Source organism: Paenibacillus sp. An7 (assembly GCF_009870785.1).
GTDB lineage: Bacteria > Bacillota > Bacilli > Paenibacillales > Paenibacillaceae > Paenibacillus.
Genome location: NZ_WTWX01000010.1, coordinates 53,605 through 111,275, shown reverse-complemented (window position 1 = coordinate 111,275; position 57,671 = coordinate 53,605). Strand labels below are relative to the sequence as shown.

The window sequence follows — 57,671 nt, the reverse complement described above, 5'->3', positions numbered from 1 at the left end:
AGCCATTTTTTATCAAAAGAATACTTTTTAAATAAGACCGATCCAAGCGAGCCACATAGGGTCATAACGACTACCAGTACATACGCTAAACTATTTTTTTCCATAAGAAGTCATAGTCACTCCTATACCTATAAAAACAATGCCAAATAGATCTTGAATATTTATACTTTCATTAAAGAGAGTCACTCCATACACTAACGCTAGAATATAACTGATCGACATGAGCGGGGCTGCCACAGACAGTGGGATATACTCCATACCTTTAATCATCAGTACAGCGCCAATCATATAACATAAGAAACCGATAAAAATATAGATGACTTCGGTATGTCCCCATCTCCAAAACAATTGTCCTGTAGCAGACATAAATGAGGAAAGGATCATCAAACTTATTCCTGTGTATTTTGTTTTGTTCATGCTTTAAAATCCTCAATCCGCCTAAGACGTTTATTTATCCATTTTTTATGCTGAACTAGTTGAAACATGGGTTTATCTGTTTTTGAGTCAGAGTAGGCGTAGGATTCCTCAAAATGTATAGAGAGATGGTTCTCGTCTAGATATTGATGAATCCTTCTCACCTTTTCCTCGCCGCTGCAATTCTCCCCCTTCATTGTATTTATGTATTTCCCCTCTGTATCCACATTCAGTTCGGTCGCAATGACCTTGTCGATCTGAGGCATTTTGATTTCAAAATACTTTAGGTATGCATAAGGTGATGCAGACACCAAAAGGATGTGATATCCCTCTTCCTTCTTTTTAATAAGTTCGCTCCGAACATGATCACATATGAATCTACTCAATTTGTTGTCATAAAACTCTTCTAGATCAGCTTCTGTCAGCTTCTTCATGAGGTAGAAATAGTATTTTTTTACCTCACCAACATGAATCAAGCCAAGTTTAAACAATACGGTATTCCATACTACAGGAATGATGTTTAAAACATACTGCGGTTTCTTTTTAAGACTGAACCAAAAAAATAGAAACATCGAGTCTCTTGTAATTAACGTATGATCCACATCGAATATGGCAAAATTCCTCTTCATTATTAAAATCTCCTTGGAAAAAAATAAATCACTATTCAAAAGTTATAAGAATAACGAGAACAACCAAAACATATAAAATCACCGTGTATAATATATGTTTATCTTCTAAGAGAATTCGATCTGGCGATCCTCCCTTTTCTTCTACATGAACGAGATATAAATATCTAAAAACACCATAGATGACGAGTGGAATGGTCCACATTAGGTGAATTGTTCGGCCAGAGCTAAACGTGAACATCGAATAACATATAATCGTTGACGTAGCCACAATAACCATGAGTTGATCGAGCAGCATCATATTGTATTTTGCTAGTACTTTTCGATGTGAGGTGCTTTCGGTGTTCAAAATGAACAGCTCATTTCTTCTTTTTCCGATCGCTAGAAAGAGAGAGAGTAAAAGGGTACAAAGTAGAAACCAAGGAGTGATATTCACATCGATGATGAGTCCGCCTGCTAAAGCTCGTAAAACAAACCCGGCAGCAATAATCATAATGTCAATAATCACAACTTCTTTTAGTTTTAGAGAATAAAGCACATTGATAATGAAATAGACTACAAGAACAATCGTAAATAAATAACTTAAAAAGAGAGACATAATAAGGGAAAACGTTAATAAGGCCACCCCAAATAATAACGTAAACGTAGGGTTAAGTTCGCCAGAAGCCATCGGTCGATTTTTCTTCGTCGGATGTATCTTATCAGCTTCGATATCAACATAATCGTTGAGAATATAGACACTCCCAGAAACAAAGCAAAAAAGGATAAATCCAATGACAGTATTCACCAAGTTCATCACACTAAAATGATCCAATGAGAATAGTAATACTGCAAAAATAAGTAGATTCTTCGTCCACTGTTTGATTCGTAATTGTCTCATTAATAACAAAAATAAATTATTCACCTGAGGTATTGCTTTGTTTTCTTTATGCGTTTCTAGTGACATAACTCCTTTTTCCTCCTAAAATATTCTGCTCCTATAGATAATTCGCGTTTCGCAAGATTTATATATGTAAATTCTACATGAAATTAAATACCTTTACCAAAATTTACAACAGTTACAATCTTAATATACTATTTAGCTAAAATCCACATAATCCCAACATTTATATGAATATGTTTATATCTATAGACTTGGAAAGAGAATAAGAATTATAAATACGACAATTAGCCAGGCAACAATTACGTCGCCTGGCTGTAACTTTTTTTCGGATGCCGCCATGTGCTGTATCCTGACTCCCCTCGCACTTGGCTGTCTAGTTCACTGTGTGTGCTGGTTATTTAAAGCCAGTGACAATCACACGCTTTATTTGCGAACCACTGTGTAGCCTTTATCCTGAAGCAGCTTAATAACGCCGTATTCACCCAGATAGTGTCCTGCGCCAACAACGATGAAATACTCTTCTTTCTTGTTGCTTTTCAGGTAACCGTCGATTTTATCTGCCATTCCAATATTTCGATCAATCAGCATCGCTTTATAAAACTCAGGTTCGACAGCCATGCTGTTGGTGAATTCAAGTAACATTTCATCATTCCCTGATTTCCACATATCGGCCATTTGGTCCACACTATCATCAAGCGTATCAAAATCGTCTAGCGCAGTCTTCAAATTCCGCTCCTGCAACTCCTTGGAGAAATCATCAAACATGCCAAGTTGGGACTCATAGGATTCTAGCTCCAGAACTGGTATTTTGCGCTCCATCGCTTTCTGGATGAAATACAGATCAATACCTGCAGCTGCTTCGTACCCTGCTGTCATTGTTTTCAGTGTACTGATCGTTGTCTCGACTACCCAAGGCTTATATGCATCTAGTGCGTTCTTTTCCATTCCATTTTGCTTTAGAATTTCTTCAAGCTTCGCATAGGTTTCCTTGGACACATGGTCCTTCAGCGTAGTTCCATCCTGGTACATTCCCATATTCGTAATCAATTTTTGCTGTTCTTCATCTACGGCTTTACTAATATCGACCTCTACACCTAGATAATCCGCTTCAGCAAAAGCTTCCTCATACTCTGAACGCAGTGGGTAAAAACTATCATCCGCAATATGCATCGATCCTACGAGATATACGGTATTCCCGTTGTTCTTCACTTCCCACATGAAACCGCGGGCAGCTTCTCCCGTTGTTTTGGAAACCAAAAGCACCATTCGGGACTTCTTATCCCAATGCACTTCGTAACCGGTGGCTTCACCCACGGTACGAATGGGAACATAGGTTACGCCGTTAATCAGCTTTGTTTTACTTTTCAATGTAATCTGCTTACCGTCAACAACTGCTTGAATGGTTCCATTCTGGACATGGGACAGCTTAACATTCATCGCCTCGAATGTTGTTCTCAGCGGTACCATCATTGTGCCCTGGTCAACAATAGGTGTACTTGTTGCATATTTAACTTTCTGATCGTTTATCTTTAGTACCGGTTGCTGTGGTGCAGCCAATGCAGGGGCTGCTGAGGCGAGCATACCCGCTGAAATAATGAGCGATAAGAGCGATTTTTTCCAATGGTTCATGTTAGATTCTCCTTCATTTATGAATAATAGAATGTAATCCAGTAGTACCTTAAATAAAAATCAACTCTTATAAATGGCTAACGAAATAAATAAATGATTTGTATTCTAGTTACATTTTAAAAGCTTTCATCGCTTTACGAAGTTCCGCTACGCTCGGACGTTTCCCGTACATCAGTACGCCCGTACGATAGATCTTCGCTGACAACCATCCAAAACCTAAGATCGCTGCAATCAGAATGATTAAGGATACCCATATCTCCCATACCGCGATCTCTCCCATTCCGACCCGAAGGATCATCACCGTTGGAGCAGTGAACGGCACATAACTTGAGATTTGAACAAGTAAGCTGTTCGGCGTTCCCATACTGAAGATCCCGATGTAGAAAGCAGCTAGAGACAGCATCGTCATTGGCGTAAGCGCCTGACCTAAATCTTCCGTACGACTGACAATGGAACCTATCGCAGCGAACAGAACGGCATACAAGAAATAACCAAATATATAGAATAATAGTCCATAAAAAAGTACATCGAGATTCAGTAAAGTTAAATCAATGTTCATGGAACTGAGCATTTCTTTATTATGAGGCAACATGAGATTTGCGAAGATCGTAAGTCCAAAGATCCCAATCTGTGTCAAACTCAGCAAGAAAATACCGATGATTTTACCGAACATTTGCGTCATTGGAGACACACTCGTGATGAGAATCTCCATAATCCGTGAGCTTTTCTCTGCGGTAATTTCGGAAGCAATCATATTCCCTGTCATCACGGTAGAGAAGAAGAATAGAATCATGAGCACATAGACAAATGCATAGTTTACACCTTGTGAAGCGGCATCCTCTGTATCTGCAGTGCCTGAACTATTTTCTACATTTATTTCCTTCGTAATCAGTGATACCTGTGTGCTAATATCTGCGATCTGCTGTTCCGTAAGGGAGTTCTGTGCGATTACTTTGGTTTTTGCATTTTGAATGGCAAGTTGCAGCCACGTTGCCACTTCGGAAGATACATCCCCACCCGGAGAATAGTAGGTTGCTATAGGTGATACAGATCCTTCCATATTCTCAAGCGTTACATAGCCGTCAATAATTCCATCGTTTACATCCTCGTCTAGCTTCAATTCGTCGGCTGATTCGTAGGATACAAGCTTAAATACAGGGTTAATAAGACCATCTGTATATAGTTTTAGTTCTTCTCCTACTCCCTGTTGTTCAGGATCCGATACCACAAGACCAATAGAGGGAACGTCTGCTCCTTTCGCTCCGCCATTATCTTTTTCTCCACCATTAAAAGAGGAAATAAGATAAGGAAGATTCATACCAATCGTCATCAGAATCACAAGGATGAGGGTCGTCACTTTAAAAGCTTTGGTCTTCGCCTTCTGCTTGTAGGTAAATCCGATAATCGTCCCAAGTTTATTCATTACCTGTTCCTACCTCCTTGATAAAGATTTGATTCAGTGTAGGTTCTTTAATCTCAAAATGCTCCACTGTAGCGGTTTCTAATGCTTTTTGCAGCACAAGCTGGGCCGCCTCCATGGAACGAATCGTGATTAGATAGCCACGCTCCATTCGTTCCACCTTCGTAACACCCGGCAATAGCTCCAGTCCGCTCACCTCTTCTGAAGTGATCAAACGTACCTGTTCACGAGGATATCTAGATTTAATCTCTCTAATGCTTCCTTCCACTACGGAATTACCGCGTTGAAGTATGGTGATATTCTGACACAGCTCTTCAACATGCTCCATACGGTGTGTCGAGAACAAGATGGCTGTTCCTTCATCTCGCATTTCTTTTACTGTTGATTTCAGCAGCTCCACATTCACGGGATCAAGACCACTAAATGCTTCATCTAAAATCAGAATTTGCGGGTGATGAACAACAGCAGCGATAAATCCCATTTTCTGCTGATTTCCCTTAGAAAGTTCTTCAATTCGTTTGTCGTAGTACTCTGGCACCTCAAATTTCTCAAGCCAGTATTTTAAGCTCTCGTCTGCCTCTTTTGCTGACATTCCGCGTAGACGACCTAAGTAATTGATCTGTTCACTTACCTTAACCTTCGGGTACATTCCACGTTCTTCAGGCAAGTAACCCATCAGATGCTGAAGTTCAGGACTGAATGATTTGCCGTTGTAGCTGATCTGACCCCCATCAGGATAAATAAGTCCAAGCACCATACGCATCGTTGTCGTTTTTCCTGCCCCATTGGCACCAAGCAATCCGTAGATTTCTCCTTCTTTCACCGAAAGAGTTACCCCGTTAACTGCAAGTTTGTCTCCATACTGCTTCATTACTTGGTTCAGTTCGAGTCGATTCATTTGATATGCTCCCCCTTTTTCATTTCCCATCCTGCAGGTCCATGCCCCTGAATCCAGTACATTAAAATTTCCTCCAGCTCAAGTACTCTTGCTTTTAGTGGTAGTATCGCCGCTTCATCTAACACTTCAAGTACATCTGCTGCACGCGTTGTTACTATTCTACGAATCCGTTCCGTTTCCTCTGACCATTCCAAAACTCCAGGCAAATGAGCCGGTTTGATCTCTCCTTCGTACCAAATCTCTCGCCAACTATCCAGCAAAAGATCCTTCTCCACCATACCGAGCGTCTGCCCTTTGTGCATCAGCACGATGTAATCTGCCAGCTTTCGGATCTCATCAATGATATGAGTCGCAATAATAATCGTAGTATCCCCTCGCTGCATGTATAGCTGAAGCTCCGCAAGCATCTGTTTCCATGCGAAAGGATCGAGCCCAGAAGATGGTTCATCCAAAATGAGCAGTTTAGGCCGAACCGCAAGCGCGGCGGCTAACTCAAACTTGCGCCGTTCTCCCTTGGACATTTTCTTTAATCTGCTGCCTCGGGGTACATCAAACTTAGTAAGCAATCCCTCGAATAGAGCGGCATCCCAATTCGGATACCAGAAAGCTCGGAATTCGGCTGCTTCCTCCACCGTAAGTCGATCCTCTTCTGGACTTGAATACTCAGCAACTGATCCTATTTTTTCACGTATCTCTGGTGGAAGTTCCTTCTTATCATACTGCTCGCCAAACCATAAAATGTGTCCTGCTTCAGGGAGTACAACTTTCTGAAGCATATTCAGAAGTGTCGTTTTTCCTGAACCATTGGGTCCGACAAGGGCATAAATATATCCTTCATGAAGGTCTAGATGAATGGGACCAATCGCTTTTCCTTTTCTTGATTTATACACTCCATGCATGGAGATTACTGAGTACTCGTTCATTTCTCTGTCTCCTCCTTCTCCGTATAAAACTCATTCATCACTTCAGAAAACCAGTGTTCCAGTTCTTTACGAGTACTGCCAACAGATTTGCCAACCTTCACGGCCTGAGTCAATGCCTCTCTTACTGCCCCCTGTTTATAAACTTCTTTTTTATCTATCCCAACCTGAGCAACAAAGGTTCCTGTACCTTGTTTCGTACGAAGCAAGCCCTCATTCTCCAGATCTTGATATACTCTTCGGACCGTAATGACACTACAGCTAAGATTGCCTGCAAATTCACGAATGGAGGGCAATAATGTACCCTCTTTGACTTGGCCTGTAATAATAAGCGAACGCAATTGATTCTCTATTTGGGAATATAAGGGTTCAGCGCTATTCTCATTGATCTGTATAGGTATGTGCACGCGATGCCTCCCCCTTCTCTATATAAATTGATATTTTCTACGATGCTCACTCCCTGCTTATGAACAAGGTGGAAACAGAGATTAACTTACATCTCGTAGTAATAATTTTTTCTTCGTATGCTTAAAAGTGAGTGTCATGAGGAGGATTCCAGATATGAGCATGATCCACATTCCGGGAGCAAGTAACCCCCACTTCTGACTGTGCTCTATCGAAAACTGAATCAGGTTCCAATCAAGTATAGATATCGTGAGCGCGATAAAAGAAAGTACTATAAAACTAACGATGCCTAACAAAAAACAAAGTTTTCCATTCATTGCGAACTCCGAGTATATATATAAGGTGTTTGCAACAACTCCATACCCGATCCATAGTAGTGAGAAAGCGAGAACTTGATCTAGCCTGAAATTTTCTGCCCGCAGAGTGAGAAAATAGATCGCAGTGAAAAAAATTACACCGTTTATAGCAAAAGTAACCAACATTTGAAATATACGACTCCATAAAATGGTTGATGCAGGAATGGGTAATCTTCGCATATACGATAACATCTGTGAATAAGAGTCATCCTGTAAATACCGGAATGATCTTCTTGAGAGGAAGAAACCTAAACATGGGATCAGCAGAAGGAATATATTATGTACTACTAACGTGTAGTCCTGCATTTTCATTTCTCTTAACCCCGTACCAGTAAGGAAGCTTCCGGAAATTGCCGCAATGTATAGAGTGAATAGAATTGTCCAGATCCAGTTCAGCCGATCGCGCTTAAAATCTGTTTTGGTCAACCACCATGCTTGCTTCCATATTGTCGAATTCATGATTCCATCCCCTCCACTGAAACTAGGTGTGATTACTGTATATATCTTTATACACAGTATACAAACCAAAACTTACCTCCGTCAACCTTTTTCTTCCATAAAGTAAAAAATGATGATAACCACACCTTGATCTCATGACTTTTTTACACAAAAAAAAGGAGACGCTTGTCTCCTTTTCTCATATTTTCTATTACTATTTTGTTTGTTTCAATTTGTTTATTTCACATCATTAATCTTTCATGTCTTATATCTTTAAGCCCCTATAATAACTTCCCAAACAGGCTTCGTATGTCCTCCTGGATAAAGGATATAGAGCAGAGTATACACAAGAACCCCTGTTGTGGCAGTGAAAAACCAGATCATAGAAGTCACTCTGCCGAGCCGCCTGTGTTTCGCATATTTTTCTTTGTAGCCCCATAGGAGGGTTGTAATGCCAAATATAGCTCCCACGGTAGCCATGACAATATGGAAAATAAGAAACACTTGATAGAATAATTTCAAATCATCTGGACCGCCCCAAGCTGTATTCCCTACAATGATTGTCCGCGAACTGTAGATTATGAAGAACAGAATTGCTGCCCAGGCACCGGCAAGCATCATTTTCTTATGTGCTGCTCGTTTCCCTTGGATAATAAGTACCCATCCGATTCCCACTAGTACTGCACTGATTACGATAAAAGCCGTACTGAGTGTAGGCAGCCAAAAATATAAATCCATGTTCTTTCCCCCCGTGTTCTTCATGCTGGTGAATCTTACGCAATCGCCTGTATCTCGTCTACCTGGTTAGGATACGTTTGGTATGATCTCTTCTTCTTCACTCCGCTCTTTCTTGTACCACTGAAAAAAGACATATGCGAGCATAACCCCAAAAATCAATTCTTGGATCATCTTCATGATCACTCCGCCTACCTGCTGATCCTGCTGTGCATTGGGTAACAAATTAAAGTAAGAGGGTCCGCCGACAGATTGCAAAAGGATCTGAGGATCACCCGAGTAACAGTACCCCATCGCAGTCGCCCAAACGTTTGGATCACTATACGTTGCAAACAGCGGTTCTGGAGCAAAGATAATAAGTCCGCAGGCCGGTGTAAGCAGTACCATGTTTAGAAAAATAAACCCGATCTTAGCAAGGCTCGATTCCCTATCCCGCTCAGGAACAGGATGCACTAAGGATCCCCACATCAGAAGTGACGCAATGAATAGAATGATGTAATAAAGTCGATGCACCGTGAAGTTCAGCATAACGTAGTCATGCACGAGCGGTATATGATAAATCGAAAATAGTCCGTTAAATATGAGTGCCGCTACAATAGGTTTTCCTAAGAAAGAAAAGGATTTTATTAATGGATAGTCAAGCACTTTACGCCATACCCAGGATGGAATCCCTCTCATCAGCAGCGGCGGTGCAGCGATATAGGACAGCGCCATACTAATCATATGAAAGGTGAACATGGTATGTCCCAGCAGGCTAATTGGGCCTCCCTGTGCCATATAGAGAATAAACATTCCGCATACGAACATAATCTTCTGTCCTGGGGTCGTCTTTTCCGCTATTCCTGCACTATAAGCAAGCGGGCCAACCATTACAAAATAAAGTGCTGTCAGTATAAGCATCAAAGCCAAAAACAGTGGACTCCAAACGTCCGCGAAACTAAAGTATTCTAGTCCAAGCATAATTCCCCTCCTGCCTTACTTCATGACAGTAAATAAATGGCTTTATGAAAAGAAGAAAAGGCAGCGAAAAAGATTCGCCGCCTTCTACTGTCGTTACCACCATACCCAAAATAAAGCGGTAATAATGGCCGTAAAGGCCACGAAAAATCCGAATGCCATAAAAATGAGTGGAATAAGATGTCCTTTATCCTTCATGTGCATCCAGTAAGCCATTTGGATAATCACTTGCAGAACGGCCATGGTGAGCAAGAGAATAACCGTAAAGGCAGTATTCACTCCGCCTGCAGCCACTGCTCCAAAAGCGATCAAAGTTAAACCTATGGAGAAAATAAAGGCAACCACATGTTTTTCTGGCCCTTCCGGGCGATGACGATGCTTGACACTGTTATTGCCAGCCTGTTCATGACTTGCCATGGATTAAACCACCTTTCCCAGTAGATAAACGACCGTAAAGATGAATACCCATACCACATCGATAAAGTGCCAATAGATTGCAGACACATAGATCTTTGGCGCGGTGACGACCGTCAACCCTTTTTTGTACAGTTGCCCTATTAGTATGCCTATCCAAGCAATACCAAATGCGACGTGAGCACCGTGGAATCCAACAAGCGTATAGAAGGCGGAACTAAAAGCACTTGTTGTCATACCAAAGTTCTTGTGAACAACATATTCATAGAATTCATAGATCTCTAAACTAAGAAAGCCTAGACCAAGGATAACCGTAACGATCAGCCAGAAAATCAGCTTTTTAACATTATGTTTGTGCATGGCTTGAATCGCGAAAACACTCGTTAAACTACTTACTAACAGAATAAAAGTAGCAGCTCCCACAAGGGGCAGATGGAATAGTTCATTTGCTGTAGGACCCTCTACGGTCTGATTACGAAGCGCAAGGAATGTAGCAAACAAAGTACCGAACAGTACCGCCTCTCCTCCAAGGAAGAGCCAGAAACCAAGGACCTTGTTGCGTCCTTCCAGTGTCGCTTTTTCAGGTTCGTGAGGCAGCTGACCATTTACAGCTTCTGTATGTGGCGATGTCATATCTTAGCCCCCTTATCTTCCAGTTCCTCGGGATCAATATGCCATCCATGATCATCGAACAAGGAACGTGCGGCCATAGATCCAAATGTAATGAGAAGACCAATGATAACCACGATATAATTATTGAACAAGAAGTTCATAAATCCGTTGCCAAACTCGTCGTTTGAGAACATGAAACCCAGACCTGCGATGAAAATCCCTACAGACATCAGGAACGGAAGCGGTGTGGCAGAAGGCATATGAATCGGACCAAGCGGCTCTGCAGGTGTCATTTCCGTGTTGCCTGCCATTTTTTCTTTCCACCAAGCATCAAGACCACGCACTAGTGGAATCTGTGTAAAGTTGTGTTCAGGTGGCGGTGATGGAATGGACCATTCCAGTGTACGTCCATCTTCCCAAGGATCGTTCGGTGCATCGGCTGGTTTTCTGAAAGTAATAACCACATTAATTAAGAACAAAATAACGCCGATCGTCATCAAAAATGCTCCGATGGTACTAATATAGTTCAGTTCATCCAAACCTTGATCCGGCGCATAGGTTGCAACCCGGCGCTGCATTCCCAAAAGACCGAGGAAATGCTGAACGAAGAAGGTGAGATGGAATCCAATAATAAAGAACCAGAATGTAATTTTGCCAAGCGTCTCATTAAGAAGACGTCCAAACATTTTTGGCCACCAATACGTGAGTCCTGCAAATATACCCAGTACAAGACCACCCACAATAACATAGTGAAAGTGTGCTACAACGAAGTATGTATCATGGAACTGGAAGTCCGCAGGTGCAGATGCGAGCATAACACCCGTCACTCCGCCCATTACAAAGGTAGGTAAGAAACCGATCGCATACAAGTTCGCTGTTGTAAAGCGAATCTGTCCTCCCCACATCGTAAAGAGCCAGTTGAATATTTTGATCCCGGTTGGTACGGCAATCAGCATGGTAGAAATAGAGAAAAGTGCATTCGCAATCGTACCGAGGCCGGTCGTAAACATGTGATGCGCCCATACCATGAATCCTAAAAATGCAATCAAGATCGTTGCAAAGACCATCGAGCTGTAACCAAACAATCTTTTTCTTGAAAATGTAGGGATAACTTCTGAAATAATACCGAAGGCCGGCAAGATCAAGATATATACTTCGGGATGCCCGAAGATCCAGAAGATATGCTGCCATAATACAGGGTTACCCCCGCCTTCTATACTAAAGAAGTTTGCACCCAGAATCCGGTCAAAAGTTAACAGGACAAGCCCAACCGTAATCGCCGGAAAAGCAAATAGAATCATAGCGGATGTAATAAATGTCGTCCAAGCAAACATCGGCATGCGCATAAAGGACATGCCTGGAGCACGCATCGTAATAATTGTGGCAAGGAAGTTAATCCCCCCAATCAGCGTACCGAGACCCGCAATCTGCAGTCCAATGGTGTAAAAGTCAACCCCATGTGTATCACTGTATGCGGTACTTGCCAGCGGCACATATGAAGTCCATCCCGCATCCGGAGCTCCGCCCATGAGCCAGCTCAGGTTCAGCAGGATTCCTCCGAAGAGAAACGTCCAGAAACCCAGTGCATTAAGGAATGGAAATGCTACGTCCCGGGCTCCGATTTGAAGAGGGAGGATTGCATTCATAAAAGCAAAGATAATCGGCATAACACCTAGGAAGATCATCGTTGTACCATGCATCGTAATCAGTTCATTAAATATCTGTGTACTAACGATTTGATTGTATGGTTCCATCAGCTGGATACGAATCAAGATCGCTTCAATACCGCCGATACCAAAAAACAGAGCTCCTGCCATCAAATAAAGTATTGCGATTTTCTTATGGTCAACCGTCGTAATCCAATCCATCAGTCCGGTATACCGTTTAACCGTATGAGCGTGAGCCAACGTTGTGTACCTCCTTCTCAATCCGCACTGTTCGTTTCGTATTCAAGCTTATAACTCGCCAAGTATTCAGCAATGGCATCAATTTCTTCTGTCGTGAGTCCAAGATCACTAGGATTCGGCATTTTGTTGCCTGGTTTCACTTCTTGCGGATCATGAAGCCACTGTTTCATGTTATCTTCAACAGATGCCCCCGCTTGCCCTTCACGTTCGTTCAGAAGCATGCTAGCTACTGCTTCTCTACTGCCGATTCCTGTGAGATTTGGGCCGACTGGAGTCCCTTGATCTCCCACGGCATGACACGTCAGGCAGGCAGATCTGAATTTCTCTGCAAGCTGCTCATCTTCAGGAAGAACGGCCGGTGCTTTCATAGAAGCAACCCAGTTCTCGAATTCTTCCGGGCTTACTGATTTAACTTTGAACTCCATGAAAGCATGAGATGGTCCGCATAACTCTGCGCACTTACCCCGGTAAACGCCTTCATTCGGTGCGGAAAAATGGAACTTGTTTGTTGTCCCTTTTGTATCGTCATCCCCTGCAAAGTTGGTATCAATCTTACCGGAAAGGGATGGGACCCAGAAGGAATGAATTACGTCTTGACTGTCAAGGACAAAAGAAATCGTCTTGTTCGTTGGAATGATAAGATCTTGTGCGGTCGTCACACCCAAATCAGGATAACTAAATTCCCACCAGTACTGGTGAGCCGTTACTCTAACCTGAAGGGCATTTTTGTCTTTGGTGTAATCTTTACCAAGTGCGGAGAGCTGTCCAACCGTAGGAACAGCGAGTACAATAACAAGAATGAGCGGAATCACAGTCCAGATCACCTCAAGCTTGAAATTGCCTTCCACTTGTTCCGGTACTTCAGTCTGTCCTTTTTTGCGTCTGAACTTGACCAATACGTAAGCTGAGATGGCAAATACCACAAGCAATACGACGACCATGATCGTTATAGCAAGTTTCATCAAATCAAGCTGACCTTGTGCTACAGGACCTTGCGGGTTCATTACAGATAAATCCTCTCGACCACAAGCGGACAACAATAATAAAGAGAATGCTGTCAGTAAAAGGAGGATCCGTTTTCCGTACTGCCACCTTTTCATCACCTATCTACCCCACTTTTCCCGTTTTCGCTGATTACCATCTGGTTCCAGAAAGCGATTATTCTTACTGTTCTAGTACCTTTGTTGTAATCCTGTCAATTAATACAATCACTTATTAAATATAAGTTGATGTCAACTTTTTGTCAATCTTTAGACACATGTTCACAAATTGTTCACTAAGTCGAAAAAAACCGCGCCACTGCCCGACTTGTTAACGATTTCAGTCTAATATAAGCTGGAGTTTGTTTATTGTTTTCTTCCAATATACGGATAAAACGGGAGGATTCGAGTTGTTTTTCCATAGGGCTAATTTATGTATATTAGTGCAAACAATTAGATATGAAACCTAGTAACATTTTATAGAGTCTAATCCCTATTCTATGCTGTGATGCACATTTATCTCAGAGCTTTATTCTATTTTTATCCATCATTTACCACAAAAAAGAAAACCCGCTTTGTGATAGAGCGGGATTCCTAACCACTTCCCTGCAGCTTGATTGTCTAGCTCGTTAGCAGCAACGGACCATCCTTAGTAATCGCTACCGTGTGCTCATACTGAGCACCGATACTTCCATCTGCTGATCGGACCGTCCAGCCATCTTCTTCCCAATAAACAGCGCCTGTTCTTCCCATGGTCAAAACAGGTTCAACTGTAATCACCATACCCTCAACCAGCTTCATTCCAGTTCCCTTTTTTCCATAAGGAAAAACATCAGGCTGCTCATGCATTAATCTGCCAATTCCATGTCCTACGAGCGGTTTAACAATGCCGTAACGCCATAGCTTTACATTTTTTTCAATAGCGTATCCTATGTCCCCTATCGTTTTACCTGGTACGGCTTCTTCGATACCCAGTAACATTGCTTTCTCGGTTCGACGAAGAAAACGCTGGGTTTTTGAATCGATTTTTCCGATCGCATAGGTCCATGCAGAGTCTGCGAGCCATCCATCCTTGTTAACAACCATATCAATGGTGACAACATCACCTGATTTAAGCGGCTTTTTACTCGGGAATCCATGACACACGATATCATTAACTGACGCACAGGTTGCATACGGGTACCCTTTATAGCCTTTTTGCTCGGGAACTGCTCCATTTCGAGCGAGAAAGGTTTCTACAAATTCATCAATCTCTTTGGTTGTCGTATCTGGCGCGAGTTTTCTCTCAATTTCACGATGGCATGCTTTTAAGATTCGTCCGGCCTCACGCATGTAACCGATCTCTTCTTTTGTTTTAAGTTTTACCGACATATGGCCGTCCTCCTCTATAATCATGGAACCTTTACCATATATATGCTGAGGAAGACGCAAAAAAAACCGCCTCTCTGTTTCAATTTCATCAGGGTGGCGGTTCTATAAACAACAAAGCAATATAATCAGCAAATACAACGGGAATGCCTTACAAAAAAACGAATCAGGAGACTGAGGAGTTCAGTCTAGTTAATTCACGCTCAACTACAAGCGTCAGTTCCTCTTCATACCCTCCTGTTATCCGGTATTTTTTCACATACTCCTTCACGAATTTTTTAGGATCCTTCGGCCTGAATATACGAGTCATTTCCCGTAAACTTTCTTTGACCTCATTATGACCTTTTGTTGCCATGATAACTCCCTCCCAAAACGTTGAAAGTGAATGCTCCGTTTAGAGAATGCAAAAAGAAAGATCTAAATTGATACCATGAAGAAGTGTGCGCGGCAATATTCAGCTTTAGGCCGGGACTCCTGAGAAGACAGGTACCTGACACTATGATTACCCGATATGATTCTTATTGAATCACACTCCCATTGTATCATATTCAAAGCAGTCGTACAGCTTTACAACTTTATAAAAAGTAATTAATTTACATTTTATCTACCAAAGTTCGAATTTTAGCCTCAGAAGGCTTTCTTTTATGGTTATTGTCTCTCGACTTGGAATAATTATGTCTAATTCAGGTTAACTTAAGCCAGAAGCCTGGTGCTTCACGAAAATAATGAAATAATGATTTACTATTTCTTTCAAGGAGGCATTCCATTAATGAGCGGAAAAGACAAGGAGATGCTCCCGATATCCAAAGAAACAGTTGAGGTTGACGGAGTTTATACGAATGAACGAGGACTTACTGAACATCTCCACAGAGGTCAACAATTCCCTTCGGATCCCGTTTTGGGTGCTACAGAATGGGAACTAACCGAGTTTGCATTCGATAATCATCATGACGGTACCACCGATCCTAGACTGGTTCCGAAAGAAAATGACACGGATAAACAAGAGAAAATTACGAGTCCGAGACGTCAGCAACAAGGCGGGGATCCTTCCTAATTAATTTTTGTTAGGTGAGGGTCAGCTTACTTTTATAGAAATTATAGAAATTAGGGGTATCCCGCTTAAGCCGCCTCACGGTTTACGGGTTACCCCTATTCATTTCACTCTTTTTTGTTTCAGTTCAGCAATTAATTTTCCAGCATTCTGTTCAAATCTCTCCTATCCCGTCATATGCTAACTTATAGCATCTTGTACAAAAGGGAGGAAGAACAATGTCTCCATTCAAATCATCTACAGGTCTTGATGAGAATATTGCTGCTGCAATATGCTACCTGTTCACCTTTATAGGAGCAATTGTGATGCTTGCACTGGAGAAACGAAGCCGATTTGTAATGTTCCATGCTCTGCAATCTTTGTTTGCATTTAGCTTTATCGTAGTAGGACACATTCTAAGCGGGCTTGTTCCCTTATTTGGTCCGCTGCTCGCAGCTCTGTTATCCCTTCTCGGCTTTGTTATATGGATTGTAATGTTAGTGACGACACTACAAGGAAAGTGGCTAAAACTTCCTATTGTCGGGGATTTAGCTGATAAACAAATGCGTAAACTTTAATAGAGAATGTATCATCTCAATCATTTCAATTAATTCAATAATCTCAGAAAATCATTAAACACCTTTTATCAAATAAAATGTTTAATGTATTTAAAAAGCCGGTTACATGATCTCAAGAGATCATGTAACCGGCTTTTGCTATATACATATTCATTAAGCTACTTCTTCATTAGTAGTAGACTTCGTTCCAGGGGTTACTTTCGCCGGACCCAGCCCGTTGAAGATGAGATTCATGAAAATTGCCGTAAAACTGCCCACTACAATTCCATTGTTTAGTAGAATTCCTGCCTCTTCTGGCAGCTGTGCAAATAAATCAGGAACGACCGTAACACCAAGTCCCATTCCCACAGAACAAGCGATAATCAGCAGATTCTCATACCGATTAAAGTCCACCTGTTCAGCAAGCATACGAATACCAGAGGATACCACCATACCAAATAGGGCTACCGTAGCACCGCCGAGTACCGAATGAGGAATCATCTGTGCGGTAGCTGCAATCTTCGGTACAAAGCCAATGATAATGAGCAGTCCGCCCGCCACTGCAATGACGTCACGTGTTTTTACGCGGCTCATTTGCAGAAGTCCTACGTTCTGAGAATACGTTGTATAAGGGAATGAATTAAAAATACCACCAATAACAATCGCAAGACCTTCTGCGCGATATCCGCGGGCTAGATCTTTCGAGTTCAAGTCTTTGTCCAAAATCTTACCGAGAGCCATAAACACCCCTGTGGATTCTGCGATACTGACAATTGCAACTAGGATCATCGTCAGAACGGCAGAAATATTAAATTTGGGTGTGCCAAAGTGAAACGGCTCTGGTGCACGGAACCAGCTTGCTTCTAGCATTGGCGTCAAGTCTACCTTGCCGAAGAAGCCGGCCACGATCGTACCTACAACAAGACCGAGCAGAATCGAAATAGATTGCAAGAAACCTTTTGTGAAACGATTCATGAGAATGATGAAAATAAGAACTCCAAAACCGATACATAAATTCAGAATGCTTCCGAAATCGGCCTCATTTTGACCTCCCCCAAGATCGTTCAAAGCGGTTGGAATCAAGGTAAGACCAATAATCGTCACTACCGATCCGGTTACAACAGGCGGAAAGAACCGAATCAGCTTACTGAAGAATCCACCAAAAATCATAACGAATAATCCCGATGCGATAATCGCTCCATAAATATAGGACATGCCAAAGTTCTGTCCAATCAGAATCATGGGAGCTACAGCCTGAAATGCACAGCCAAGCATAACCGGTAGTCCGATACCAAAATATTTACCACCCCAGACCTGCAGTAACGTAGCAAGCCCACAGGCCAGCAGGTCAATTGCAATGAGGTACGTTAGTTCAGAGGAAGATAATTTAAGCGCACTGCCCACGATCAGCGGAACAATAACAGCCCCTGCATACATAGCCAAAACATGCTGAAGACCAAGTGAAAATGTCTTCGCTGGGTGACGATGACGATCGAATATTCGCTCACGGGACATTAGACGTTAACCTCATCTTCAGCAAAAGTAACCTGTCCATCCTTAAGCGCAGCAAGACGCACAAGTGACTCTACACGGTACCCTTTCTCTTTCAAAAGTTTGCCTCCGGGCTGGAATGCCTTCTCAATTACGATACCAATGCCGACAACTTCTGCTCCCGCCTGTTCCACAATCCGAGCAAGTCCAAAAGCAGCTTCACCGTTCGCTAAGAAATCGTCAATAATAAGTACGCGATCGCCTGGCTTCATAAATTTTTTGGCAACGGTAATTTCATTGGATTCCTGTTTTGTAAAAGAGTATACCTTCTCAACCAGAATATCTTCACGAAGAGTCAGTGATTTTTGTTTGCGTGCAAAAATAAGCGGCACTTCAAGTTCCAGTGCTGTCATAATGCCCGGTGCTATACCAGAGGATTCAATCGTCAGTACACGAGTAATTTCTTCTCCTTCAAATCTTCGCGTAAACTCACGTCCTACCTCTTTCATCAAGATCGGATCCATTTGATGGTTCAGGAAAGAATCCACCTTTAATACTTGATCCGACAATACAATTCCTTCATTTAATACTTTCTCTTTTAACAGCTTCATCATCTGTTCCTCCTTGGTGCTATCGTCTTTGTAATCTCTAAACGCAAAAAAGACCCTTCTCTTCCACCGTCCCAACCGGCAGAAAAGCAAGGGAGAAGAACATAGGTATCTGATACAAGCAAAAATCCATCCCTAATCGTCAGGACTGACGGTACATTAGAGATAGTTCTCTTCTATCTATCGTAACCTTATATTAATTCTCCCGTAGTCCAATCATTTGCGGTGATCGGGTAGAGACATGCTGGCCTATTCCAGCACATATACGAGATAACGTAAGTGCATTTAGTAATTAATGTAAACCATCTCTTTATCTACCTGGATTCAGGTGCGGACAGCTTATGTTAGGTCGATGGTAGAAGTATACCGAATTGATACTGCAAAAGAAAGTGTTATTTTCAGTATTTTTTTCACATATCGCTTTTCAAGAGAGTCCATCAGATGATTAAATAGATGAAGGTTGCGATAATTCGATGTTAGGAGTGCATCTGCTTGAAAGGAATCATAAGTGAATTTAAAGAATTTGCCGTACGAGGGAATGTCATTGATTTGGCAGTTGGTGTCATTATTGGAGGGGCATTTGGAAAAATTATTACGTCTTTCGTTAACGATATACTCATGCCGCCGATCGGACTAATCCTAGGAAATCGCAGTTTTGAACAGCTGTTTTTGCCGCTGGAAAGAGGGATTTTCACCCTTGAAGGAAGCAAATATACAACGCTTGTTATGGCAGAAGCAGACGGAATTCCTGTACTCCGATACGGTCAATTCATTAATGTTGTTCTTGATTTTATGATTGTGGCGTTCTGCATATTTATGTTCATCAAGGCGATCAACCGATTTAAACGTAAAGAAGAAAAACCCGAGCCGAAGATAACGACGCGGGCATGTCCTTATTGTATATCCGATATACCGCTTGAAGCGACGCGTTGCTCACACTGTACCTCCCTGGTAGATCCAATGCTTGAGTCAGAAAATGCTAAAGCTTAAAGCCCCGGCGATCTAGGAATGAGGTTTTCGAGGATCTGTCTCAGATTTGCATCTTCTCGGTAGACTTCTTCCCCGGTATCGAGTTCCGTGACACGAATTCGAGTATACGGTTCATCCGGACGAACCGGTTTAAAAGTAAGATCATTTTGGTTTTCGACCATGACATCAAATCCTATTTTTTTAAACATTGGGATTAATTGTTCTGTAGATGCTTCTTGTTTATCTCCGAGCATAATAAGACCTCTTAGATTCTTGGCCTCTTCATTTTTGTAGATGACCTGAAAACGAACGATGCATTCCATTCTTTATCTCCCCTTTATTCGTTTAAACCTATATGATAACTACATTGCCCCAAACTGTATGTAATCATGCTAACAGAAAACGCAGTAAATCTGTAGTAAGACGTTATTATTACACGGGAGGTACAAAACTTATGATAAAAGAAGAGCAATTTGATATTTACAATCAAGATGGAAAGTGGATTGGCACCGCCCCCCGTTCTGAAGTACACGCAAAAGGATACTGGCATAAATCGTTTCACTGCTGGCTCATACGAGATACAGAAGAAGGGCGTAAACTACTTTTTCAAAAAAGGGTGGGCAGTAAGGATACCTTTCCTTCCTGCTATGATATTACCGCAGCAGGGCACCTGTCTGCAGGTGAAACGGTGCAAGATGCCGCAAGAGAACTAGAGGAAGAACTGGGACTTGCTGTTCCCTACTCTCAGCTTACACCTCTGCTTGAGATAAAGGATGAGTTATATGGTGAAGTAAACGGGATCCCCTTCAAAGACCTAGAAATCAGCTCCGTATTTGGCTATCTTCATGCTCAGCCGCTATATCAATATCATCTGCAGCAAAGTGAAGTACAAGGACTTTACGAAGCTCTTCTATCCGATATGATGGAGTTGTTCGAGAATAAAGTATCAGAAGTGCAAGCCATTGGAATTCATAGTCAGAATGAAGGTAATCCAGAAGCGCTCTTCATGGAAACCATTAGAGCAGATCAGTTTGTGACTAGGCAGCCTAGTTACTATCTCACCATATTTGAGAAACTAAAGGAAATGGAAATGTAACCTAATCGACTGCACAAAACAGGTAAAACCCTTCTTTATCCTTATTCGGATAGGATAGAAGGGTTTTTTAGACGTTACCTATACTTATTCCGAATCCGGAGATTAAATCTGTTCTGCTCCGCAATGCGGACACCATTTAGAGCCTTTTGGCAGCTCCGCTGCACAAATCTGACACTTTACGGTCTCTCGCGGAAGTTCCGTTTCCACTTTTTCTTGGTGCTGATTGTTCTCTTTCCAATACCTTATACGCTCATCCAGCTCCTGCTGCCTCTCGCTTTCGCGCTGCATCTCTTCCAAGCGTCTGCGTTCCCACTCTGCGTCAAACTCTTCTTTCTCTTCCGGCAGAAAGTCTCCTAGATCATAATTTTCACTAGGAATCTCTTCCTCAGCCAAAAGCAGATCCGGGAAAAGCTCTTCCTCTTCTACCTCTTCTTCAGCAACGGTAGCTGCTGCTTCCGGTTTAGCTTGTGCATGTGCTGCCGGAGCCGGCTTCTCGTTTCCTGTTAAAGCACGGCCGCATTTGGGACAGAAATTAGCATCCAGATCCGATACATGACCACAGACGCAAACCCGCTCGTTTTTCAGCAGAGCAATCTTCTCGCGCAGTTCATCAATCTCATCCTGAAGCGTGTCGCAGTCTGCCGAAAGTTCCATCATTCTTTCTTCCGCTAAAGACATATCTTGTGCACGATACCCCTCATAGAAGATACGGCCCATTTCTGTATAGTTCACGGACATGTCGTGCTTAATGTTCGCAATTTGCGAATTAATTTTGTTAATCTCTACAGCATGCTGCGCCTTCTCAGTCGCACGCCCTGCCCCGTCTTTAATTCGTTGTAAAAAGTTCATGCGATTCATTCCTCCTCATTCCATGTAACAAGTTGCATGTTGCAAGCATTGCAGCTTATAGCTTTCAGTACCTTATTACAGCAATAACACCCTATGCTAAACTTTATCGTCAAATTATACCGTATACTTCGCTTGAATTGATAGTTTCGGTATAATAGAACAGTCTGTTACATGCAGACAAGTAACCATCTTATATGTAATCTACCTTAAAGTTTATCATTCGTCAGATGTTTTTATGACTCTATCATACCAAATTTACAACCCTCTTGTGAAAAGGGCAATGTTTTACTTTGATTTTAGATGAGGTGTACACCATTTATGTATAGCACAAATCCTATATTTTATCCTCGCCCTTTAGGGGTCCCTTCGAGTGCCCGAATGCCTAAGGCAAAGGAAGCGCCCGAACAAACAAGCCTGGAGCTTGTTCATGATACGGAACCAGATGCCGAATACTTCAGGTCGTTGGAGGAAGCCGGTATTCTGCTGAACGGACCACAGATTAAAGCCGTAAGGCATGGTGACGGTCCTATTTTAACTTTGGCAGGTGCTGGTTGTGGTAAAACGACGGTTCTTGCGGCAAGAGCCGGCTACCTTATTAAAGTTCGAAACGTACCTGCCGGCAGTATCCTGCTCGTCACTTTTACTAGTAAAGCCGCTGCAGAGATGAAATCTCGTATTTCGACACTTCCTGGTATTCGTTCTGCTGCTGCAAGGGCTGTACAAGCAAGAACATTCCACTCCTTCGCTTTAATGCTATTGCGTCATTACGGGGTAACGGAAGATATTTTTGGTGACATGAGAGCACAGCATACCGTAATAAAAATGATTCAGCGCAAGCATGGATTAAGCGATGCATTTCAGCCGGAAAGCCTGCTCTCTTCTCTCTCTACCTGGAAGATGGAAGGAAAACGGACCGAAGATCTTCCAGAGACGTCACAGGAAGAAAGAGAGGTAAAACAGATTCTTACCGGATATGAAGCATGGAAGAAAGAACGTCACAAGATGGACTTTGATGATATTTTGCTGCGAGCTGCGGAACTGTTGAATGATCCTGCCATTCTGCGCCCGCTTCAAAAACGATTCCAATATATTATGGTGGATGAATTCCAAGATACCAACAGTCTTCAGTACGAAATTGTACGTAAACTCGCAGCTTCCCACCGGAACCTGATGGTAGTCGGTGATGACGACCAGACGATCTATACCTTTAATGGAGCAAGACAAGAAGCAATTCTTGATTTTGATAAAGTCTATCCTCGGGCATCCATCGTTACACTGGATATTAATTACCGCTCCGACGCTCGCATTCTTGGTCTTGGCACAGAGATTGTACGTTATAACAAAAAACGCCGGTATAAGAAATTAGTGTCCGCTGGTAAGCCTGGGTATCAGCCGTTGTTCGCCACTCCTTCTGGAGTGGAAGAAGAGGCGGCGATGGTCGTCAGCCATATTCAGGAGATGATAGAAGAAGAACATTTATCGTATCAAGATATTGCGATTCTGCACCGGACAGCAAGCAGCAGCCGTGCTATTTTTGAACAGCTTGTTCTAAAAGAGATTCCATTTGTACAATATGGGGCTACCCCTGTCTTCTACGATCAGACTTTAGTGAAGCCGCTGATGGATCACCTAAGGTTATCCCTTCACCCGCGTAATTTTGATGCGATTCCAAGTACACTCGGACCTTTATATATCTCGCGTGAAGCAGGTCTCGAATACTTGGCAGGGCAAGAGAAGCTGCAGCCTAAAAAATATCCGCTCATTCATTTTTCGAGATGGGATCGTCTGAAACCTTTTCAGCAAGAGCAGGTCAAGGAACGAATTAAACTGATTAAGCAGCTGCAGACGATGACTCCGCTTGCGGCGATCCAAGAAATGCGAAGACAGTTCTACGATTCGTATCTTGAGAGCGGCGATCCAAGTATCTACACACATTATAAAGAAACGATTATGGAAACACTGGATGAGCTTGAGGCATCTGTAAAACGGTTTGAGACTGTGGAGAGTTTTGTTACCTTTGCAGATGAACTATCCCGAAGACATAAAGAGATGGAAGCTCTGCAAGCAGCCAATGAAGATGCCGTACAGCTGATGACGATTCACCGAGCCAAAGGGCTTGAATTCCCTTGCGTTTACTGGATTGGTGCAAGTGAAGGAATTCTTCCGCATAGTTCTGCTCTAACCAAAGAAGTGCCCGAGGACCGAAAAGCGGCACTGACGGGCGCAGCTGCCAAAGAAGTGGACGAAGCTTTGCTAGAGGAAGAACGCAGACTTGCTTATGTTGCTGTTACGCGTGCGAAGCAGCGATTATTCATTACCTCTCCTGCTAGTCAGCATGGGAAGCCGGCTCCTGTCTCTAGATTTCTGCTGGAAGCTTTCGGCGTCAAGGATACAGGCCACAAGAAACAGAGTGCCAAAGAACGTTTAAATCCGGACAAAGACCGCTTCCACTCGAAAGGCAAGATACACAGCTCTTCTTCCTCTCTTATGAAAGGAAGCTCGCAGCGGATGGAAACTGTACCGGTATGGTCATGTACATCAGATACTTGTCCCGCCTGGATTCGTCAGCACACCGGCAAATCGAAGGAGGAAGCACCGCCTTGCCCGCTCTGTAAGTCAAAAATGAAAAAAACGATGCGAGAAGTGCCTGCTTTACCGAGACATCTGAAATAATCTATCTATGCGGCTGATTCATCCCCTGCCCTACTAGTGTATAAAACAGGTAAATTGTCTTTTATCTGGATATATAAAATGGAAAGGAGAAAGAGCCAATGGACACTTATTACGTTTCCATCACACAGCAGCTCATCCATCAAGAACCGCTTGAATCGAATGACTATGAGGTAAAGCTGACTCAAGATAAACTTGCTCAAATGCAGGATTTGATGTCATTGATTAGCAAAGAGGACGAATATGCGTTTCAGCGCACACCGATTCCCTACAAATCAGCAGATCATGATGATGCAAATGAGCAGTTTACGGACCGCATTCAAGAACTGTATCAGCTTATTTATAACACGGGAACGGAGCAAACGAAGGAAATCATTCGTCAGCAAAAGGTGCTGAATAAGCTCGATCATACGGATTACAAAGATACGGGTTATGAAGATTCCCCCCTTAATAAGTAGAGAAATAAATTAGAAGACTAGTGAGGTCCGGTTCATCATTATGAACTGGGCTTTTTCACGTTTTCGCAAAAATAACCTGCCATAGATCTACCAGTCGGTTCTAATCCCTATTTTCTTGTAATAATTAAAAGTAACCGCTTTAAGCTGACACTTGAATTCGCATCTTCGCCATATTTGTAATTTATCCAGTAGATGTCGTCAATAAGATTTACATCATACTGACAAGGATGTGAGATGAACATGACTTCATTTTTGCGAAAATGTGGATTACTTTGTTTGGTATTCATCCTCGTTACAATGCTCCTCCCCTCTCTTTCCGTAAAAGCTGCTGCTCGTGTTACTCTGGATTCCCATCAAGATGGGGAAAACATTTCCCCAGGATTCGTAGAACTTCATGGTACGTACACCGATGTATTTGACATCGAAATTGTGGTCAATGGTCAATTGGTAAATGATGTGCATATGGATGACCCTGATGCTGATAACCATGGAACATGGTCTTATTCATTAGATACATCCTCATTAGACGGCACTATTGAAATTGCGCTTAAATCCAAAGATATCGGAACGAGATACGGGATTTGGTCTCCTTTTATTCATCTCCATGTAGATAATCCAGCCGCGAATGTACCCGAAGTACGTATTGTAAGTCCAGGCGAAACAGATGCTCCCCTGCCTCGTGACAAAGGAGCCATTCCCATTCATATTTCTGCAGTAGGTAAAAATACAATCACTCAGGTTGAACTCCGGGTTAATGGAGGTCCTTGGGAACCTGCTTCCTACAATGAAACAGAAGGATTCTATAAATATGCTTGGGAAGTTGCACATCTAGACAAAAAACAAAAGTATAGCCTGGAGGCAAAGGCAACCGATCAGAACGGGAACACAGGATACAGCCTCACCACCTACCTAGCCCCCAATCCACAAGCCATCGGTCAAGGGAACTCCTCCTCTAAATCTGAGAATTCTGGAGATTCCGGTACCGTGATGGATAGTGTGTATAGAGCTACCGAGCCTCTCCCCGTTCAAGATCGAGCAATCTGGATTTGGGAAACGGCATCTTATCACCTGATACTGAATCCGAATTCCTGGGATACTTTTGCCGGATTCACCTCTGATACAACCACCTTTAGTGACCGTCCCATCACTACACTCTATCTAGGCGTTGATCGCTATAATGGAGCTTCGATGCTGGAAGACTACCGTGAAAAAGTACAGCAGTTTGTTACTTGGGCACATGCGAATGGGTATCAAGTTCAGGCACTAATTGCCGGCGGCACAACACCACCCTACTATGGAGCTTACGAGAGATACCGTACCCAAGCAGTTCGGGAATTTGAAAAAGTACTGAACTATAATCTGGCTTCTGAAGCTTCCGCTATGTTTGATGGCATTAATCTCGATACCGAGCCGTATATTCTGCCTGATTTTAAGACGGAAAAACCGTCTGTCCAGATTCAGTACCTAGATATGCTCGCAGCACTGATGGAACGGAAACATGCGGCGGGGATTACTTTCCCCGTAGGCGCAGCCATTCCAAGGTGGTATGACAGTTCCGCTGATGCCAGTGCAATTCCGTGGAAGGGATCAACAAAATGGCTGTCTGAACACATTCAGGATACCGCTGATTATATTTCGATTATGAATTACCGTGATCAGGCAGACGGAAGTGCAGGCATTATCCAACAAGCACTCGGGGAGATTGCCTACGCTGAATCCATAGGTAAGCCAAACTCCGTCATCATCGGTGTAGAAACCAAAGATATTGCCGATGGCGGAGATCCCGAAACGATCAGCTTCCATGAGGAAGGCAGAACCTTTATGGAGGATGAACTGAATAAAGTGTATGCGGCTATGCAAGAGAGCCCGGCGTTTGGCGGCATCGCCATTCACCACTACACTTCGTTCATCGACTTCCCAAGCAAGTGGGGACCGGAAGGAATGAAGTGGGCTCCTCCATCCGACTTGGAACCGCCAAGCATAGTCAGCGGCCCTCTCTCTGCGACAGCTTTTGATCACGAACGGATTGATGTGCGTTATGGTATGGCGTTCGACAACGCCGCAGTGAATGACTACCGGATCTACCGGAGCACTGAACCTGATTTTGCAACAGGACCTCTTACTTATGCAGGAACTGCTAAAGGATTATCTTACAAAGATAAAGGACTGCTTGCAGATACCACTTATTATTACAAAATCACAGCGGTCGATCTCTCGGGAAATGAAAGCTACCCTAGCGAAGCCATTTCTGCGACAACGACCTCTACCACTTTGAAACCGATGATTATCAATGAGAAGACATTTGAATATACAGGAGACAAAGCTATCGTGACCTTACGAGTCGTGGATCTTGAAACCGGGACACCGCTTCGTGCTGCGGTTAGCGGCAGATTCACTCAGATGGCTGGAAAATACGTCACCGCCAAGGCTACCGCAGATGGGATATTCCAATCCTCTTCCGAAACGGTAAGCGCTCCTTCCGGAGAGATCGGGTTCCAGCCTCGCCGAATTATGGCTCCTGGGTATTATTGGGCCAGCAGCTATGACACACTTCCTTATACCACGGTAGTTTGGGAACCCTAGGGTTCTATGATTGTTTTATGACTGTAAAATAAGTAAGGAGCCTTGGCTGTAAAGCCCGGGATCCTTGTTTTTTTTGTATCCTATTTATGTTGATGTTCCTTGGCTTCTGACATTCCTTTGTTTGTGATATTCCTTTGTTTATGACATTGAACTATTTCTCGCAAGTCCGTTTATTAGTGCTTATACCCATATTTTTATAAAACAGTATATAATTTGATCGGGAAGTTAGTGTAGTTTATAATTTCTACTAATGATTAAGGAGGAAAAATATGAATAAAAAAATGTGGATTATGGTTTTTATCGCTTCATTTGCACTACTGTACATTCTATTTGGCTTTTGGATTGCGAAGGATACTAAAATTATTCTGGAAAAAACTATGGCAGCAGATCGTAATGAGCAAGAATACATGGATCCGTCTGTCTTTAATAGAATAAATCCGATTACAAATGGAGCAACTACTGCTGAATTCTCCTATGATTCTTCCAAACATAACGTAGGGATCGTGGTTCCGCTCCATTTCTTTTTTGTTGCCAAAGTATTTGTAACTCACGAATACGATCAGAATGACTTCGGATTTAAGGAACCGCTGACCATGGATTTAAAGCTTAAGAATGGGCATTGGTATGCTACTAATGTAAAAATTGAACCTTAAGCTTAATCGTTGGTCAATGCAGAAACCAGATTTTGCGTACTAAGCCCTTTACTCTAGTGCAACCTTACTCCCGTGGTTTTCGTCTGAAAGATGTCATCGTCTTATGACAAAACAACAACAAAGGAGAGAAGACACATGAACAAAAGAATGAAAACCGGCGTAGCTGCGGCAGCCCTAACTATTGCTCTAGGCGGTAGTTCCCTCTACGCATATGCAGATGCGAGCACTCCAGTGCCGATCTCAAGTAATCTTAAAGAGGTATTTACGATTACGGTGAATGGACAGGCTATCGAGGATGGTTACCAAGTATCAACTGCTGCACAACCCATGATTCCTGTACGTTCTCTAGCAGAAGCACTTGGAATGGAAGTAAAATGGGTACCAGACACCAAAGCAAGCGAGCTTACCAAAGGAATTAAATGGACTTCCATTATGACAGGGGAAGATGCTTATAATGTAAATAAGATGCTTGTTCGTTTAGGACAAGCACCTGAGATAGTCAATAACACGCAGTATGTTCCTCTGAACTTTGTCAGCGAGGTTCTGTACGGCAACGTATCGGTAGAAGGGAGTCAAATTATAATTACTACAGATCAAGCGAATGCATCAGAAGAAGAAGTAACAAAAGCAAGCGGAATTATCACTTCGTTGTCTTCGGAAGAAGGTAAACTTTCCGTCCATATCAATGGAAATGGTGCGAAAGGAATCATTCTTCATGTGAGTGACGATACGAAGTTTGCACTTGCAAACGGGGATGCCCTTGCATTTAAAGATCTCAAAGTTGGCGATCAGGTTGAAGCTGAACACGCGATGTTTGCAACGCTTAGCCTTCCTCCGCAATCACCGGTATACAAGATCACTGTAACCGAACAAGCAAAAGCGGATCTCGTTATTGCTGAAGGTGCAATCAGTGAAATAACAACTAACGAAAATGGCGAACGCAGTATCCTCCTTAAAGGTCAAGGTATTGAAGAAGAGCCGTCCAGCGGTATCGTATTTAACATCAGTTCAGAAACGAAAGTAGTAGATACCAAAGGAGAAGCAATTGATCCTTCTACACTTAAGGAAAAAGACTACGTAATTGGCGTTTATAACGGCATTACGACTCGCAGCCTCCCTCCTATTGCGAACGCGATGAAACTGGTTGTAGAACAAGCAACTGAATAAACCCGTATTCGTCTATCTTTTGAAACATCGTACTTGAACAAACCATTCTGAATAGGGACTCATTGATATCTCGTGTGTCCATGTATTCAAAAAGGCAGCCCCGCTGGGCTGCCTTCTTCTATCTCTTGTTCAAATTACAGTTTAATATTTGACTCATCAAAGTACTCTTCCAGGGTAAGACCGCTCTCTGCGATATCCGGCGCTAACTCTTTACCTACATAACGGATATGCCACGGCTCGTATACATAACCCGTAATATCTTCCCGGTCTTTGAGATACCGAATCACAAAACCGTATTCGGGCGCATGTTCTTCCAGCCATTTGCCTTCTTCTGAGTCGCCAAACACTTCTTCGATTACATTGCCGACACTTGGACTGGATACATCAATCGCAAGCCCTGTCTGATGTTCACTGTAACCTGGTTTCGCACTTACTCTTGCCGCATATTCTTCACCGTTACGCTCTACACTGCTGTTATACACGGAAACTTGGCGGCTATAAGAACGATACCCAGACACAGCTCGAAGTTCTATACCGTCTTCTTTTGCTGCTGCAAACAGTTCCTCTAAGGCAGACGCAGCTTCTTTTCTCAAATGACGTTTCTCATGAGGTCCGTCAAAAGAAAAAGGAACATTCGGTTCAACCAAATCATCCGGTTCATACCCTTCCGGCAGACTCCGCTCTTTATTCACAATGACCGTCACTGCTTCCGCATTGGTTACAACACTTCGGTCACCTTCCTGCTGAATACTGCTCTGCAGTGAACTTTGTGCACGCAAAGCCATGACACTGTCTGTTTCTGTATCTTCTTTACCGGTTTCTACACCGTCCACATTGTCATCTGTTCCATCTGGGGTTACTTCCTCAGAAGTATCACCTGTCGCCGGAGCATTCAGGTTCTGTCCTTCCTGCTGACCTTGTCCACCTACTTCACAGCCTGTAAGTAGAACGGTGCTGACCAACAGGGTAGACAGCAGAGCAATTGTCCAGTGGTGTCTTTTCTTCTTCGTCGTTATCATCGATTACTCCCCCATCCACAAATAGCTTGTCCACGCTCTATTGTAGACTAAAAATAAACAGAGCAAAAGAACGCTGACGTCCCCTGACATGGATTGTCATGAGACTCAGATCTCTTATGCTCTGTCATGATCGTATTTACTTCGTCTTGCTCCCGGACTTTGTCTGGGCTAAGCGGGGTGCCCATTCTGTCGCCCGCTTGGACAGCTGTTCTCGTAAATGAGTCAGCGCAGCATCCGTAGGTGCCTGAGGCAGCAACGATGCAAGACTTGGGGGAGGCACCATTTTGGAGGGTGCCTTCAGATGCAGCTCCACCTCTGTCAGCCGTTGGCCAGGCTTGTGGAGCGCGCTGTCTTGGACACTCTCCGCGATGTAATCCATAATCGCGGAGACGTTGCCGCCCGCTCGCGCAGCCGGTCGCTGCAGCAGCGCTGCCTGAGGCAGTGCTTTCCCTTCTGATTCGGCTGCCCATGAGCCGAATACACTGTCAAGGAGCGCTGTGCGTGTAATGCCTAGCAGGCTTAAGAGGGCTAGCGGCTCACGGGCTGCCCAGGAAGCAGCTGCTATTCTAGCGGCTTCTGCATGTTCGCATACTTCGCTCTCACAGGTGCAGGTCACCTGCATCTCTGTAGCGAAGGGAATTAGGATTGCCGCTTCTTCAGGCGTCAACGGCTTATTTTCCATCAGTGTGTACACAAGATATGCAGACTCTGCTAACTGCTCAAGCAACGTTCTTTTCTCCATGTCATCAAGGGGATTCACATGCCCTTTGCATTCCATATCGTTATCTTCTGAATCCCTCACTCTACTAGATACGATTGCCTTCCATCCGTGAGGCTCCAGCTGAAATTCCTTTACTTCGATGTTCACCTTCACCTCACCCTTTCCTAAATCAAAATCCTTGACTTACATCCACATTTCTCCCTGTAAGGTAACAAGCCCTTTCAGTTCATCGTCCGACATTTCTGTAAGCCAGTTTTCACCTGAACCTACAACCTGCTCAGACAGCTGTTTCTTACTCTCAATCAGTTCATCAATTCGCTCTTCCAGCGTACCTTGGCAGATCAGTTTATGAACCTGAACGTTTCTCTTCTGTCCAATCCGGAATACACGGTCTGTTGCCTGATTCTCTACGGCAGGATTCCACCAGCGATCATAGTGAATGACATGACTCGCATGAGTAAGGTTAAGACCGACACCGCCCGCACGTAAGGAGAGGACAAAGATAGACGGACCTTCGCCTTTTTGGAAACGATCCACCATCGCATCACGTTCCGCTTTGGAGATTCCTCCATGAAGGAAGAACGGTTTCTCATTGTAACGCTGAGTCAATTGATTCACCAGTATATCTCCCATGGAGACATACTGCGTAAAGATAAGTGCTGACTCTCCATTATCTCGAATTGCATCGGTAAGCTCCATCAGACGTTCCAGCTTGCCTGACAGTTCCACCCGTCCGCTCTGTTCTTTACGATTTGGCTCCAGCAGTACAGGATGATCACAAATCTGCTTAAGTTTAGTTAGAGAGGACAGAACCACCCCTTTTCGTGTAAAACCAGTCTGACCTTCAATCCCTGTAAGCAATTGATCAACTACCCCTTTATAAAGGGCCGTCTGCTCCACCGTTAAGGAGCAATAAGATTTCAGTTCCAGCTTCTCCGGAAGATCCTTACGGATATCAGGATCGCTCTTGAGCCTTCTAAGCATAAACGGAGACACGAGCTTATGCAGTTCACGAAGGGACTGTGCCCCTTCCTCGCCGCCAGTTACATAACGCTGCCGGAATGAAGCTGCCGTACCGAGATATCCTGGATTAAGAAACTGAAAAATAGACCATAGCTCACTAAGCCGATTCTCCACTGGTGTTCCTGTCATCGCAATGCGGTGCGGTGCGGACAGTTTCATCACGCTTTGCGCCTGCTTCGTGCGATAGTTCTTAATGTACTGCGCTTCATCAAGCACCACAGAAGACCAATGAACGGAAGCAAGATCTGCCCCATCCCTGCCAGCCAGATGATACGTCGTCAGGACAATATCATGTTCTTCTGCCTGCTCACGGAAGCGGTCGCCGTGCAAACGCTGGGTACCGTGATGGATATATAATTTGAAGTCCGGAGCAAATCGTGCGAGTTCCCGCTGCCAGTTGCCCAGCAGTGAGGTAGGACATACGATGAGTGCAGGACCCTCTGTATCAAATTCATCTTCTACCATTCCTTCAAGCTTACGTTCTGCTTCTCTGATCTCCTTCGCTGCGAGCTTGGAGTCAAGCAGACAGGTAATCACCTGAATGGTTTTTCCAAGGCCCATATCATCAGCAAGACACACCCCAAACCCAAGGTCCCGCATAGCAGACAGCCACTGGAAACCCCGCTCTTGATAAGGTCTTAAATTACCATGTAGAGAAGGAGGTACCGATTTAGGCTCTATTCCTTTTAGTACTTGCCCTTCAAGCAAGAAGGACAACATTCCGTAGGATTCTGCACCAAAGATAGAAAGGCCTTTCCAGTTCGCATCTTCTTCATCCTCTGCGACTAGATGCATCCATTCGGATAATGCCATCGTACCTTCTTCATTCTTCTTCATGAAGCGAAGAACCTGACGGATTTCTTTAGGATCAATCTCAATCCATTCTCCGCGAAATTCGACTAAAGGAAACGTGGATGCCGCAAGTCTCGCAAGTTCTTCTTGTGAGACCGGAATCCCATCCAGTACGACCTCTGCTTCAAAAGCAACCAGCTGCTCCATCCCGAGTGTCGAGGATCGCTTTACAGATCCAAGGCGTCCTGGGTGTGGAAGCATCTTTAATTTAAGTCCTGTTTTTCGTTTCCCTTCCTTACTCCATCTTGAAGGCATCATTACCGTCACACCGCTCTTCTGCAGTTTAGGAACAGCATGTGCCATAAAATCATAGAACATTTCGGTATTCATTCTGACAGATGTGGGAGGTCCGTTCCATCCGGACCCTAGCGCAGGTGCGAGTTCACATGCTTTGCCAAACTCCCTTAACATCTGTTCTTGTACGGATTCATACAAGGTTGTACCGCGGTCTACCTCCTGAGAAGGGTGGGACCATATCGCTTCAATCGGAACCCGAAAATCAGACTCGGTTTCACTTTCAGCCCAAAAACTAACGTTCCATTCAGAACCTGCTTCTGAGGGCTCTAACCGAAGCCCAAGCCGCAGTTTCCCGGCAGCAGGACCCGAAGATTCATTCTCTATAGACGGAGGAGAACTTTCTCCTGCTTCACTAACCGCATCAGACAATTCTTCGATTTCTTGAATTGTTCCTTGTACGCTTAGTTCCCGCGAACCGGTCAGCAGACTGTTCCACCATAGTTCTGATAATGGGGAATATCCTCTGCGATAATTTACGCGGTATTTAGACAAGCTGCTTTCCACCGCAGCAATTTCGGAGGAAACTGCTGCATGGATCATTTGACTAAGGAAAGAGTAAAGCACGGCAGCACCTGCTTCCTTCACAGACCCTGCCTCCGTATCCGCGTAAACAACGGTGGCAGTCAGTGCAATTGGAGGGATGGATTCTGCAAGAATCGCAAAGCGTTCTATGTCTTCTTTCTCTCTAAGTCTCGGGTGCCAAGCACCCTTTACAGCAGATTGATTCCCTCGTCTTCTTCCGCCTGTTGCTGTCACCGGAGCGACCCCCGGAGCAATCTGACCTCGGAGCAGTAATTCCAAAGCAAATAAAGCTGCTTTCGACCAATATTCCATTTCTTCTCCGGCTTCAAACCCTGCTCCGGCTGCTTCTTCTTTGTTCCAGTGTATTAATAATTCAAATGCGTCTTTCGGACTGAGCGCGAGTCCCTCGAGCGTCCGTCCCATTCCCATTCGTTTTTTCTTGTTTGGATCTGCACTTGAGGTCTGTACCTTGCTCGTCTGCCATCTGAGTTCCGCAAGACGCAAGGCTGCATGTTGAAACGGGCGGTAAGTACCGCCTTTTAGCTTCATTTTACGTATTCCATGGCTCCAGGCATCGACCCTGGGTTCCGACGTTTCTCCAGAAAAACAAAAAAATACGTCTCCGAGCCAAATTCCATATAATGGTTGATTCATCGCAAGTCACCCGTTAGCCCTTTTAGATTGTTACTCTTCATCATATACGAAAATCGTTCAATTTAAAAATCAAAACCTTACTTTTTTTCTATAGAAGACAAAAAAAGAATCGGTTATAGCCTGTAAGCTTGAACCGATTTTTATGTGATATCTATGAGTTACATTGAAAAGTAATTTCATGCTGTAAATTTACATTATAAACCTAATAACTCGTTAAAGGAAACTAGGTCTACGATTTCATATCCATTTCCCTGTCCTTTTGGTTTGATGATAACCGTTCCTAAGTAAGGAATCTCCCCAAGCCCAACCCCCGGCGGAAAACTATGGGCTACGATGACTTTATTCATGCCTTCAGGAGGATTCTTCTCTAAAATGGAAGTCAGTTCTGCTAATGTACTGTCTCGTTCTTCAGCACTGACTTGACCGCTTAGCTTATAAACTTTCGTCCAAAAAGGATCTACTTGAACATTTCCAACTCCAAAAGCGAGTCCAGCAGTTTCTCTTGTTCGGCAAAAAGGACTTGCGATCACCGGTGTTTGCAATGGAATTTGTAAATCCCTCACCTTCTGTCCGTAAAGGACAGCTTGTTGTTTACCCTGTGCTGAAAGGTTTCTCTGAGTCGCACAATCACTGAGTACGTAATTAGGCTGATCTTCTCCAACCGTTGCCTCTCCGTGCCTTATATACAAAATATATCCGCCCTGCCGCAGTAAGTTCACATGTGATGGATTTAAATAATTCGTATGATCGGTGCGTTCTTCTGCCATGACATTAGCGGATTGCATGAATAAAAGCACCACAACCACACATATAAAAACAAACTTTCTCATCTTATCATCTCCTCCAGCTTTTGAACAAAATGGATAAGCTTAGTATGTTCAATGAGGAGAAATAAAAACACTGTAAAGGAAAATGATCCCGAATAAACGAGATCATTTTCATAAGTTTTATTTTTTCAGGCTGTCCCAACTCTTCTGCAGATCTTCAAGTAACTTAACAGGATCGGGCTTCGCAACATAGGCCTGCATCACAGCACCAAACTCTTGCGGCACTCCTTCTGGAAAGCGACTGTAGTACCAACTAAGTGCTTTATTATCATCACTATATTGAATAATGTCAGCAGCAAGATCGCCAAGCACTTCGGAATCTGTCGTAATACTCTTAAATGCAGGAATGAATTTAAACTCCTCGGTCATGTATTTCTTCCCTGTCTCGGACGTCACAAGCCATTCAAGAAAGTCTTTTGCTTCTTGTTTCACAGCAGACTCTTTGTTCACCACATAGTAATTCGGTACACCGACAAAAAGTTTATCAGACGCATCTGCATCATCTCCAATCGGCATCGGCAGTATACCTAAGTTCAGATCAGGGTTAATTCCATCGATTTGCACCTGTGTCCAGTTACCCTGTTGCATCATCGCTGCTTCTCCTGTAGCAAAGGTCGTCACTTGGGTATTGTAATCCGTGGTCAGCGGATTCTTATTGCTATACTGTAGGGTCAGATCCAGCAGCTTAATCCAATCCTCGAACACGGGATTCCCTGGAATTTTCTCCGTTGCTTCATTCAATCCCTGGACAAAAGCGACTGGATCGGCTTGATTTGCAAACGGTACATTTACATTATGATTGCCCAGTACCCACCATTCCTGATATCCGTTCGAAAAGGGAATAATTCCTGCATCCTGAAGCTTCTGAGCTGCTGCCTGCAGCTGACTGAGTGTCTTTGGTAATTCTGTAATCCCTGCTTGTTTAAATAAATCTTTATTATATATAAATCCATATCCTTCAAGTCCCAAAGGCTGACCATACAGCTTGCCGTCTTTGGTCATGGGTTCTTTGGCCACATCGAGCACATCGTTTACCCAAGGTTCTCCTGAGAGATCTTCCAAACTATCGATCCAAGTATCCAGTTCACGGTAACCAGCTACATTAAAAATATCCGGATGTTCGGAACCGGCAAATTTTGTTTTTAATGCAGCCCCGTAGTCACTGCCCCCGCCCACCGTTTCGATCTCAATATTGATATCCGGATGCTCTGTCTCATACTCCGTAATCAAACGGTCAAAGGCTTCGGCTATTTCTACCTTATATTGAAAGATTTTAATCGTTTTCTTTCCATCTGCAGACTCCTTACCTCCACCGCAGCCTGCAACAACCAGCGAACACAGTAATAATGAGGTGAGTGCAAACATCCCTTTTTTTCTCAATATAAACCCCTCCTGTATATTATAAAATGAGCTGTCATCCCTTTACTGAACCCGCGGTAATTCCTTGAATGATGTACTTCTGCATCAGAAGAAAGAAAATAATGACCGGTGTAATGCCAAGCACTAGCGCAGGCAGAGCTAAATCCCACTGCTTCGTGTATTGACCAAAAAAAGCATACGTGGCAATTGGAATGGTATGAAGTGAACTATTCTGCAGAATAATGGACGGCAGCAGATAGTCATTCCAGATCCAAAGCGTGTTCAGTATAATGATGGTCACATACATCGGCCTCATAAGAGGGTATACGATTCGGAAAAATACCCCATACGCATTGCTACCATCCACTCTTGCTGCCTCTTCAATCTCAATAGGAACGGACTTCACAAAACCATGGAACAGAAATACAGATATCGGTATGCCAAAACCGAGATAACAAATAATAAGTCCATAGTGACTATTCATCAGCCCAACGGTGCTTGTTACCTTAACGAGTGGAATCATGATCGACTGAAAAGGAATGACCATGGCAGCCACAAACAGTGCAAAGAGGACACGGTTAAACCTGCTGTTGTGCCTTACCATCCGGTAGGCGGTCATAGAACTAAATAAGACAAGCAATAAATTGCTGACAATCGTTACAAAAAGAGAGTTGAATAATACTTTCGGAAATTTGGTAATCTCCCATGCTCGCTGATAATTGCCCCATTCAAAAGCTTTTGGCCATGCTGCCGCATTCGTCAGGAGGTCACCAAAACTTTTAACCGAGTTTACAAACAGGAAATAGAATGGAACGAGGAACAATAGAGCGATTAAAATCATAATGATTTCGGTAAAAAAGGTAGAAAAACGGTAGTTTTTGCTCGTTTCCATTAGGCTTCCACCTCCCGGCTTTTCGTCAGACGAACCTGGATGCTGGTAATGATCGCAACCACGATGAAGAAGATTAGTGCCTTCGCTGTACCAAGCCCGTATCTTCCGTTCACGAATGCTTCATTATAAATATTCAGCGCAAGCGACTCCGTGGAGCGGAAGGGTCCTCCTTTTGTCAGCGAGAGGTTTAGATCAAACATCTTAAACGACCAAGAGATGGCAAGAAATAGACAGACGGTAACTCCCGGCATAATGAGCGGAACGATAATACTTCTTAAAATCTGTCCACGGGTGGCTCCATCAATCTGAGCAGCCTCGAGCACTTCTGTCGGTACATTATTTAGAGAAGATATGTAAATTACCATCAAATATCCTGCGGTCTGCCATACAAATACGATGACGATGGCCCAGAAAGCGGTCTTTTCATCCCCTAACCAAGGCAAATTAAAAAATGCAAGCCCCGTCACTTCGCCCACTGACGCAAAACCGCGGACAAATATAAATTGCCAGATAAATCCTAGTAAAAGGCCGCCGATGACATTCGGCATAAAAAATACAGTCCGCAGGAGATTTTTCGTCTTCAGCGGCTTCGTTAAAAAGTAAGCAAGAAAAAATCCAATCAGATTGGTGAGCAGGACTCCTGTCACCGTAAACAAAGTTGTGAATGTAAACGATTTCAGAAATGCCGGGTCATCTGTAAATATTTTGGTGAAGTTAGCAAACCCAATCCAAACGGGATCTTTTGAGGCACCACTCCATTCCGTGAAGGAGTAATACATCCCCAGCAGAAACGGTGCTACGATGATGAGCATAAAGAAAAATAGAGCAGGACCAACGAAAATAAACTGCTGCATCATCTGTGAAGATTTTCGGTTCATGGATGAACTCCCCTTTCTTTAACTACTTTATTTTATATATAACCCACTTAAAGGAAATTGAATGATATTTCACGGATATAATTACATAATATAGAAAGTAGAGCACGGTCATGCCTGTTTCTGAAGTGATTTGCCGCCTTATACTTCGGCAGACCACCTGCAAGGAAAGCATTTCTTTTGATTGAATTTTTTAAGAGATGGGTAAGTATTCCATGACTCGTTGGTCAGTACATATTCACCCTCTCCAAAACTAAGTACAGGAGGTTATCGTATGCAAGGTAACAGCAACCACAACTCTTACAAATGGTTAAATGCAGCAGGCTTGATTCTTGTTATTGTAGTCAACGCACTCGCGAATATATTACCGATCGGGGGAAGAACAACACAGGAGGTATCTGAACTTTATCCGGTATTAATTACTCCGGCTGGATACGCATTTATTATCTGGTCAGTCATTTATCTTCTCCTTGCCGGGTTTGTTATTTTTCAGTTTTTGCCTTCTCAAAAAAATCGAAATACAACAGCACGGGTTGGAATCTGGTTCTTCATCAGCTGTTTAGCGAACGCGGGCTGGATCATTCTATGGCAGAATCTCCAGATTGGCTGGTCCGTACTTGTCATTCTTATTTTATTGTTTTCACTGATTCAAATGTATGTGCGTACACGGGATATTCCTTCCCCTACACTGGGAGAAACTTGGTTTGTCAAACTTCCATTTAGCATCTATTTAGGATGGGTTAGCGTAGCAACGCTGATTAACATAACTGTATGGCTTAGTAAACTCGGCTGGAGCGGGTTCAACCTTGGAGATCAAACTTGGGCCATCATTCTACTGTTGCTCGGCAGCATCGTTGCCTTTGCAGTTAGCTATCGATATAACGACTTCATCCTGCCGCTCGTGTTCGTATGGGCCTATATTGCTATCGGAGTAAAACAATCAGATACCCTGGCAGTTTCCTATACTGCGATCGGGCTCGCGATTGTCATTTTCTTATTTGCAGTATGGATTTTCTTACGGAGAAAAAAATAAGAACGCAAAAAGAGACCATCGCCAAAAAGCGATGGTCTCTCTGCATTTATTTTAGTAATTACATCATTTGAATGAGGTCTTACCCTTTTACTACAATCGTCTCGATTTCAACAAGCGCATCTTTTGGTAAACGAGCGACTTCTACTGCACTGCGCGCTGGGTATGGCTGTTCAAAGAATGAACTATACACTTCATTCACACGGACAAAATCATTCATATCTTTTAAGAAGACCGTTGTTTTTACGACTTGATTAAGTCCTGCCCCAGCTGCTTCAAGAATCGCTTTTACATTCTCCAGAGACAAACGGGTTTGCTCTTCTACAGTCGCTCCAAACTCTCCCGTCGCCGGATCAATACCAAGCTGTCCTGATGTGAAAATAAATCCGCCTGCTTCTACAGCCTGGCTGTAAGGCCCAATGGCACCCGGTGCTTTTTCAGTTGCGATCGTGTTTTTGCTCATACGGATGAACCTCCTTTGATATTTCCATACTTTTCTATACGTTATTGTAGTCAAATGTGCGAGGCTTGTCTATTTCTGAGACAGCGGCTGCGACTCTGCGATCCCCCTGATCTTTTGATTAGAATAGATATGTATCCCCTTCAGTTCCTGTAAGGCAATACGAATCATAGCAGCTGCTACAAGTGAGCCTGGTATCGCACGATAATTCTGCCCTTTTCCCAGCTTCAATAATGGATCTAAGAGTCCAAGAAGAATTTCACCCATCTTCTCCCCTGTTCTATGTTCTTTACGATCTCCAAGAAGCAGTGAAGGTCGTACGAAATGAATAGAAGGGATTCCTGTCTTCTTCACCTCTTCTTCAAACTGGCCCTTGGTTCGGGAATAGAAAACACGCGATTTTGCATTGGCACCTATCGAAGAAATCCCAATAAATTGTTTTATTCCATGACGCTTTGCTATCTTCGCAGCAGTTACAGGATATTCGAGATCTACTTTGCGAAAAGCAGCCTGTGACCCTGCCTTTTTAATCGTTGTTCCTAAACAACAAAATAAATCATCGGCTTGATAAAAGGCGGATTCATATTTCTCAAGTTCATCCCAGTTTACGATCACTTGTTTCAGCTTAGGATGAGTAAGCTTCAGTGATTCTCTCACTAAAATAACGACTTCTGTGTAGGGATGCTGTTCAAGCAGCCCAGTAACCAGTTGCTGACCAACCATCCCGGTTGCTCCAATAACGATCGCTTTACGAGTCTGTTCCAGCAAATTCATCGGTCCCTTCTTTAGAAGCAAATTCATATTTCTGATTATAAAAGAAATCATACCATGTAGAGATTTAATTCTACATAAACAAAGAAGAGGACCGATTCCGCAGAATCAATCCTCTTCTCATTTGTAAGCACACTATGTTATTAGCGTACGTTCGTGTTGCTCCAGTTGTTGTACTCAGTCTCCGCCTGTTCACGCGTATGACCATATCTTTCTTGGAGTTTACCAATCAATTTGTCTTTCTCACCATTGATTACATCCAGATCATCATCTGTCAGTTTACCCCATTGTTTTTTAGCTTCACCCTTCATTTGTGTCCATTTCCCTTTAATACGTTGTTATCCATGATCGTTCATCTCCTCGTCATTTATAGTAATGTTTCTGTCGTTTCTCACTGTTGTAATCCATTACCCTGAGCTCTAGGGATGTCGTTACTTGCTTGTTATATTATTAACCCGTAGTGATTTCCATGAATCCGAAAATATTTCATATCGGTATATCAGGCAGTATATATTTGTGTTATAGCATGTACTATGATATAATGAAAAGTAATGTAGTATTTAACCCCATTCATATTCCTCAAAGTAGAATAATTCCTTCATTAAACCTCATGAAGTAAGAATCGCGTTATAACCCAAACAAAGATTTTAGATTTTATTTTCATTCAAACTGGCGCGGTCTTCGGAGCCGCAAGGACAAAAGAGAGGTAGGGCTTTTGTTGTGTGAAAGTCAGTTATTCTCGGCAAGTGTGAACAACATCGTTCACCAGAGGAATCGTTAGTTATTTGCAGCTACTGCATTTAGCAACCACAGGTTAAATCAATTAAATATCGCAAGCTGTTCGCGATCGACACGACGCGGGCGACCTTGCACATAGCAGCCCCCGGACCCTAGGTACGGGGGCTATCCAATTTTAGCACCTCTTAGAGAAAGATCTTGGAGATTATAACAAGTAAAACAAATAATACGAGGAGGATTCCTGCCAAATCGTCAGAATACTCATGAACAGGTGAAGAATTACTGTGCGGCATAATATAGGATTGTACAGGTTCTTCCCAGTTACCTCCGTAAGTTTGATACATCCGTTCATAACCGCTAACAGGATAACCTGAGATATAATTGGAATTCATCGGATAACTATATTGTTCATTCATTAGATATTCCTCCCTTATATCGCCTATTAGGCTTCTCCCTATACATATGTAAAAAGGATTTCCGGCGTCCGGGCTCCTGCCTTGAACTTGAATATTTTGTTTAAATCCGTTACAAGACGCAAACAAAGAAGCTGCCCTGAGAACAGGACAGCTTCTTTTTACTTAAAAGCCAGAGAATATTAGTAACAAGAGAATGCTTTAGAGATGATAACCAAGAGAATGAACAGTACAAGAATTGCTCCTATCGATGTCCAGCCTCCGTAGCCAGATCCGCCAACATTTCCACAACCATTGTTGCCACCACAATATTCGTATCCACTCATTTGAACTCCTCCTTCCCGCTTGCTATACCCTAACTTATGTCGTTTAAGCGGGTTTGGAATGGGCATTATCCAACTTTCTTTAATTTGGGCTCTCTGCCTATAATTCAATCCCTGTCTTTCACAACCCACAATCTGACTACAAAATGAACAGTCACATTTTTTGGTTTTAAGGCTTAGGGAACTACCCTTTTTACGAACTCATACCATTTCCTAACATAAGATATAGAAGAAAGAATACCTGGGATGCGGGAAGGTGAACGAAGTGAAGGCCACTGCCAAAAACAAAAATGCCAGCAGAAAAAATAACAACAATGTGGATTCCAACCTTGTTACCTTGGACCAGCTTACCCTCATTGCCGCCATTCTTGGGCTTATTGTCTCTGGAATAGGTTTATACGTAGCCTGGAAACAGTTTAGTAATAACGATCCCAATTATAACGAGAGTGAAGATATCAATCTGCTGAGATAAAAACGTTTGCATCCATATTTTAAATTTTCATTTACTTCACAAAAATAAAGATGGTACATTATATATTGTAAATATTATCCACTGGCTTATTTATGTTCCATAAATATCATATACGACCAGATGGTGAGATATATTGCAGTCTGTATCTTTGAGATGGAGGGATCACATGCTGTTACACTCGTTACGATACGCAGAGGAGAAAGGTTATACAGTGTGTCTCGTACTGCAGAACGGGAACACCTATGTAGGCGAGATAGATATCAACAATGATACTAAAAATCTTGTGATTACATGCGATCAGGGGAAGATTCCTGTACCGCTTGATCATATTAAACACGCTTCTACCATTGTATCGGCACACTTCTAACTTAGAGAAAAACTAACAAAGCAGTATAAAGAACAGAACAATACATAGATGACATGATTTCCTTTGTTGCCAGAAGTGAAGCCTGAGCGATTCATTATGAACAGCTCAGGCTTCACTTTCTGGCATTTTTTTATTTAACGGAAGCGCTCCTCTTATTGGATTGCTTATCATCTGGGACAGCATTAAATCTGAATCAAGGTAGTCTATATTGGTAAATCCCTTAATTGGCGTAAAAAAACCCGTTATTGCTAATTAGCAATAACGGGTTCCGGGAAATCTTAATCAAATATTAGTAAGAAAGGAACGCTTTAGAGATGATTACTAAAAGGATGAATAGAACAAGGATTCCCGCTGTGGATGTAAAACCTCCACCAAATCCACCACCGTATCCACCGCCGTAGTTACCACCGCTGTAGTTTCCTCCACCATAACTTCCGTATCCAACTTCACTCATTTATAATTCCTCCTTTTTCCTTTGGTACAGTTTATCTTATGCGGTTTTCGGTAAGATGACTGGGTTCAAAGGAGAAAAAGTAAAAATTAGGCTCATAAAGCTGCGTAAAGATCATGGACTTATAAGGAACTTCGGTTCACCTTTATTGGAGCTTCTCCCTGACAGACTGCAGTTTTTGCTTACTGGATGAGGCCCGGTCTCTTCGGTCATCAATTTTAACAGAGGTGGAGACGCGCTGAGCTCCATTTGCAAAAGGAGTCTCATGCAGCACTGCAATCGCCGCGAGTACATCAGAAATATCTCCTTCAATAATCGTGCTCATTGACGTTAATTCGTACGTAATGCCTGGCTGCTCAGCGAGCACTCGTTGCAGGTCAGCTACATAACTGCTAAGACTGGTACTTCCCGTTCCGATCGGAATAATAGTAACTTCTGCTATGGCCATTGAACAAACCTCCCTTTTGATTATCCTCTTATAAACGATAAGCATATTGTATCATGGCGAAACCACACAGAAAAAAATTTTTTTTGAACTTTGGACACAAATCCTCCATCCCTTTTCCTTTGCGGTATCTCGGCTTTTTTGCTATAATCGCAGTTGCATTTCAAAGTCACTAGACTGTTTACAAACACAATATATTGGGGTACTGTTAATATACATATCCAAATGTAGTGTGACAGCTAAATTCGGCGAAAAGAACACTATTATTTTTGTCAAGTTATTTTCGATAGAAAAACCCCTGCTCTATTACAAACTATTGGTAATGTTTGAAAAGAAAATTGCGATTGACAAAGTTTATTTTTATTGTTTTTCTTACACAACATCAGTGCTCCTCTTTACCGATTCATCGTGAGATGATCGGTGGATTGCAGCGGGGAAATAAAGGTTTATTGGCATTTGTCTGACCCTCGGGGTTGGGAAATGCTTTTTGTTTGATGTAAATTTTGAAGAAGAAAGCGAGGGCTCTCCATGCCACAATTGGTTACCAAACCGAACAACCGTCAGCTCGAATTTGACGAAAATCGTATTTCTATTTACGCAGATCGTATCCTGGCAGATCTTCCTATGCTCGACAAAGAAAAACTCGTACGCGGTGTAAACGCAAAACTCCGCCGGGAGGAAGTTTCTGGTGAAGAAATTAGCAACGCATTCTCCATGTCTGCCCTTGAACTTGTAACCAAAGAAGAACCTAACTGGAAGTTCGCTGCAGCCCGTTCGCTGCTCACTTCTTTATATAAAAAAGCGGCAAATAATCGCAGATACAAAGCTTACACAGACAAGCCTTATGGTGCTTTTCAACCCCTGATTACCAGTATGGTCAAAAAAGGGATCTACCGCGAAGAACTGCTGGAGTGCTACACCAAAGAACAGATTGAAGATCTTGGACGCACGATTGAACCGAGAAATGATCTGTTGTTTGATTACATCGGACTGCTTACGCTGACAGAGCGTTATCTCGCACACGATTTTGATGGAAAAGTTATGGAACTTCCGCAAGAACGTTATATGGTTATCGCCATGTATCTGATGCACAAAGAACCGGAAGAAAGACGAGTTGAGCTTGTTAAAGAAGCTTACTGGGCAATGAGTAACCTGTACATGACAGCAGCAACGCCAACCTTGTCTAATGCAGGTAAAAAAGTCGCAGGACAGCTCTCCAGCTGCTTCATCGACACCGTTGACGACTCACTTGAAGGTATCTTCGACTCCAATACAGACGTAGCACGCCTAAGTAAAATGGGCGGCGGTATCGGTGTATACCTTGGTAAAGTTCGCTCTAGAGGTTCTGATATTCGGGGACACAAAAATACGAGTTCAGGTGTCATCCCTTGGATTCGCCAGCTGAACAATACAGCCGTAAGCGTTGACCAGCTGGGTACACGTAAAGGCGCTATTGCTGTGTATCTTGATGTATTCCATAAAGATATTTTAGCGTTCCTTGATCTGAAACTGAATAACGGGGACGAGCGGATGCGTGCACATGATATTTTCCACGGCATCACAATTCCTGACCTATTCATGGAACGCGTGGAACAGCGCGGAGAGTGGAATTTGTTCGACCCTCATGAAGTGAAAAAAGTGATGGGCTGGAAAGATGAAAATGGCCGTGCTCTTGGACTCGAAGACTTCTATGATGAAGAATTCGGCAAAGGTTCGTTCCGTGAAAAATATGAAGAAGCATCGAATCACCCGGAATTGTCCCGGATTACACTTCCTGCGATCGATATTATGAAACGTGTCATGAAGTCTCAGCTTGAGACAGGTACACCGTACATGTTCTATCGCGATACGGTAAACCGTGCTAACCCGAACCGTCACAAAGGGATGATCTACTCATCCAACCTGTGTACGGAAATTATGCAGAACCAATCTGCAACAGTAATCGAACAAGAAGAACTGGTAACCAAAGACGGTGAAACACGGATTGTTATTACCAAAAAACCAGGCGACTTCGTAGTATGTAATCTGAACTCCATTCATCTTGCTCGCGCTGTACCAAATAATGTGCTGGATCGTTTGATCCCTATCCAAATGCGTATGCTTGATAATGTAATTGACATCAATAACATTGAAGTACTGCAAGCACAATATACAAACAGCCAGTATCGTGCAATCGGTCTTGGTACATTCGGACTTCATCATCTGCTTGCTCTCGAAGGTATCCGCTGGGAATCGGAAGAAGCAGTCACATACAATGATAATCTATACGAAAAAATCAGCTATCTTGCCATCAAATCCAGTATGGAAATTGCCAAAGAAAAAGGAAAATATCCAAAATTCGAAGGTTCTGATTGGGAAAATGGCAATTACTTCACACAGCGCAGCTATACGGACGGAACTCGTGAAGGTAAATTTGTAACGACAGCACAGTGGAATGAACTTGCTGCTGAAGTGAAAGAACATGGTGTGCGGAATGCCTGGATGATGGCGATTGCTCCAAATGCATCGACTTCCATCATTGCTGGTTCTACTGCTAGTATCGATCCACTGTATGAACTTCTCTCTTATGAAGAGAAAACAACATACAAAATCGCGAACCCAGCACCAGATCTCTCCGAAAAAACGATCTGGTATTACAAAACGGCATTTAACTTGGATCAACATGCTTCCATCAATATGGCTTCTGCACGTCAGCGCCACATTGACCAAGCACAAAGCTTTAACCTATACGTTCGCCCTGATATCCGGGCAAAAGAATTCCTGGAACTTCACCTTCATGCATGGAAAGCGGGTATCAAATCCACTTACTACGTACGAAGCCGTGCTCTCACCATTGAGAACGAATGTGAATCTTGCGAATCTTAAGGAGGAAGTATCATGACCATGAAAGTCCAAAACATTTTTAATACAGAAGCGCCAAATAAATCAACACGTATCATTAATGGGGAAAGTTCCGGTATCCTGAACTGGAATGACATTCGGATGCCGCATATGTATAAATTGTACAAAGTACTCTTATTGAACTACTGGATCGCAGATGAGATCCCTATGTCCAAAGATGCACAGCAATTTCCACAACTTGACCCAGAAGAACAGCGTACGTTCAAAATCAACATCGGTCTGCTCGCTGTACTCGATTCCATGCAAACGATGTTTGTGGGTGACGTAAGAGAATATTTGACAGATTCCTCTCTTGAGGCGATCTCAGCAATTATTGCTCAGCAAGAAGTCGTTCACAATCAGTCCTATTCATATGTTCTTTCTTCCCTGGTTTCTTGGGATGAACAGAAAGAGATTTTTGAATACTGGAAGAATGACCCTGTGCTCTTAGAGCGCAACCGATTTATCTCAGATATCTACCAGAACTTCCGTGACGAACCGACGCCTCAATCGTTCTACGAAGCGCTCGTAGCGGATCTGATCCTAGAAGGAATCTTCTTCTACAGTACGTTTGCCTTCTTCTACAATCTTGCAAGAGATCAGAAAATGATGGGTACTTGTCAGATGATCTCTTACATTCAGCGGGATGAGAATCAGCATTGCTACTTCTTTGCTGAAGTATTCAAACAGCTGCTTGCAGACTATCCAGAACTTGATACGAAAGAAAATCGCGACTACCTCTATCGCACGATCAATCGTGCGGTTGAGCTGGAAACCAACTGGGCGCACTATACACTCAGCAAAGTTCGCGGTATCGACCTGAGAGAACTGGAAGATTACATTAAATACACAGCAAACAAACGACTGCGTCTCATGGGACTTGAGAAATTATATGATGGCGTAGATGTAAACAGTATGCCTTGGATCAAGCCTTTCTCTGATGAAGCGCTAAATGCAACAAAAACAGACTTCTTTGAAGCAAAATCCCGTAACTACGGTAAAGTCGGAGACGACAACGGATTTGACGATCTATAAGATAGCTGCTTCCTGAAAGAAGAAAGAACCCTATATGGACACTTAGTAAAGTGCCTTTATAGGGTTCTTTTCATTTCATTTACTTGTATAAAAAGCAGCCGTTCTTAGCGGTGAAACGTCATATATTTCTTATCTTCTTTATAATAATTCAAGCGCTCTTGCAGCGTACCTGTATGAAATTCAAACATATGTCCGTCTGGATCTAGAAAATAAATGGATTCTTTATCCTTCGCATCCCGTTCACGGCCCCGCAAGATTTTAGCATTCGCTTCACTAAGCTTCTGACGCAGTGGCAGCAGGTCTTCTTCATCGACCGTAAATGCAATATGTGTGTACGTCGGGGCAGTAAAGTTACGAGGGACGTCTTCCTGATTCAATGCGATCCATATACCATGTAGATCAAAGTAGGCCAATCTTCGGCCTTCCAGTACAATCTCAGCATCAAAAACGTGTTTGTAAAATGCAATTGATTTGGCAAGATCAGATACAGAAAAACAGAAATGGTTAATTCCATGAATACTCAATCGTCATTTCTCCCTCCATCACAAATTACAAGCCTATTATACCATATTTAACCAGCCTGTTATGTTGTGTTATGGCTGTTAATCCTTATTTAAAAAAGAGCCTTGCCGCTGATCCGGCTAGCTCTTCTCTATAACTCCTATTAACCTTTTACACTTTTTTGAGTTTCACGAAGCTGAATTTCTTCCTTATATTCTTGAATTCCCGTTTCGAGCCTTGCTAACAGTTCAGGGGCAATATCGAGACCGCCCTGATCATTACGAGCCACCTGAGCATCCACCGTATAAATTCCAGCGAGAATATGCCGTGCGCCAAGTACAGATAGAACAGGTTTCAAGGCATAATCGATGGTCAGCAAGTGAGCCAGACTACCGCCGATGAACAGCGGAAGAATCGTTTTCCCGGCAAGGCCGCGTTCAGGCACCAGATCAAGAAAGGTTTTCAAGACACCGGTATATGATGCCTTGTACACTGGACTTGCTACAATCACTGCATCCGCTTCAGCAACAATCCCATTGGCTTTTACAATATGTTCGCTCTCAAATTTAGTTAGAATCAGATCTTCCGCAGGGAGCTCTGCCACGTTGATACGCTCTACTTCAAAGCCTGCTTCTCTAAGTTCGCGCTCTGCATATTCAATAACCGCATTCAATCGTGAAGTTAGGGAAGGACTCCCATTAATTACTGCAATTTTAGCCATGCTTCATTCACCTCAAGGTTATCTATTTTTATTGTTACCGTGCTGTATCCTGATAAATCCTACTATTTACGTTGGTATTAGAAAATAATACCAATTATATCCCCATACTGTCAACCTAAGAACTAGAATGGTTCCCCTCTAACAATTTCTTTTCTCTCGTTCTTCTTCACAAATACTCGGTCAGGTCTCCCGCCATCATCCCTGCCGGGTGAGTACGCATCATTGCTGCGGTCTCTCCGGCTTTGCCATGCAGGTATACCCCAAATGCAGCTGCTTGTTCAGCACTGTAACCTTGAGCAAGCAGACCGGCAATAACTCCCGTCAGTGCATCTCCTGTACCGCCTGTACCCATTCCGGCATGACCGGTCATGTTAATGTACGCATTCCCTTCGGGCGTAGCAATCACGGTCCTTGATCCTTTTAGAACAAGCGTGACTCCTGTTTTCGCTGAATATGACAATGCATGATCTATTCGGTTCTGCTGAATTTCTTGGGTAGACACACCGGCAAGACGCGCCATTTCTCCTGGATGCGGGGTTAAGATAACGGGGGCTTTTCTAGATCCTATATATTTAAAAAAGTCCGAACCTGCCTCTGCCAACATATTCAGCCCATCCGCATCAATAACCATTGGCAGGTCTGTCTCTTTATAGATTTGACGCAGCCAGTCGGTATCCTCTTCAAAACGTCCCAGTCCAGGGCCAATGGCGATAACATCCCTATACTTTGCGAGCTTGATAATATTCTGGGCCGATGCCCTATTCCATGTTCCTTGCGGACCGTCTGCGGCTGCGGCAAGCATGAGCTCAGGCACCGCACCAATGACATGCGGGAGCAGCTCGGAAGGCAGCGCCCATGTAACAAGCCCAGAGCCGGATCGCAGTGCGGCCCGGCAACTGAGCAGTCCTGCGCCGCTCATCGCTAGCGTGCCTGCCACAAGCAGGACATGACCATAAGTTCCTTTATGCCCATCTTCCGCTCGTCTTTGCGTAAGATCTACTTTCAGCTTCTCTGACAGTACATCTTCCGTAAGTAAATAGACAGTTTCACGATAACGTCCTTCTGCAAGCTGAGGCGGAATCCCGACCGAACGCACCTTAATCTGCCCTGCGGCTTCTGCACCTGGAAACTGTGTAAGTCCCCGCTTTAGTAGTGCAAAACATACTGTCAGTTCTGCCCGAATATGCGGCTCATAGAGAGCCCCCGTATCCGCATGCAGTCCACTTGGAATATCTGCAGAAATAATAGGAAGCCCACTGTCATTTGCTGCCTGAATTAAAGAAGCATACGCATTTCGCGGAGCCCCGTTACTTCCCGTACCAAGCAAAGCATCAATAATCCCTGTTCCTCCAGTAAATGTTAGATCTTTCTGTTCTGTAAATAGGATAGATGGAATTCCTATGGCTTCCGCGGTGTGATACTCAAGCAGAGCCTCTTCGCTTAGTCCCTTCGGACACTCGGCAAATACAAGAGTGATTCCCACCCCAGCTTCCCATAGGTGGCGAGCAGCTACGAGCCCATCCCCGCCGTTTTTCCCTTTTCCAACTAGGATATACCAGTGTTCTGCGCACGCTTTCTCCCCTCGAATGGAAGCATCGTTACTGATCTGTCCACGTGTTCCCTTCCATCGATCAAAAGCTGCTCTTTCCTCATTAGATATAAGCGGGTTCCCATTAGTTGCCTGCTCTTTTGACTGCCGGTTCTGACAGAAATGGAGCACTTCTTCTGCAAGTGCCTTACCTGCGTTCTCCATCAGACAAACGGAGGGAACACCCCAAGATCCTATTACATGCTCGTCTAGTTCTCTCATCTGATCTGCTGTAACTACATACACACTGCTTCTCCTCCTGTCAAAATGGTATGAAAAAAAGCGAAGCACTTGTCTTCGCTTTTGTTAAGTCTTTCATCTACTAGAGACCATTAATAAGCAACCGTAAATCTTGAGCCGCTGAAATATGGGTCGTCTACTTCATCAAGAAGGGCGACCGCATAATCTTCTACAGAGATCCGACTTTGCCCATCTTCATCCACTACTAATCGGTCCGTACCAATTCGGAAATTACCTGTACGGATCCCAGGCTCAATAGTAGATGCAGGACTCAGGTAAGTCCAGTCAAGGTCTGATTCTTGATAGATTTGATAAGCATCTTGGTGCGCAATCGCAAGAGGCTTCACTTCTTCTGGGAATCCTGGTGTTTCCATAAGTGGAATTCCTTCGTCCGTCATCAAGCTTCCTGCTCCGCCAACCACGATTAGTCGCTCTACTCCACCTTTGTGTAATCCTTCTACAAGGGCACGAGCCACTTCTATCAGTTCCTGCTCTGCTCCAAACTTAGGACCGTAAGCGCTGATTACCACTTCGTGATCTTTGACCAATTCAGCAATAGAATCAGGACTCAGCAAATCACCTTCTACAATCGTAAGCAGATCGTGTTTTTCATTAAGTTTAAATCGATTGCGAACAACCGCCGTTACCTCATGTTTTCGTCTCAAAGCTTCTTGCAAGATCGCTTGTCCAATGGTACCTGATGCACCAAATATAATTAACTTCATTATTCATTCCCCATTTCATTAGTAAATTCCCTGTACAGTTCTTTCACACTATGTATTAATCCATTTAACCAACAATTAAAACGGTATGTCCCATTATAAAGAAGATTCATCAAAAATCCAAAGTTCACTATTTTCTCATTAAAAAAGAACCATCTCTATTCTTTGTGAAATAGAAAGATAGTCCTCACTTAATCTATGAACTCCATTATCCTTTAATGATAGATGGAGCCTGCTCCTTAATAGTATAGGATGTCAAGACCTTCTCTGGATTCAGCAACATCTCTTCGTTACTTGGGATTCTTGGGTACTTCAGTCCTGATCCGGTATTCAGCACCACCACTTTTTCTTCCTCTTCAATCCAGCCATTGGACCGAAGCACTCGTGCAGCAGCAAAGGCAGCAGCTCCTTCCGGGCATAGAAAACTCCCTTCCATTCTCGTAACCCGTTCCTGCTCTTTCAATATCTCGTCTTCCGTTACAGAGATGGCAACCCCGCCTGTTTGATAGATTGCATCCAGCACAAGGAAATCTCCTATGGTCTTAGGAACATGAATGCCAAAAGCTTCCGTACTAGACTGCTCCCAAAACATAGATTCGGTCTGCTGATTCTCCCACGCTTTCACAATAGGGGCACAACCTTCAGACTGAACAGCAACGAGCCTTGGCAGCGGACCTGATATCCAGTCAATCTCCTGTAGTTCTTGCAGTGCTTTATGAATTCCAATGAGTCCTGTGCCAGTACCCGTAGGATAAAGGATTACATCTGGCACCTCGAAATTCATTTGTTCAATAATCTCAAAACCCATCGTCTTTTTACCTTCAATCCGATAAGGTTCCTTTAGCGCTGAAGTATCATATATTCCTTCACGCTTCACTTTGTCTGCTACAATTCTCCCTGCATCGCTTATGATACCCTTTATCAGCAGAAGTTCGGCTCCTGCAGCGATACACTCATCCCGAGTAATGGGCGGTGCTTGAGCCGGCATTACTACCGAAGAGTTCAACCCTCCGCGTGCAGCATATAATGACCAAGTTGCTCCAGCATTTCCGTTAGAAGGAATTACAAATCGTTGTATGCCCAGTTCCTTTGCCTTTGAGATTCCTACAGCGGCTCCTCTCGCCTTATAAGATCCGCTTGGCATAAGACTTTCATCTTTCATATAAAGTTTTGGAATCGACATATCCATACCGAGACTTGGCATACGCAGCAGCGGTGTCATACCTTCACCAAGACAAACAATATGCTGCGGCTGCTGTACGGGCAGCAGTTCGTGATATCTCCATAAATTCTTTTCTCTGTCTTTTAACGAGGCAGGGTTCCAATCCTTACTCAGATTTTCTAAATCATAGCGGGCTAATAGCGGAGAACCGCAGAAACATACCTGCTGTACCTCAGTTGAATGGTAGATACGTTCGCATTTCGGACATTCCAGATGACTTAAATAGCTGTAATTATCCCTAACCATGAACATAGCCTCCTCCCATTTTGCGACCAAGATATGCTAGCAACATCCCCTTTTTGATAATAAAAAAACCTCCTTGCTGTTTCTGAACATCTCCGTCAGAATTCAAAGGGGTCCCTTATTCTTTTTATGTTGATATCTCTGTATATTCATCAAATAGCTTATGTTTATAGCTTATGTTTATTTCCATGATCCGCTCTTTGAGCGAATTTTCTACCCCTCCATTTTTTCATATTTGCGCAATTTTGTCAAATAGTGTATTTGGCACTTTTCACTAGAGTTCCTAATCTATGCTCTGTTTGAACCACATACCAAGTGAGCCTGGAGCAGCATCTGCAAAACCAAACTGTTGATACAATAGGTCTGCTGGCTTATCCGCGATAAGAGATACTATACCTCCAGCAGGAACTTGTTTATCTATATAGCATTTAATCTCTTTCATAATTTTTTTCCCGTATCCTTGCCCTTGTTTATCTGGATGAACAGCAATATCACATACTAAAAACTGTAATCCGCCATCCCCGACGACTCTGCCCATCCCCATTAATCTTTCACCCTCCATTAAACTGACAGCAAATAAAGTAGAAGGCAGCCCCTTTTTAGCACCTTCCCTACTCATGTTACTTAGCCCAGCAGCACGGCGTAGATTCAAATAGGACTCTATCGAAGGAATTTCATGGGTTACCAACATTCGTGTCCACCTCTTTTCTGAGAGTCTATTCATTCCTGATATTGTAAATGATTTGTGCGTTAAATGAAAACGTGCGTTCCTTTTTGGGTAATGGAAAACAATGCTTATCCAGATCTATGGGATATGACTTGAAAACCTAGTTTTCATATGCAATAGTGAAAGAAGTAAAGAATGTACGGAAGGAGGAAGAAGCCTGAACATGCTAGCAGGTATCAATACATTTCCGTTATCAGTACCTACAATTGCCCTCATTGCCTTTTTTATAGTTCTGCTGTTGTGGTTATACATATATCATGCTTCAACGCTGAAACAGAACAAATATAGGCGAGTAGATGAGTTGCAAGACACACTCTATGCCTATTCTCGTTTGGCCGGCCAAATCACACTTGGCTTACAGCGCGAAGGCCTGCCGGGGGAACCTTTCCATGGCGCCCTTATCCTCGCTCTTCAGGAAAGTAAATCAGCGCCCTGTTTAAACCCTCATGTGCAAGAACAGATTCAAGCTTGTCTTAATGAAAGAGATGAATCCAGACTGGAACTGCTACAGCGTAGACTTGACCGTGAAATGGCTAAGCTTGCAGCAGAACGAAATCAGCTTTTGTCTATACTGCATTCGCCTAGCTGGGGACAAGCTCTATGGCAGATTGTACAACCTTTATTCGCTCCTCTTGCGGCAACTGGAATTGCGTTTTTAGTCTACCAGTTTATTGTGGAAATCGATTCGGCTATCACACCATCGGTATATGATTGGATTGTCATCTCAGCTAGATTCGCTTCCGGGCTCATCACTACAGCGTATATCTACATTCTCGCTTTGTCCAAACCTCGAACAGATGCAGGTTTTACAAATATTATGTTATCGATTCTTATTATTCTCGCCGCATTGTTTCACTTGATCGGACTTTCTGCAGCTCCCTATGTGCTTGGGGTTCAGCTTCTTTTATTCCTGCTCGGATTTAGACTCAGTAAGCCCCCTTCACGTAAGGAACGGCCCTATGTAGGTCATCCCGATTTGATGACGAATCGCCCAGTGATCCATCATGCAGAGGTCCTAGCAATAGAAGAAGCAAAAAAAGATCAAGACTTGGTAAAAGATAAGGATAGGTAAGACCTTGATAGCAATCGAAGTTAAATTTAAAAGAATCCTTCCCCTATATGGAACTAGGGCAAGGATTCTTTTTTTATTATAGAGATAGATAACCTAGAATCCTCTTTATTTTTCCATTTATCCCAAATAAATTAAGTTGTGAGTTATGATGGTTTAGTACAATATCATAATCTTGTAGGAGGCCTGGTAAGATTGTCAACAATCAATAGGCAAGGTGCTTTTTTCACGGGTCAATATCGAAATTTGCTGCAAGCGTACAATTATGCTCTTCCTGAGATTGAAGATCGAATCCAAACTTGCTGGAGGCAGTTGTTTGGGGATTCACCAGATACTCGGATCTATTATGAAGCTGAAGAGGATATGGGCTACTTACTGGATACGGGTAACTTAGATGTCCGGACAGAAGGAATGTCATACGGCATGATGATGGCTGTTCAGATGGACAGGCAGGATATATTTGATAGATTATGGCGCTATACCATGAAGTATATGTTTATTACAGAAGGGCCCAACGCTGGATACTTCGCGTGGTCCTGTCTTCCGGATGGATCGCCGAATTCAAATGGTCCTGCTCCAGATGGAGAAGAGTTCTTCGCACTCGCTCTTTTCTTCGCTTCACATCGCTGGGGAGATAAGGATGAAGCCCCTTTTAATTATGGACAGCAAGCACGAGATCTGCTGCATACCTGCATTCATAAAGGTGAAAAAGATGGTTACGGTTCTCCCATGTGGAATCCTGATAACAAATTAATTAAGTTTGTACCGAACTGTGAATTTACAGATCCGTCGTACCATCTTCCCCATTTCTATGAGCTTTTTGCGGAGTGGGCCAATCCGGAAGATCGCTTATTTTGGAAAGAAGCAGCTGTGGCTAGCCGAAAGTATCTACCTACTGCTTGTCATCCAGAAACCGGGCTTGCTCCTGAATACTCCTATTACGATGGAACGCCAAACAACGAGCGTGGCTATGGACACTTTTTTAGTGATTCTTACCGTGTCGCAGCAAATCTTGGAGTACATGCGGAATGGTTTGGAAGCGATTCTGAATTAAGCAAGATTGCAGAACGAATATTAACTTTTTTCTCAGACAAAAATCCAGATGATTATCGGCGATATACAGTGGCAGGAGTGCCGTTTGAAGAGAAGTCACTTCATCCTGTGGGCTTAATCGCTACGAATGCAGTAGCAGCCTTAGCCGCTCCTAACCATGAACACGCAAGGGCCGCTGTTGATCTATTCTGGCAAACTCCGATTCGTACGGGAGATAGACGTTACTACGACAACTGCTTATATCTATTCGCTCTGCTTGCTCTCAGCGGGCGTTACCGGATTTGGCTGCCGAAGAATGAGTAGCAGGAAGCGGCATATTAGGCGAAGAGCGTAGGTAATTAATTCACATGAATTCAGATGAATTCATCATTAATTTAATAGTTAACCCCCATTCATATGGTTTTAAGAATCAAGGTTATTGCTATAGAGTGATGAAGCCAAATAAGATCCTGCCTATTTTACTGAAGTAGGCAAGGATCTTTTTATATGAGCTTTTTAAGAGGTTCCATTGTTATATAGGTATCTTATAAAAAGGAGTGACCCTTACCTTGGATGCACATCTCTATTTATTTTTCCATATTCTATCCCACGCCCTTCTAGGGGCTGCTATCTTCTACATCTTGCTTCCGGAAGGAACATGGGTACAGCGTATTGCCTCCGTATTCATAGGTGGACTGAGTGGTATTGCTCCCGACTTACTTGGTGGACGGGATTCACAACCATGGACACATTCTTTGTTATTTGCTCCGCTCGTTGTGCTATGGATCGCACTCATCGCTAAACTTTTACTTAGAAAAGTTTCTTTCTGGCGTTGGTGGGGAGCTTCTACAGCTTCGGCCATCGGAGGGCATTTGTTTCTAGATTATATGGGACACGATATCCCGTTACTTTATCCTTTTAGTGACAAGCTGTTGATCATGGAGGCACTGACGTTAGGTGATCCGTGGGTGTGGTTTCCGTTAGCAGCAGGACTGCTTCTAGCCATTTGCCTAAAGCGCAAAACCAAATTCCCTGTACTTTTGGCTGTTATTTTTGTCCTTCTTTATTGCGTTTATAAAATCATAGTAAAAAGTATCATTTATCAAGAAGTAGAAGCACGATACCCGGTGGGAGAGATATCTTATATTACCGTAACACCCAATACATATTATGAGTTCCCCATCGATCCAAGAACATGGCTGAAATTTAAATATAGAACAATTAGTTCTCACCATTCTCAAATGGGAGAAGCGGGATATTGGGGAGAGAAGCTAGGCAGTTCAGATTGGCACCACTTCTACCCAGAAAAACAGGAAGTTATATTTCTTCGAGGTGAATATACATTAAAACTGCGTAACAACGATGAAGATCCATTTCTTATTGTTGTATCCAAGGAATGGGTAGAAGACGGATATCATTATATTGAGGGAACTTTCGATGACAAAACTTATCTATACAAGGAGATAACCCCTGGTAAATGGGATGAGGTGGAGCAAAACTAATTGAAAAGCCGTTCACCCACAAGTAACATTGATCATTGCCATTCACTCACATAAAAAAAGGCAGCTATTCACTAGCCTGCCTCCCCTCTCTCCTTTATGACTCGCTGTTTACCCCAAGGAAACAGCGACGTCCATTACCCCTACCACAGGGAGGAAGCTTTGACCTTTGTCTCCCTACACAAACGTAACTCTAGGGAATAAGATCATTCCGAGATCATAGCAACTTTTGGCTTTGGCTGGACCATTTACTTCTCCGAGTCTACTTACGTCCAGCCAAAACAAGCGGAGCATGAGCACGGAAAGATCGTTTCCCGCCTCCTCCAAGTAACATTGATCATTGCCATTCTTACTCACATAAAAAAAGGCAGCTATTCACTAGCCTGCCTCCCCTCTCTCCTTTATGACTCGCTGTTTACCCCAAGGAAACAGCGACGTCCTTTACCCCTCCCACACATGGGGAGGAAGCTCTGCCCTTTTTCTTCCTACACAAACGTAACTCTAGGGAATAAGATCATTCCGAGATCATAGCAACTTTTGGCTTTGGCTGGACCATTTACTTCTCCGAGTCTACTTACGTCCAGCCAA

The 57,671-nt window shown here is 43.2% G+C and carries 59 protein-coding genes and 1 riboswitch (1 of these 60 running past the window's edge); of the genes, 17 read left to right on the top strand and 42 right to left on the bottom strand.

Going from position 1 to position 57,671, the window contains the following annotated elements; genetic code table 11:
- The 18 genes from GQY27_RS21755 to GQY27_RS13285 form a co-directional block, all read right to left on the bottom strand.
- On the bottom strand, positions 1–104 hold the start of the coding sequence (locus GQY27_RS21755) for an EamA family transporter (RefSeq protein ID WP_236570591.1). The gene continues 220 nt to the left of window position 1, outside the view; the window shows 104 of its 324 coding nt (coding positions 1–104); the start codon lies at positions 102–104; the stop codon falls past the left edge of the window.
- On the bottom strand, positions 91–417 hold the full coding sequence (locus GQY27_RS13365) for an EamA family transporter (protein WP_160035164.1): 327 nt from the start codon (positions 415–417) through the stop codon (positions 91–93). The genes GQY27_RS21755 and GQY27_RS13365 overlap by 14 nt, the downstream gene beginning before the upstream one ends.
- Positions 414–1,043, bottom strand: coding sequence for an HAD-IB family hydrolase (locus tag GQY27_RS13360; RefSeq protein WP_160035162.1), 630 nt, complete (start codon positions 1,041–1,043; stop codon positions 414–416). Before GQY27_RS13360 ends, GQY27_RS13365 begins: the two co-directional genes overlap by 4 nt.
- 31 nt (positions 1,044–1,074) lie before the next feature.
- Positions 1,075–1,986: a decaprenyl-phosphate phosphoribosyltransferase gene (locus GQY27_RS13355; protein WP_160035160.1), complete on the bottom strand. Its 912-nt coding sequence runs from the start codon at positions 1,984–1,986 to the stop codon at positions 1,075–1,077.
- Positions 1,987–2,346: 360 nt separating this feature from the next.
- A complete protein-coding gene (locus tag GQY27_RS13350; RefSeq protein ID WP_160035158.1) occupies positions 2,347–3,552 on the bottom strand; it encodes a TraB/GumN family protein in 1,206 nt (401 codons plus the stop codon).
- A gap of 109 nt (positions 3,553–3,661) precedes the next feature.
- Positions 3,662–4,975, bottom strand: a complete 1,314-nt coding sequence (locus GQY27_RS13345; RefSeq protein WP_160035156.1) for an ABC transporter permease — start codon at positions 4,973–4,975, stop codon at positions 3,662–3,664.
- Positions 4,968–5,870 carry an ABC transporter ATP-binding protein gene (locus GQY27_RS13340; RefSeq protein ID WP_160035154.1) on the bottom strand — a complete coding sequence of 301 codons (903 nt, stop codon included), beginning with the start codon at positions 5,868–5,870 and terminating at the stop codon, positions 4,968–4,970. Before GQY27_RS13340 ends, GQY27_RS13345 begins: the two co-directional genes overlap by 8 nt.
- On the bottom strand, positions 5,867–6,793 hold the full coding sequence (locus tag GQY27_RS13335; RefSeq protein ID WP_201450727.1) for an ATP-binding cassette domain-containing protein: 927 nt from the start codon (positions 6,791–6,793) through the stop codon (positions 5,867–5,869). Before GQY27_RS13335 ends, GQY27_RS13340 begins: the two co-directional genes overlap by 4 nt.
- Entirely contained in the window at positions 6,790–7,197 is a 408-nt protein-coding gene (locus GQY27_RS13330; protein WP_160035152.1) for a GntR family transcriptional regulator, read from the bottom strand. Before GQY27_RS13330 ends, GQY27_RS13335 begins: the two co-directional genes overlap by 4 nt.
- 81 nt (positions 7,198–7,278) lie before the next feature.
- Positions 7,279–8,010, bottom strand: a complete 732-nt coding sequence (locus GQY27_RS13325; protein ID WP_160035150.1) for a hypothetical protein — start codon at positions 8,008–8,010, stop codon at positions 7,279–7,281.
- Between the two features lie 252 nt (positions 8,011–8,262).
- Positions 8,263–8,727, bottom strand: a complete 465-nt coding sequence (locus GQY27_RS13320; protein WP_160035148.1) for a DUF420 domain-containing protein — start codon at positions 8,725–8,727, stop codon at positions 8,263–8,265.
- Between the two features lie 66 nt (positions 8,728–8,793).
- The gene (gene ctaG, locus GQY27_RS13315; protein ID WP_160035146.1) at positions 8,794–9,684 is read right to left on the bottom strand and encodes a cytochrome c oxidase assembly factor CtaG; all 891 of its coding nucleotides are present in this window, start codon (positions 9,682–9,684) and stop codon (positions 8,794–8,796) included.
- 93 nt (positions 9,685–9,777) lie between these two features.
- Entirely contained in the window at positions 9,778–10,098 is a 321-nt protein-coding gene (locus GQY27_RS13310) for a cytochrome C oxidase subunit IV family protein (RefSeq protein ID WP_160035144.1), read from the bottom strand.
- A gap of 3 nt (positions 10,099–10,101) precedes the next feature.
- Positions 10,102–10,728, bottom strand: coding sequence for a cytochrome (ubi)quinol oxidase subunit III (locus tag GQY27_RS13305; protein ID WP_160035142.1), 627 nt, complete (start codon positions 10,726–10,728; stop codon positions 10,102–10,104).
- A complete protein-coding gene (gene ctaD / locus GQY27_RS13300; RefSeq protein ID WP_160035242.1) occupies positions 10,725–12,575 on the bottom strand; it encodes a cytochrome c oxidase subunit I in 1,851 nt (616 codons plus the stop codon). The genes GQY27_RS13305 and ctaD overlap by 4 nt, the downstream gene beginning before the upstream one ends.
- A gap of 56 nt (positions 12,576–12,631) precedes the next feature.
- Complete coding sequence (gene coxB, locus GQY27_RS13295) at positions 12,632–13,717, bottom strand: cytochrome c oxidase subunit II (RefSeq protein ID WP_160035140.1); 1,086 nt, start codon at positions 13,715–13,717, stop codon at positions 12,632–12,634.
- A gap of 498 nt (positions 13,718–14,215) precedes the next feature.
- Complete coding sequence (gene map, locus GQY27_RS13290) at positions 14,216–14,965, bottom strand: type I methionyl aminopeptidase (protein ID WP_160035138.1); 750 nt, start codon at positions 14,963–14,965, stop codon at positions 14,216–14,218.
- 163 nt (positions 14,966–15,128) lie between these two features.
- Positions 15,129–15,317, bottom strand: coding sequence for a hypothetical protein (locus GQY27_RS13285; RefSeq protein WP_047911489.1), 189 nt, complete (start codon positions 15,315–15,317; stop codon positions 15,129–15,131).
- Between the two features lie 414 nt (positions 15,318–15,731).
- On the opposite strand from GQY27_RS13285, the gene GQY27_RS13280 reads away from it, so the two are divergent.
- Entirely contained in the window at positions 15,732–16,016 is a 285-nt protein-coding gene (locus tag GQY27_RS13280; RefSeq protein WP_160035136.1) for a transposase, read from the top strand.
- Positions 16,017–16,231: 215 nt separating this feature from the next.
- Complete coding sequence (locus tag GQY27_RS13275; RefSeq protein WP_160035134.1) at positions 16,232–16,570, top strand: DUF4870 domain-containing protein; 339 nt, start codon at positions 16,232–16,234, stop codon at positions 16,568–16,570.
- A 153-nt stretch (positions 16,571–16,723) separates the two neighbouring features.
- Here the strand turns inward: GQY27_RS13275 and GQY27_RS13270 are convergent, their stop codons facing one another.
- Together GQY27_RS13270 and GQY27_RS13265 are read right to left on the bottom strand one after the other, a co-directional pair.
- A complete protein-coding gene (locus GQY27_RS13270) occupies positions 16,724–18,064 on the bottom strand; it encodes a nucleobase:cation symporter-2 family protein (protein ID WP_160035132.1) in 1,341 nt (446 codons plus the stop codon).
- The gene (locus GQY27_RS13265) at positions 18,064–18,651 is read right to left on the bottom strand and encodes a xanthine phosphoribosyltransferase (protein WP_160035240.1); all 588 of its coding nucleotides are present in this window, start codon (positions 18,649–18,651) and stop codon (positions 18,064–18,066) included. Before GQY27_RS13265 ends, GQY27_RS13270 begins: the two co-directional genes overlap by 1 nt.
- 185 nt (positions 18,652–18,836) lie before the next feature.
- A riboswitch (purine riboswitch) is annotated at positions 18,837–18,937 on the bottom strand.
- Positions 18,938–19,140: 203 nt separating this feature from the next.
- Between GQY27_RS13265 and mscL the strand changes: the two genes are divergently transcribed.
- The gene (gene mscL, locus GQY27_RS13260; RefSeq protein ID WP_442950908.1) at positions 19,141–19,638 is read left to right on the top strand and encodes a large conductance mechanosensitive channel protein MscL; all 498 of its coding nucleotides are present in this window, start codon (positions 19,141–19,143) and stop codon (positions 19,636–19,638) included.
- Here the strand turns inward: mscL and GQY27_RS13255 are convergent.
- Positions 19,635–19,940 (bottom strand): hypothetical protein, encoded by a 306-nt coding sequence (locus tag GQY27_RS13255; protein WP_160035130.1) that lies wholly within the window; start codon positions 19,938–19,940, stop codon positions 19,635–19,637. The genes mscL and GQY27_RS13255 overlap by 4 nt on opposite strands.
- Before the next feature lie 131 nt (positions 19,941–20,071).
- Between GQY27_RS13255 and GQY27_RS13250 the strand changes: the two genes are divergently transcribed.
- Complete coding sequence (locus GQY27_RS13250) at positions 20,072–20,713, top strand: NUDIX hydrolase (protein ID WP_236570590.1); 642 nt, start codon at positions 20,072–20,074, stop codon at positions 20,711–20,713.
- Positions 20,714–20,815: 102 nt separating this feature from the next.
- Here GQY27_RS13250 and GQY27_RS13245 read toward each other — a convergent pair whose 3' ends face one another.
- Complete coding sequence (locus tag GQY27_RS13245) at positions 20,816–21,562, bottom strand: zinc ribbon domain-containing protein (RefSeq protein WP_160035128.1); 747 nt, start codon at positions 21,560–21,562, stop codon at positions 20,816–20,818.
- A 318-nt stretch (positions 21,563–21,880) separates the two neighbouring features.
- On the opposite strand from GQY27_RS13245, the gene GQY27_RS13240 reads away from it, so the two are divergent.
- The 5 genes from GQY27_RS13240 to GQY27_RS13220 all read left to right on the top strand — a co-directional run bounded on the left by GQY27_RS13240 (position 21,881) and on the right by GQY27_RS13220 (position 29,093).
- Positions 21,881–24,235: a UvrD-helicase domain-containing protein gene (locus GQY27_RS13240; RefSeq protein WP_160035126.1), complete on the top strand. Its 2,355-nt coding sequence runs from the start codon at positions 21,881–21,883 to the stop codon at positions 24,233–24,235.
- Between the two features lie 98 nt (positions 24,236–24,333).
- Positions 24,334–24,690, top strand: a complete 357-nt coding sequence (locus tag GQY27_RS13235; protein WP_160035124.1) for a hypothetical protein — start codon at positions 24,334–24,336, stop codon at positions 24,688–24,690.
- Between the two features lie 240 nt (positions 24,691–24,930).
- Positions 24,931–27,273: an Ig-like domain-containing protein gene (locus tag GQY27_RS13230; protein WP_160035122.1), complete on the top strand. Its 2,343-nt coding sequence runs from the start codon at positions 24,931–24,933 to the stop codon at positions 27,271–27,273.
- A gap of 269 nt (positions 27,274–27,542) precedes the next feature.
- A complete protein-coding gene (locus GQY27_RS13225) occupies positions 27,543–27,926 on the top strand; it encodes a hypothetical protein (RefSeq protein ID WP_160035120.1) in 384 nt (127 codons plus the stop codon).
- A gap of 135 nt (positions 27,927–28,061) precedes the next feature.
- On the top strand, positions 28,062–29,093 hold the full coding sequence (locus GQY27_RS13220; protein ID WP_160035118.1) for a copper amine oxidase N-terminal domain-containing protein: 1,032 nt from the start codon (positions 28,062–28,064) through the stop codon (positions 29,091–29,093).
- 134 nt (positions 29,094–29,227) lie between these two features.
- On the opposite strand, the gene GQY27_RS13215 is transcribed toward GQY27_RS13220, so the two are convergent.
- From GQY27_RS13215 to GQY27_RS13185, 7 genes are all read right to left on the bottom strand, one after another.
- The gene (locus GQY27_RS13215; protein WP_160035116.1) at positions 29,228–30,112 is read right to left on the bottom strand and encodes a M15 family metallopeptidase; all 885 of its coding nucleotides are present in this window, start codon (positions 30,110–30,112) and stop codon (positions 29,228–29,230) included.
- A gap of 136 nt (positions 30,113–30,248) precedes the next feature.
- Entirely contained in the window at positions 30,249–30,980 is a 732-nt protein-coding gene (locus GQY27_RS13210; protein ID WP_160035114.1) for a hypothetical protein, read from the bottom strand.
- 36 nt (positions 30,981–31,016) lie between these two features.
- Positions 31,017–34,181, bottom strand: a complete 3,165-nt coding sequence (locus tag GQY27_RS13205) for a DEAD/DEAH box helicase (RefSeq protein ID WP_160035112.1) — start codon at positions 34,179–34,181, stop codon at positions 31,017–31,019.
- 194 nt (positions 34,182–34,375) lie between these two features.
- Entirely contained in the window at positions 34,376–35,011 is a 636-nt protein-coding gene (locus tag GQY27_RS13200) for a histidine phosphatase family protein (protein ID WP_160035110.1), read from the bottom strand.
- Positions 35,012–35,128: 117 nt separating this feature from the next.
- Positions 35,129–36,388 carry an ABC transporter substrate-binding protein gene (locus GQY27_RS13195; protein ID WP_442950907.1) on the bottom strand — a complete coding sequence of 420 codons (1,260 nt, stop codon included), beginning with the start codon at positions 36,386–36,388 and terminating at the stop codon, positions 35,129–35,131.
- 34 nt (positions 36,389–36,422) lie between these two features.
- Positions 36,423–37,259 carry a carbohydrate ABC transporter permease gene (locus GQY27_RS13190; protein ID WP_160035108.1) on the bottom strand — a complete coding sequence of 279 codons (837 nt, stop codon included), beginning with the start codon at positions 37,257–37,259 and terminating at the stop codon, positions 36,423–36,425.
- On the bottom strand, positions 37,259–38,137 hold the full coding sequence (locus GQY27_RS13185) for a carbohydrate ABC transporter permease (protein ID WP_160035106.1): 879 nt from the start codon (positions 38,135–38,137) through the stop codon (positions 37,259–37,261). Before GQY27_RS13185 ends, GQY27_RS13190 begins: the two co-directional genes overlap by 1 nt.
- 271 nt (positions 38,138–38,408) lie before the next feature.
- Here GQY27_RS13185 and GQY27_RS13180 point away from each other — a divergent pair, with 271 nt between their 5' ends.
- Positions 38,409–39,167 carry a TspO/MBR family protein gene (locus GQY27_RS13180; protein WP_160035104.1) on the top strand — a complete coding sequence of 253 codons (759 nt, stop codon included), beginning with the start codon at positions 38,409–38,411 and terminating at the stop codon, positions 39,165–39,167.
- Positions 39,168–39,246: 79 nt separating this feature from the next.
- Here the strand turns inward: GQY27_RS13180 and GQY27_RS13175 are convergent, their stop codons facing one another.
- From GQY27_RS13175 to GQY27_RS21515, 5 genes are all read right to left on the bottom strand, one after another.
- Positions 39,247–39,627, bottom strand: a complete 381-nt coding sequence (locus tag GQY27_RS13175; protein WP_160035102.1) for a RidA family protein — start codon at positions 39,625–39,627, stop codon at positions 39,247–39,249.
- A 69-nt stretch (positions 39,628–39,696) separates the two neighbouring features.
- Entirely contained in the window at positions 39,697–40,398 is a 702-nt protein-coding gene (locus tag GQY27_RS13170) for an NAD(P)H-binding protein (protein ID WP_160035100.1), read from the bottom strand.
- A 140-nt stretch (positions 40,399–40,538) separates the two neighbouring features.
- Positions 40,539–40,706: a CsbD family protein gene (locus GQY27_RS13165; RefSeq protein WP_160035098.1), complete on the bottom strand. Its 168-nt coding sequence runs from the start codon at positions 40,704–40,706 to the stop codon at positions 40,539–40,541.
- A 612-nt stretch (positions 40,707–41,318) separates the two neighbouring features.
- Positions 41,319–41,549: a hypothetical protein gene (locus GQY27_RS13160; RefSeq protein WP_160035096.1), complete on the bottom strand. Its 231-nt coding sequence runs from the start codon at positions 41,547–41,549 to the stop codon at positions 41,319–41,321.
- A 179-nt stretch (positions 41,550–41,728) separates the two neighbouring features.
- Positions 41,729–41,872 (bottom strand): sporulation protein YjcZ, encoded by a 144-nt coding sequence (locus GQY27_RS21515; RefSeq protein WP_201450726.1) that lies wholly within the window; start codon positions 41,870–41,872, stop codon positions 41,729–41,731.
- A gap of 253 nt (positions 41,873–42,125) precedes the next feature.
- On the opposite strand from GQY27_RS21515, the gene GQY27_RS13155 reads away from it, so the two are divergent.
- Entirely contained in the window at positions 42,126–42,341 is a 216-nt protein-coding gene (locus GQY27_RS13155; RefSeq protein WP_160035094.1) for a hypothetical protein, read from the top strand.
- 166 nt (positions 42,342–42,507) lie between these two features.
- Positions 42,508–42,708: a hypothetical protein gene (locus GQY27_RS13150; protein ID WP_160035092.1), complete on the top strand. Its 201-nt coding sequence runs from the start codon at positions 42,508–42,510 to the stop codon at positions 42,706–42,708.
- 289 nt (positions 42,709–42,997) lie between these two features.
- On the opposite strand, the gene GQY27_RS22075 is transcribed toward GQY27_RS13150, so the two are convergent.
- Together GQY27_RS22075 and GQY27_RS13140 are read right to left on the bottom strand one after the other, a co-directional pair.
- Positions 42,998–43,162, bottom strand: a complete 165-nt coding sequence (locus GQY27_RS22075) for a sporulation protein YjcZ (protein WP_160035090.1) — start codon at positions 43,160–43,162, stop codon at positions 42,998–43,000.
- 142 nt (positions 43,163–43,304) lie between these two features.
- Positions 43,305–43,607: an MTH1187 family thiamine-binding protein gene (locus GQY27_RS13140; protein ID WP_160035088.1), complete on the bottom strand. Its 303-nt coding sequence runs from the start codon at positions 43,605–43,607 to the stop codon at positions 43,305–43,307.
- 525 nt (positions 43,608–44,132) lie between these two features.
- Between GQY27_RS13140 and GQY27_RS13135 the strand changes: the two genes are divergently transcribed.
- Positions 44,133–46,469 (top strand): ribonucleoside-diphosphate reductase subunit alpha, encoded by a 2,337-nt coding sequence (locus tag GQY27_RS13135; protein WP_160035086.1) that lies wholly within the window; start codon positions 44,133–44,135, stop codon positions 46,467–46,469.
- Between the two features lie 18 nt (positions 46,470–46,487).
- The gene (locus tag GQY27_RS13130) at positions 46,488–47,519 is read left to right on the top strand and encodes a ribonucleotide-diphosphate reductase subunit beta (protein WP_160035232.1); all 1,032 of its coding nucleotides are present in this window, start codon (positions 46,488–46,490) and stop codon (positions 47,517–47,519) included.
- A gap of 104 nt (positions 47,520–47,623) precedes the next feature.
- Here the strand turns inward: GQY27_RS13130 and fosB are convergent, their stop codons facing one another.
- The 6 genes from fosB to GQY27_RS13100 form a co-directional block, all read right to left on the bottom strand.
- Positions 47,624–48,043, bottom strand: coding sequence for a metallothiol transferase FosB (fosB, locus tag GQY27_RS13125; RefSeq protein ID WP_160035084.1), 420 nt, complete (start codon positions 48,041–48,043; stop codon positions 47,624–47,626).
- A gap of 140 nt (positions 48,044–48,183) precedes the next feature.
- Positions 48,184–48,741, bottom strand: coding sequence for an NADPH-dependent FMN reductase (gene ssuE / locus GQY27_RS13120; protein WP_160035082.1), 558 nt, complete (start codon positions 48,739–48,741; stop codon positions 48,184–48,186).
- 166 nt (positions 48,742–48,907) lie between these two features.
- The gene (locus GQY27_RS13115; RefSeq protein ID WP_160035080.1) at positions 48,908–50,575 is read right to left on the bottom strand and encodes an NAD(P)H-hydrate dehydratase; all 1,668 of its coding nucleotides are present in this window, start codon (positions 50,573–50,575) and stop codon (positions 48,908–48,910) included.
- An 86-nt stretch (positions 50,576–50,661) separates the two neighbouring features.
- Positions 50,662–51,294, bottom strand: a complete 633-nt coding sequence (locus GQY27_RS13110; protein ID WP_160035078.1) for an NAD(P)-dependent oxidoreductase — start codon at positions 51,292–51,294, stop codon at positions 50,662–50,664.
- Positions 51,295–51,499: 205 nt separating this feature from the next.
- Positions 51,500–52,759 (bottom strand): threonine synthase, encoded by a 1,260-nt coding sequence (locus GQY27_RS13105; RefSeq protein WP_160035076.1) that lies wholly within the window; start codon positions 52,757–52,759, stop codon positions 51,500–51,502.
- A gap of 280 nt (positions 52,760–53,039) precedes the next feature.
- Positions 53,040–53,447, bottom strand: a complete 408-nt coding sequence (locus GQY27_RS13100) for a GNAT family N-acetyltransferase (RefSeq protein ID WP_160035074.1) — start codon at positions 53,445–53,447, stop codon at positions 53,040–53,042.
- 199 nt (positions 53,448–53,646) lie between these two features.
- Between GQY27_RS13100 and GQY27_RS13095 the strand changes: the two genes are divergently transcribed.
- The 3 genes from GQY27_RS13095 (at position 53,647) to GQY27_RS13085 (ending at position 57,086) form a co-directional block, all read left to right on the top strand.
- Positions 53,647–54,555: a hypothetical protein gene (locus GQY27_RS13095; RefSeq protein ID WP_160035072.1), complete on the top strand. Its 909-nt coding sequence runs from the start codon at positions 53,647–53,649 to the stop codon at positions 54,553–54,555.
- Between the two features lie 201 nt (positions 54,556–54,756).
- Positions 54,757–55,908 (top strand): family 8 glycosyl hydrolase, encoded by a 1,152-nt coding sequence (locus GQY27_RS13090; protein ID WP_442950909.1) that lies wholly within the window; start codon positions 54,757–54,759, stop codon positions 55,906–55,908.
- A gap of 245 nt (positions 55,909–56,153) precedes the next feature.
- Positions 56,154–57,086, top strand: coding sequence for a metal-dependent hydrolase (locus tag GQY27_RS13085; protein WP_160035068.1), 933 nt, complete (start codon positions 56,154–56,156; stop codon positions 57,084–57,086).
- Positions 57,087–57,671 lie beyond the last annotated feature (585 nt).

What these genes read in the sequence shown, in the direction of transcription:
- GQY27_RS13365 (WP_160035164.1), bottom strand. Translation starts at nt 417, where the DNA reads ATGAACAAAACAAAATACACAGGAATAAGTTTGATGATCCTTTCCTCA.
- GQY27_RS13360 (WP_160035162.1), bottom strand. Translation starts at nt 1,043, where the DNA reads ATGAAGAGGAATTTTGCCATATTCGATGTGGATCATACGTTAATTACA.
- GQY27_RS13355 (WP_160035160.1), bottom strand. Translation starts at nt 1,986, where the DNA reads ATGTCACTAGAAACGCATAAAGAAAACAAAGCAATACCTCAGGTGAAT.
- GQY27_RS13350 (WP_160035158.1), bottom strand. Translation starts at nt 3,552, where the DNA reads ATGAACCATTGGAAAAAATCGCTCTTATCGCTCATTATTTCAGCGGGT.
- GQY27_RS13345 (WP_160035156.1), bottom strand. Translation starts at nt 4,975, where the DNA reads ATGAATAAACTTGGGACGATTATCGGATTTACCTACAAGCAGAAGGCG.
- GQY27_RS13340 (WP_160035154.1), bottom strand. Translation starts at nt 5,870, where the DNA reads ATGAATCGACTCGAACTGAACCAAGTAATGAAGCAGTATGGAGACAAA.
- GQY27_RS13335 (WP_201450727.1), bottom strand. Translation starts at nt 6,793, where the DNA reads ATGAACGAGTACTCAGTAATCTCCATGCATGGAGTGTATAAATCAAGA.
- GQY27_RS13325 (WP_160035150.1), bottom strand. Translation starts at nt 8,010, where the DNA reads ATGAATTCGACAATATGGAAGCAAGCATGGTGGTTGACCAAAACAGAT.
- GQY27_RS13320 (WP_160035148.1), bottom strand. Translation starts at nt 8,727, where the DNA reads ATGGATTTATATTTTTGGCTGCCTACACTCAGTACGGCTTTTATCGTA.
- ctaG (WP_160035146.1), bottom strand. Translation starts at nt 9,684, where the DNA reads ATGCTTGGACTAGAATACTTTAGTTTCGCGGACGTTTGGAGTCCACTG.
- GQY27_RS13310 (WP_160035144.1), bottom strand. Translation starts at nt 10,098, where the DNA reads ATGGCAAGTCATGAACAGGCTGGCAATAACAGTGTCAAGCATCGTCAT.
- GQY27_RS13305 (WP_160035142.1), bottom strand. Translation starts at nt 10,728, where the DNA reads ATGACATCGCCACATACAGAAGCTGTAAATGGTCAGCTGCCTCACGAA.
- ctaD (WP_160035242.1), bottom strand. Translation starts at nt 12,575, where the DNA reads ATGGATTGGATTACGACGGTTGACCATAAGAAAATCGCAATACTTTAT.
- map (WP_160035138.1), bottom strand. Translation starts at nt 14,965, where the DNA reads ATGTCGGTAAAACTTAAAACAAAAGAAGAGATCGGTTACATGCGTGAG.
- GQY27_RS13285 (WP_047911489.1), bottom strand. Translation starts at nt 15,317, where the DNA reads ATGGCAACAAAAGGTCATAATGAGGTCAAAGAAAGTTTACGGGAAATG.
- GQY27_RS13280 (WP_160035136.1), top strand. Translation starts at nt 15,732, where the DNA reads ATGAGCGGAAAAGACAAGGAGATGCTCCCGATATCCAAAGAAACAGTT.
- GQY27_RS13275 (WP_160035134.1), top strand. Translation starts at nt 16,232, where the DNA reads ATGTCTCCATTCAAATCATCTACAGGTCTTGATGAGAATATTGCTGCT.
- GQY27_RS13270 (WP_160035132.1), bottom strand. Translation starts at nt 18,064, where the DNA reads ATGTCCCGTGAGCGAATATTCGATCGTCATCGTCACCCAGCGAAGACA.
- GQY27_RS13265 (WP_160035240.1), bottom strand. Translation starts at nt 18,651, where the DNA reads ATGAAGCTGTTAAAAGAGAAAGTATTAAATGAAGGAATTGTATTGTCG.
- GQY27_RS13255 (WP_160035130.1), bottom strand. Translation starts at nt 19,940, where the DNA reads ATGGAATGCATCGTTCGTTTTCAGGTCATCTACAAAAATGAAGAGGCC.
- GQY27_RS13250 (WP_236570590.1), top strand. Translation starts at nt 20,072, where the DNA reads ATGATAAAAGAAGAGCAATTTGATATTTACAATCAAGATGGAAAGTGG.
- GQY27_RS13245 (WP_160035128.1), bottom strand. Translation starts at nt 21,562, where the DNA reads ATGAACTTTTTACAACGAATTAAAGACGGGGCAGGGCGTGCGACTGAG.
- GQY27_RS13240 (WP_160035126.1), top strand. Translation starts at nt 21,881, where the DNA reads ATGTATAGCACAAATCCTATATTTTATCCTCGCCCTTTAGGGGTCCCT.
- GQY27_RS13235 (WP_160035124.1), top strand. Translation starts at nt 24,334, where the DNA reads ATGGACACTTATTACGTTTCCATCACACAGCAGCTCATCCATCAAGAA.
- GQY27_RS13230 (WP_160035122.1), top strand. Translation starts at nt 24,931, where the DNA reads ATGACTTCATTTTTGCGAAAATGTGGATTACTTTGTTTGGTATTCATC.
- GQY27_RS13225 (WP_160035120.1), top strand. Translation starts at nt 27,543, where the DNA reads ATGAATAAAAAAATGTGGATTATGGTTTTTATCGCTTCATTTGCACTA.
- GQY27_RS13220 (WP_160035118.1), top strand. Translation starts at nt 28,062, where the DNA reads ATGAACAAAAGAATGAAAACCGGCGTAGCTGCGGCAGCCCTAACTATT.
- GQY27_RS13215 (WP_160035116.1), bottom strand. Translation starts at nt 30,112, where the DNA reads ATGATAACGACGAAGAAGAAAAGACACCACTGGACAATTGCTCTGCTG.
- GQY27_RS13205 (WP_160035112.1), bottom strand. Translation starts at nt 34,181, where the DNA reads ATGAATCAACCATTATATGGAATTTGGCTCGGAGACGTATTTTTTTGT.
- GQY27_RS13200 (WP_160035110.1), bottom strand. Translation starts at nt 35,011, where the DNA reads ATGAGAAAGTTTGTTTTTATATGTGTGGTTGTGGTGCTTTTATTCATG.
- GQY27_RS13190 (WP_160035108.1), bottom strand. Translation starts at nt 37,259, where the DNA reads ATGGAAACGAGCAAAAACTACCGTTTTTCTACCTTTTTTACCGAAATC.
- GQY27_RS13185 (WP_160035106.1), bottom strand. Translation starts at nt 38,137, where the DNA reads ATGAACCGAAAATCTTCACAGATGATGCAGCAGTTTATTTTCGTTGGT.
- GQY27_RS13180 (WP_160035104.1), top strand. Translation starts at nt 38,409, where the DNA reads ATGCAAGGTAACAGCAACCACAACTCTTACAAATGGTTAAATGCAGCA.
- GQY27_RS13175 (WP_160035102.1), bottom strand. Translation starts at nt 39,627, where the DNA reads ATGAGCAAAAACACGATCGCAACTGAAAAAGCACCGGGTGCCATTGGG.
- GQY27_RS13170 (WP_160035100.1), bottom strand. Translation starts at nt 40,398, where the DNA reads ATGAATTTGCTGGAACAGACTCGTAAAGCGATCGTTATTGGAGCAACC.
- GQY27_RS13165 (WP_160035098.1), bottom strand. Translation starts at nt 40,706, where the DNA reads ATGAAGGGTGAAGCTAAAAAACAATGGGGTAAACTGACAGATGATGAT.
- GQY27_RS13160 (WP_160035096.1), bottom strand. Translation starts at nt 41,549, where the DNA reads ATGAATGAACAATATAGTTATCCGATGAATTCCAATTATATCTCAGGT.
- GQY27_RS21515 (WP_201450726.1), bottom strand. Translation starts at nt 41,872, where the DNA reads ATGAGTGGATACGAATATTGTGGTGGCAACAATGGTTGTGGAAATGTT.
- GQY27_RS13150 (WP_160035092.1), top strand. Translation starts at nt 42,508, where the DNA reads ATGCTGTTACACTCGTTACGATACGCAGAGGAGAAAGGTTATACAGTG.
- GQY27_RS22075 (WP_160035090.1), bottom strand. Translation starts at nt 43,162, where the DNA reads ATGAGTGAAGTTGGATACGGAAGTTATGGTGGAGGAAACTACAGCGGT.
- GQY27_RS13140 (WP_160035088.1), bottom strand. Translation starts at nt 43,607, where the DNA reads ATGGCCATAGCAGAAGTTACTATTATTCCGATCGGAACGGGAAGTACC.
- GQY27_RS13135 (WP_160035086.1), top strand. Translation starts at nt 44,133, where the DNA reads ATGCCACAATTGGTTACCAAACCGAACAACCGTCAGCTCGAATTTGAC.
- GQY27_RS13130 (WP_160035232.1), top strand. Translation starts at nt 46,488, where the DNA reads ATGAAAGTCCAAAACATTTTTAATACAGAAGCGCCAAATAAATCAACA.
- ssuE (WP_160035082.1), bottom strand. Translation starts at nt 48,741, where the DNA reads ATGGCTAAAATTGCAGTAATTAATGGGAGTCCTTCCCTAACTTCACGA.
- GQY27_RS13110 (WP_160035078.1), bottom strand. Translation starts at nt 51,294, where the DNA reads ATGAAGTTAATTATATTTGGTGCATCAGGTACCATTGGACAAGCGATC.
- GQY27_RS13105 (WP_160035076.1), bottom strand. Translation starts at nt 52,759, where the DNA reads ATGGTTAGGGATAATTACAGCTATTTAAGTCATCTGGAATGTCCGAAA.
- GQY27_RS13100 (WP_160035074.1), bottom strand. Translation starts at nt 53,447, where the DNA reads ATGTTGGTAACCCATGAAATTCCTTCGATAGAGTCCTATTTGAATCTA.
- GQY27_RS13095 (WP_160035072.1), top strand. Translation starts at nt 53,647, where the DNA reads ATGCTAGCAGGTATCAATACATTTCCGTTATCAGTACCTACAATTGCC.